The organism is Microbacterium sp. (assembly GCF_036823965.1).
GTDB lineage: Bacteria > Actinomycetota > Actinomycetes > Actinomycetales > Microbacteriaceae > Microbacterium.
This window is the reverse complement of sequence record NZ_DAITBE010000003.1, coordinates 333,886-381,346: the sequence shown is the minus strand read 5'-3', so window position 1 is coordinate 381,346 and position 47,461 is coordinate 333,886. Positions and strand designations below refer to the sequence as shown.

The window sequence follows — 47,461 nt, the reverse complement described above, 5'->3', positions numbered from 1 at the left end:
AGCAGATCTACTGCCTCTACGGCTACGTCGCGAACTGCCACACGGCCAACGCGCGGCACCTGAACGACTTCACCGCGAGCGCGTACTGCCTGGTCGAGAACTGCCACGGCGACGGCGACGATCAGGGTCCGTTCGTCACGCACGGGCAGTATGAGCACGACCTCACCTACACCGGCAACTCGGGCCTCATGACCTTCGCCAACTCCGGCGCGGCCTGGGGCTCCGCGGCCAAGCGCATCACGGTGCGCAAGCACGTGTGCTCGTGGTTCGTCGCCAGAGTGCGCATCACCGACCTCACACTCGAAGACGTGCAGGTGATCGGCAAGCCATCGCTGGCCGGATCCGGGATGCTCTGGATCAACGCCGACGGTGCCCAGCTGCGCGGCTGCACGGCATCCGACACCCTCATCATCACGCAGCAGTCGGATGCCTCGGCGCGCCCGACCGTGATCGAGAGCTCGCACTTCACCTTCGTCGCGGCGGGCGGCGAGCTCACGAGCGCCGCGGTCACGACGCCGGTGACGTTCGTCGACACGGTGCTGAACGGCGTCGGCGGGCTGAAGATCACCGGGCCGGGCGCGGTGACGTTCCGCGGATCGACGCTGACCGCCGCCGACGATGCGGCGCCGATGGTGTCGTCGTCGGAGCGACTGCGGTTCGAGGGCTCCACGCTGCGCAACGCTCGGCTGGCTGCGGCTCGCGGCGAGCGGCAGGCCGTCGAGGTCGCCGGTTCAGATGTCGCGACGGTCGGCGGCACCGGTCTCGCGCGCACCGGCGCCGGCGAGCTGCACGTCACGCTGTCGGACAGCACGTTCCGGGCCGAGGGGTCGGCGACCCACGTCGCGATCAAGACCGGCGCCACGCACTACCGCGCCGTGGGCAACCGCTTCGAGGGAGGTGCGCTCGAACTCGCCGACGGTGCCTTCGGGGCGTCGTCGACGCTCGTCCACACCGCGAACGTCGAATCCGGCGTCACCCGCACGGCGTTCCCCGCCGAGGGCGACCGCGTCGTCGACACCGCGAACATCGCGGTCTGACATGCGTGCACGGTGGGGGCGCTTCGACAGGCTCAGCGACCCGGTCTCCGGGCGCTGGGTCCCTGAGCCCGAGTGGGTCCCTGAGCCCAGCTGGGTCCCTGAGCCTGTCGAAGGGCCCCTACAGCCCGACGAGCTCGGCGCTGCGCTGCCAGAGCGCCTCGGCGAGCGCGGCATCCTCGGCCTGCGGGTTGACCTTGCTGCTGAGCGTGCGCTCGTCGTAGTACGCGCCGGAGAACCAGGTCTCGTCGGGCGTCCCCTCGATGAACCAGCGCAGGATCGCGCCGCCCTCTTCGGTGCCGGTGAGCAGGAGACGACCGAGGAAGCTGCGGTAGATCACCCGCATGATGCTCGACGAGTCCGCCGCGAAGTTCGTGCGCACCGTGCCGGGGTGGAACGCGACCGAGCTCAGCCCGTCCGGGTGGAACTTCGTGTGCAGGCTCTTCGTGAAGAGCACGTTCGCGAGCTTCGCATCGCCGTACGCCTTGTTCGCGCTGTACTTCCTGCTGTTGTCGAGGTCGTCGACGTCGATGTGGCCGAAGAGCCGGTGGCCGACGCTCGAGGTGTTGATGACCGCTGCATCCGATGCCAGCAGCGTCGGCAGCAGCAGGTTCGTCAGCAGGAACGGCGCGAGGTGATTGACCTGGATGGTCTTCTCGAAGCCGTCGACCGTCGGCGTCCGATCGCCGAAGATGCCGCCGGCGTTGTTCGCCAGTACATCGATGCCGCCGTCGTCCACCGCGTCGATGAGCTTCGCCGCGAGCTCGCGCACGTCGTCGAGGCGGGCGAAGTCGGCGGTGAAGTACTCGGCGCCGGTCTCGTCGGCGACGGCCTTCGTCTTCTCCGGGGATCGACCGACGAGGATCAGTCGATCGCCGGATGCTGCGAGCTGTCGGGCGGCGGCAGCGCCGATCCCATCGGATGCTCCGGTGATGACGATCGTGCTCATGAGGGGTCTCCGTCCGTCGGGGTGATGCGTTCGACCGCGCGAGCGACATGCTCCGCGATCACCGTGCGCGCCCGCACGGGGTCGCCGCTGGCGATCGCGTCGACGATCTCCTGGTGGCTGCGCACGTGCTGCTCCTGCTCCTCGACGTCGAGTGCATCGTTCGCTGCGCGGATGAATCCGGCGATGCGGCCGCGCAGCTGCGAGCTGATCTCGTCGAGGAAGCGGTGCTCTGCCAGGTCTGCGAGCGTCTCATGGAACAGCCGGTCCTGCCGCAGCACCTCGTCGATGTCGCCGGGAGCGGCTGCGCCCATCGCGTCGACGACCGCGCCGAGTCGTGCCGCGGCATCCGCGTTCCACCGCTCCTGCACCCGGATCGCCATGAACTGCTCGAGCACGACGCGCAGGCTCGAGATCTGCTCGAGATCGGATGCGGTGAGCTCGGCGACCCGCGCTCCGCGCCGCGGCTCTCGCACGATCAGCCGTTCCTCCGCCAGGCGGGTCAGCGCCTCGCGCACCGGGATGTGGCTGACACCGAGGCGTTCGGCGAGCGTGCGCTCGACGAGCCGGTCGCCCGGTGCGAGCTCACCCGAATGGATCGCGGCGCGCAGTTCATCGGCCACCTGCTCGGCGACGTTCCGGTCTGACACGGTGCGCATGAGGATCCCTCTCCGAGCCGCCGGTCGAAGGACAGCAGGACCGTCACAGGCTCGCACCGATGCTATGGCATCCGTCACTGAGCGTCCTGACGCCACCGGTTTCGCGTCGGTGTCGCCCACCGGAGGAGAGGAACCCCGATGAGTCCGACCACGATCGGCGACCGCATCCGCGTGCCGCGCACCGCCGCGAGGATGGGAGTGGCCCGCCGCGACATCACGCCGCCCATCGGCATCCGCGCGAAGAACTGGGGACCAGCCGACTGGGAGCGGTCGGAGGGCGCGCATCGCCCGTTCGAGCTGACCGCGCTCGCCCTGATCGCCGGTGACGACCTGCCGCGCGTGCTGCTCGCGGTCGACGGCACGTGGTGGCGTCGCGTCGCCGACGAGCAGGGTGTGCGCGGCGCGATCCTCGACGGCCTCGGGCTCGACCCGGACCAGCTCATGCTCTCGCTCTCGCACACCCACGCCGGTGCCGTGCTCTGCGCGGCCGATGTGCAGCTGCCCGGCGGCGAACTGATCCCCGGATACCTGGAGGCGCTCGCCGCAGCCGGCATCGCCGCCGGCCGCGAGGCGCTCGACACCGCGCGGCCCGGACTGATCGAGTGGACCACCGGGCGCTGCGCGCTTGCCGCCGACCGAGAGCTCGATCTCGACGGGCGGGCGCTCGTCGGCTTCAGCCCGTCGGGCACGGCCGACGACACCGTCACGATCGGGCGGATCAGCGTCGACGGTGCGGTGCACGCGACGCTCGTGAACTACGCGTGCCACCCGACGACGCTCGCCTGGCAGCACCGCGAGGTGTCGCCGGACTACGTCGGCGCGATGCGCGAGCTCGTGGAGGCCGCGACGGATGCACCGTGCCTGTTCCTGCAGGGCGCGTCGGGCGAACTCGCGCCGCGTGAGCAGTACACCGGCGACGTCTCGGTCGCCGATCGGCACGGTCGATCGCTCGGGCACGCGGTGCTCGCCGCACTCGATGCCCTGCCGTCGCCTGGCGAGGAGCTGACGCTCGAGGGCGTCGTCGAGTCGGGGGCGCCGCTCGCGATCTGGGCCGGTCAGGCTGCCGATGGCGGGACGGAGGCCACCGCATCCCTCACCGGCGTCGAGCTGCCGCTGCGCGACCTGCCGACCCTCGACGAGCTCGCCGAGGAGTGGCAGGACATCGATCCGCGCTCCCGCGAGGAGCGCCTCGGCCGGGCCCGCAACCTCCGCGACGGCTACATCGACGGACCGACCGTGCGGCATCCGCTCTGGGCCTGGCGGCTCGGCGATGCCGTGATCGTGGGGCATCCCGGCGAGGCATACTCACGCCTGCAGACGGCCCTGCGGGCGCGCTTCCCCGAGACGCCGATCGTCGTGATGAACCTCACGAACGGCCCGGGCTTCGTCTACCTGCCCACCCGAGACGCCTACGACCGCGGCGCGTACCAGGCCTGGCAGACGCCGCTCGCGCCCGGCGCGCTCGAGCTGCTGATCGAGCATGCGATCCGCGTCGTCGCCGCCCTGCTCCGTCCCCTGAGTGAGCGAAGCGAGACGACGGGCGCACCCGAACCCACCCCGATTCAAGGAGAGCAATGATCAATCCCCTCGCCATCGTCACCGGAGGATCCGCCGGCATCGGCTGGGAGATCGGCCAGCGCCTCGCGGCAGACGGGTACACCGTCGTCGCGGCTGACCGTGTCCCCGGCCTCACGGCGGGCGAGAACCCGGCGGGCGTCCGCTGGCGTGAGCTCGACGTCACCGACCACGACGGCGTCGACCGGGTGTTCGGTGAGATCGAGGCCGAGTTCGGGCCGATCGAGGTGCTGGTGAACAACGCAGGCATCCAGCGGCACCGAGGCATCGAAGACCTCAGCTGGGACGAGTGGGCGGCCGTGGTCGACGTGAACCTGCACGGCGTCTTCTCGGCGCTGCAGGCAGCAGGGCGCCGGATGCTGGAGCGCGGCGACGGGCGGATCGTGAACATCTCGTCGATCTCCTCTCGAGGGTCAGCGGGTCGAGCGCCGTACGCCACGACCAAGGCGGCGGTGATCGGTCTCACCTCGACCGCCGGTGCCGAGTGGGCGTCGCGCGGCGTTCGGGTCAACGCGGTCGCGCCGGGGTACGTCGACACCGGCGTCTTCCGGCAGGGCGTCGAGGCGGGCACGCTGAGCCTCGACACGATCCTGTCCCGCATTCCGGCGAAGCGACTGGGCGATGCGAGCGAGATCGCCGCGGCGGTGAGCTTCCTGGTCTCGGATCAGTCCCGCTACATGAACGGGCAGACGCTCTACGTCGACGGCGGCTTCATGGTCGACTACGGCGTGCCGCTCGCGAGGAAGCCCGAATGACCGAGATCGTGCGCATCGACACGGCGACCGTGCAGCTGCCGCTCCCGGCGCCGCTGCACCTCGGCGCGATGACGGTGACCCGCCGCGAGTACACCGCGGTGCGGGTGACGGACGCCGACGGCGTCTCCGGGGTCGCGTACTGCCTGTCTCGCGAGGCGCCGATGGCCGAGATCGTCGAGCGTCTCGTGGCCGGCCACGCGATCGGTGCGGATGCGGATGATCCGGCAGCGACCTGGGAGCGGATGCTGCGCGGCAGCGCGATCGTGGGCCGTGTCGGCCTGGTGCGGCGCGCGATCGGGCTCGTCGACATCGCGCTGTGGGACATCGCCGCGCGCCGCGCCGGTGCGCCGCTGTGGACGATGCTCGGTACGGGCGATGCGCCGCGCGAGGCGATGCTCGTCGCCGCGTACCCCTCGGCATCTCGGCCTCCGAGAGCGGTCGCCGACGAGGTGCTCGCCCAGGCGACCGGCTGGACGCAGGTGAAGATCTCGCGCATGCCCGATCCGGCATATATGCGGGAGCTGCTCGCACTGCTCCGCGACGAGCTGCCCGCCGAGACCGGCCTGGTCGTCGATGTCGGCTTCGGCTGGCGCGACGCCGACGAGGCGCTGGCCGAGATCGCGCAGTGGGGCGAGCTGCAGCTGGCGTGGCTGGAGGATCCGCTGCTTCCCGAGGATGCGGCGGGATGCGCGCGTATCCGGCGGGAGAGCGGGCTGCGGGTCTCGGTCGGCGACGAGGTGACCGATCCGGCGGTGCTGAAAGCGCTCGTCGAGCACGATGCCGTCGACGTGCTGCGTCTCGACGTCGTCGCGATCGGCGGCGTGACGCCGGCGCGCGAACTGGTCTCCTGGGCATCCGAGCGTGGCGTGCCAGTCTCGGGTCACGTGTATCCGGAGGTCACCGCGCACCTCGGCATCGGTGTGGAGACGTTCGCCCGCGGCGCGAACCCGTACGATCCGGCGCCCTCGTTCATCGTCGGCGGTCCCTCGTTCGAGGGGCACGTGCGACCGAGGGATGCCGTGGGGCTCGGGTTCACGCTCGATCCGGCGGTCTTCGTCTTCGACTCGACCGAGAGGGACTGACATGACCACGATCGAGACGAGTGACCGCAGCGCCGTGGTGACCGGCAGTGGCAAAGGCATCGGGCGGGCCGTCGCCGAGCGGCTCACGGCTGACGGCTGGATCGTCGTCGGCCTCGAGCGCTCGCCGGGATCGGGCACGGTCGAGGACGGGGTCGTCGCCGAGGTCGTGCTGGGCGACGCCTCGGATCGCGCGACGCATGAGCGCGCGGCCGAGGCGGCTCGGGCTCGCGCGCCGCTCGCCGGGTGGGTGAACAACGCCGGCATCACGAAGCGCACGCCGCTGCACGAGCTCGACGAGAGGACGGTGCGCGAGATCCTCGACATCAACGGGTTCGGCTACCTCTGGGGATGCTCCGCCGCCGTCTCGGCGTTCATCGACCAGGGCGTGGCGGGCGCGATCGTGAACATCGGCTCGATCCACGGCCGTGCCGGCTTCGTCGACCACGCTGCCTACGAGTTCACCAAGGGCGGCATCGATGCGCTCACCCGCAGCGTGGCCGTGAGCTACGGCGGACTCGGCATCCGTGCCAACACCGTGGCACCGGGCGGCGTGCGCACCCCGCACCTGGAGGCGCAGATCGCCGCCGCGCCGGATCCCGAGGCCGAGGAGCGCGCGCTCAACGAGGGCCCGCCGATGGGGCGCATCGCCCGCGCCGAGGAGGTCGCCGCGCTCACGGCGTTCCTGCTGTCCGACGCGGCGCCGTACGTCTCCGGACAGTCGATCGCGGTCGACGGCGCGTGGACGGCATCCTTCGGCCGCATCGCGACCGACCCGGCGCTGCGGGAGCGCTTCGAACGGCGCTGATCGGGCTCGCACGTTCTGCAGGAGAAGACCCCGAACGAAGGCAGTTCTGCCCTGCGGGCTCCGCCATTCCGTGAGATCTCCCTCACCCTGCGCGGTCTGATCCCGACGGGGAGGGCAGGGCACGATCCCGGGCAGACGGCTCAGCGGAGGTACGCATCCACGAGCAGCGCTCCACGGATGGTGCGCAGTTCGTCGACGATGCGGGCGATGCCCTTGGCGCCGACCGAGGAGAGGGCGAGGTTGTGCGGACCGAGGGGAGCGAGCGTGCCGGTCCGGATCCGGATGACCTCCCACCCGGCCGCGCGCAGGGCGCGGTCCTTGCGCAGATCGGTGTCCTCGCGCTTGCCGACATGCTCCAGGCCGTGACGGCCGACCGTGTCGTACTCGAGCGCGACCCGCAGCTCCGGGAAGACGATGTCCGGCCAGACCTCGGTGTGGCGGAAGAACGGGCGCGACACCTTCACGGCGTTCACGGCCGCATCGAACTCGATGACCGCCCCGAGCTCCGCACGCAGGCGGCCTTCCGCAGCGGATGCCGGACGCGGTGCGCACTCGCTCACGAACGCGGTCCCTGTGGGGAGGTCCGGGGTCTTCGTGCAGAGCGGTGGTGCTGGGCGACGGGGCGTTCGCGGCAGTGCGCGGGCCTCGCCGAGCACCACCGGCTGCGGACGGGCGAGCGCCGAGCACTCCGGACACCATGCGGAACGGCGGCGCACCGGTCCAGGACGCTCGCGCTGCTCGGTCGGCGTCGCGGCGAATCGGTGGCCGACCGTGCACTCCCAGCAGAGCAGCACGTCGGCGGCGAGCGGGATCTGCGACAGGACGACGCCGCCGTTCAGCTCCGGGTGGTACTGCCGCACGAGTTCCGGATACGCGGCCCAGCCTGCGCGGTAGGTGCCCACCTCATACGGAATCGCGCGACGGCGGGAGAACTGCCGTCGCGCCCACCACTGCATCACCGGTTCCGGCACGCGCCGACCATACCTGTCGGCACAGACACCCGGTCGGCGACCGTCGGTGCCGAGCCCGGTGTCCCCGGTCCGTGCGACGATCCGCGTGTCGACAGGAGAACGGATGCGCGGGGAAGCGACGGTGCTGCACGCCGACCTCGATGCCTTCTACGCGTCGGTCGAGCAGCGCGATGCGCCGCAACTGCGCGGTCGACCCGTCATCGTGGGCGGCGGGGTCGTGCTGGCTGCGAGCTATGAGGCGAAGGCGCGAGGAGTGCGCACCGCCATGGGAGGCCGACGGGCGCTGGAGCTCTGCCCCGATGCCGTGGTCGTCCCACCACGCATGCACGCGTACTCCGCCGCGAGCAAGGACGTGTTCGCGATCTTCCGAGACACCACCCCGCTCGTCGAGGGCCTCTCGATCGACGAGGCGTTCCTCGAGGTCGGCGGTCTGCGACGGATCGCGGGCAGCCCGGAGCACATCGCGGCGCGGCTGCGCGAACGGGTTCGGGCGGAGGCCGGGCTCGCGATCTCGGTCGGCGTCGCGCGCACGAAGTTCCTCGCCAAGGTCGCCAGTGCGGTGAGCAAGCCCGACGGCCTGCTGGTCGTCGAGCCGGAGCGCGAGGAGGAGTTCCTGCGGCCCCTCCCGGTCGAGCGACTGTGGGGCGTGGGCGCGGTGACGGCCGAGAAGCTGCACCGCCACGGCATCCGCACGGTCGGAGAGCTCGCCGATCTCGAATCCGCGGCCGCCGAGCGGATGCTGGGCAAGGCCACCGGCGCTCACGTGCACGCCCTGGCGCGTCTGCGGGATCCGCGGCCGGTCGACACCACCCGACGACGGGGGTCCATCGGCTCGCAGCGCGCGCTCGGCAGTCGCCCCCGAACGGCCGACGAGCTCGATCTCATCCTCACGCAGATCGTCGATCGGCTCGCCCGCCGCCTCCGCGACGGCGATCGCGTCTGTCGCACCGTCGTGCTGCGGCTGCGCTTCGGCGACTTCGCCAAGGCCACCCGCTCCCGCTCGCTCCGCGCATCGACCGACCGCACCGCCATCCTGCTCACCGTCGCGCGCACGCTGCTTGCGGCGGCGCAGACCGAGATCAGCGCACGCGGGATCACCCTGATCGGCGTCTCGCTGTCGCAGCTCGACCGTGCCGAGCGCGTACAGCCCGAGCTGCCGATCGACTGGGGAGATGAGGCGCGCCTCGACACGGTGCTCGACACCCTGCGCGACCGCTACGGTGCGACCTCCGTCGCACGGGCGGCGCAGTTGGGGCGCGATCCGGGGTGGTCGTCGCCGATCCTGCCAGAACACGAGTGACGCGCGCCGGGTCGGCGCTGCACGCTTCGGTGTCTGCGGCGTGGGCGCGCCAGGCTCACGCGCTCGCCAGGCTCACGCGTCCCGAAGGAGAACGCTCGGAACGACGGATGCTTCTGGCTGGAGCATCCTTCATTCCGCGAGATCTCCTTCGATCCGGGCGAGGCCCGAAGCTCAGGCCTTGAGCATCGAGGCGCGCGCGATCAGACCGTCGATCACGTCGAAGGTCGCGATGGTCTCGGTCGCGACGCCGGCGTTGACGACCTGTTCCTGCGCGACGACCCAGCGGCTGCCGAACAGCACGGTGGCGTCGATCACGCACGAGAGTTCCGGGTTCTGCAGCCGCGGCTCGTAGAACGCCCGGATCGCCGTCGAGCCGACGACGGGTTCCTGCGCGACGCCGGTGATCACGGCATCGTCCGCATAGGTCGCGACGAAGGCGTCGAGGTCGTGCGCGTTGAACGCATCGAGCTGCGCCTGCACGGTGTCGAGGGCGGAGCGGTCAGTGGCGGTGCGGTCAGTCAATGCGAACTCCTCCGTTGACGTCGTAGGTGGCGCCGGTGATGAAGCCGGCGCGGGGCGACGCGAGCGAGGCGATGATCCAGGCGACGTCGGCGGGTTGCCCGAAGGCACCGAGCGGGATCGATGCCTCGAGCTTCTCGCGACCCTCGCCCTGCAGCTGGTCGGTGATCGCGCTCGCGACAGGACCGGGTGTCACGGCGTTGACGCGGATGCCCTCCGTCGCGAGGTGCCGGGCGAAACTGCGCGTGATGGCGAGCAGCGCGCCCTTGCTGGCCGCGTAGTGGATGCCGGTCTGCAGCGCGCCGACCTGTCCGGCGATCGAGGCGATGTTGACGACCGAACGGTCGCCCTCGGCGGCACGCAGCAGCGGCAGTGCGGCGCGGGTCAGGAAGAACGTGCCGCGCGCATTCGTCTCGAGGACGAGGTCCCACTCCTCGAAGTCGATGTCCTCATACGGCGTGTACGGGCAGACGCCGCCGTTGTTGACGAGCACGTGCAGCTCGCCCCAGGCGGATGTGAGCTCCGCGACGAGCGCGGCGATCGAGTCGGGCTCGCGCAGGTCGAGGCGAGACACATGCGCCTCGGCTGCGCCAGCTGCCCGGCACTCCTCGGCGACGCGAGCGGCTTCCGCTTCGCGTCCCGTATAGGTGAGCCAGAGGGCGGCACCCTCGCTGGCGAGTTCGAGTGCGGCGGCGGTTCCGATCCCGGAGCTGGCCCCTGTGATGAGCGCGCGGCGAACAGTCATGGCTCGATGCTATACCCATCTGCTATTTGCTATAGCATTTCTGACATGACCCAGCCCTTCATCCTCGTCAGCGACTGCGACCTGCCGGGAACCGTCATCGAAGACTCCCTGCGACAGGCCGGACTCCGCGCCGAGCGCGCGGCATCCGGCGGCATCGACGACCTCGCGGTGTTCGGCGCCGACGCCGAGGGTCTGGTCGTGCAGTGGGCGCAGATCACCGGTGCGGTGATGGATCGGATGCCGAAGCTCCGCATCATCAGCCGCGTCGGCATCGGCTACGACATGATCGATGTCGAGGCGGCGACCGCTCGTGGCATCGCCGTCGCCAACACCCCGAGCTATTGCACCGAAGAGGTCGCCTCGCACACGATCGCCATGATCATGACCCAGGCCCGCGGCCTTCCGGCGTACGACCGCGCCGTGCGCGCCGGCACCTGGAAGGCGGTCGACGCCCGGCCGCTCGCCGTGCGTCCATCGACCACCACCGTGTCGGTGCTCGGCTTCGGGCGCATCGGCTCGATCGTCGCCCGCGGATGCCGGGCGCTCGGGTTCCGGGTGCTCGTGGCCGACCCGTACGCCTCGGCAGCGGCGGTGCGCGATGCCGGATGCGAGCTCGTCGAGATCCCGGATGCCGTCGCCGACGCCGACATCCTCACGCTCCACGTGCCGCTGACCGATGCGACCCGTCATCTGATCGATGTCGCATCGCTCGCAACCATGCAGCAGGGCGCTGTCGTCGTGAACACCTGCCGAGGCCCGCTCATCGACGAGGAGGCGCTCGCCGCCTCCCTGCGCGCCGGACACCTCGGTGCTGCCGCCCTCGACGTCTTCGCGGGCGAACCCCTCGCTGCCGACTCGCCGCTGCGCGACCTCGATCAGGTGCTGCTCACCCCGCACGCCGCCTGGTACTCGCCCGAAGCCCTCGCGGATCTGCCGGTGCACGCGGCCGACAACATCATCCGATTCCTGGCCGGCGAATCCGTGTCGATCGTCAACCCGACCTTCGCCGACGCGCGCTGACCGGAAGGCACCCATGGAACTCCTGCGACTCGGCCCGATCGGTCACGAGCGTCCGTACGTCCGCGACGGCGGCAAGGTCTTCGCCCTCGCGCCCCTCACCGCCGACATCGACGGCGCCTTCCTCGCCGCCGACGGCATCGCCCGCGTTCGGGAGGCGCTGCAGCGCCGAGAGCTCGAAGCGACTGCGATGGAGGGCCTGCGCATCGGCGCCCCCATCGCCCGCCCGACCGCGGTGATCTGCATCGGACAGAACTACGCGGCGCACGCCGCCGAATCGGGAGCGGAGCCGCCGGAGCATCCGGTCGTGTTCTTCAAGCATCCGAACACGGTCGTCGGCCCCGACGATGTCGTGCTGCTGCCGCCAGGTGCCGAGAAGGTCGACTGGGAGGTCGAGCTCGCGATCGTGATCGGGAGGACCGCGCGATACCTCGCGTCGCCGGATGCCGCGCGCGAGGTGATCGCCGGATACACGATCTCGAACGACGTCTCCGAGCGGGCGTATCAACTCGAGGTGTCTGGCGGACAGTGGTCGAAGGGCAAGTGCTCCGAGACGTTCAACCCGCTCGGTCCCGTGCTCGTCCCGGCAGACGAGATCGACCCGCAGGCGCTGCGGCTGCGGTCGTTCGTGAACGGTGAGCCACGGCAGGACTCCTCGACGGCCGACATGATCTTCCCGGTGCTGCAGATCGTGCACGAGCTCAGCCAGTATCTGGTGCTCGAGCCGGGCGACGTGATCAACACCGGCACGCCGCAGGGCGTCGCGCTGTCAGGGCGCTTTCCGTACCTGCAGCACGGCGACGAGATGACCATCGAGATCGAGGGACTCGGGCGTCAGCGCCAGCGCACGGAGCGCGTGCACCTGGGCTGAGGTCGACCGGACAGGTGTCGCAGATGGCCGCCTCAGCCCACGCGATGCGGCCATTCGCGACCCCAGCCGCACGACGGCTCGGCGCGAGAAGGCCGGCTCAGCCCGCGAAGGGAAGCACCGGGATGCCGTGCACGCCGGGACGCACGGCGTACACCGAGCCGGCGTCGGTGCCGTGATCGGCGGCCAGTCCCTGTGCCGAGGTCGTGATGTAGAGCGTGCCCAGGTCGTCGTCGCCGAACGTGCAGGCGCTCACCTGCGGCACCGGCAGCTCGATCCTGGCGATGCGTTCGCCGGCGGCGTCGTACCCGTGCACGGCGCTGCCGCCCCAGAGTGCGACCCAGACGCTGCCGTCCGCGGCGACCGTGAGGCCGTCCGGCGAGCCCTGGTCCTCAGGGATCCGCGCGAACACGCGGCGGCCGCCGAGCTCACCCCGGTTCGTGTCGAACACGTCGATCCGATGCGCTGCGGTGTCGACGTAGTAGGCGCGCCGCCCGTCCGGCGAGAAGCCGATCCCGTTCGAGATGGTGGTCTTCGGCAGCACCGTGGTCACGGTGAGCTCGGCGTCGAGGCGCAGCAGCACCCCGGCGTCCGGCTCGGCCTCGTAGCCCATGGAGCCGGCGAGCAGGCGGCCGACCGGGTCGCAGCATCCGTCGTTCATGCGCACTGCGGGGTCGTCGAGCAGCGTCGTGACAGCGCGGAACTCCCCGTCCGGATCGTCGGCGAGGTGCAGCGTGCGCGCCCCGGCGGCGACGATGCCGCCACTTCGCCGCGGTCGCGCGAACGCGAGGTACTCGTCGTCGATGTGCTGCCGTCCGACACCGTCGGCGCGCAGCGTGAGCAGGTCGCCGGCGTCGCCGTCGACCCAGCGGAGTCCGCCCCACGCGGTCGACCACACCGGAGCCTCGGCGTGGTGCGCGACGGGACCGGTGACGTTCTCGGGCGTCATGCGCCTTCTCGCGGCTGGCGCAGCGGGTCGGCGATCGGCATCCGCTGCGGTTCCGGCGCGGGAGCAGCCGGCGGCTCCATCGGTGTGGCCGGGGCCGCGATCTCGCGGGCGACCTGCTTCTCGAGCACCGTGACGGCATCGTCCGAGAGCAGGATCAGCCCGTCGAGCTCTTCGCGCACGCGCTTGTACGCGACGTTCCGCTCGGCCTGGGTGGCCGACTCGTCGACCGCGACCTTCAGCAACTGCTGCGCACGGTCGAGCCGCTTGCGCTCCGGCTCGGTGAACGTCGAGTCGCGCAGGCGCCTGGCATCCTTCTCGGCGATCTCGAACGCGACCGCATAGTCGCCGACCGCCTGGAGGTACTCGCCGACCTGGGTATCGCTGACCTTGGCGTCGGTCGATGCGGGGCGTAGGGCATCGGCCTTCTTCTTCGCCCGCAGGAACGCGGCCGTCAGCGGCTGCCGGCCGTCGCTCATCGCGGGGAACGCGATCAGCTTCGCGACATCGAGCTCGTAGTCGAGCCAGCGGGCGGTGATCTCGTCGTGCTCGGTGAACAGGCGCCCGAGCAGGTCGTCGGAAGAGACCGATGCCGTGGTGTCGACGAACGACGGACCGCGCTGCTTCGCCTGGCGGGTGACGCCGCGCGCCTCGATCTCGGCGGTGCGCAGCTGGGTCTTCAGGCGGAGGGTCTCAAGGCGCCGCTCATGACGACGCTTCGCATTGCGTTCCCACGCCTTCGCGGCGCCGCCGGCCATTCCCATGAGCGGGAAGAGCAGCCACCAGTAGTTCCACCATTCCATGATGTGCACAGCCTACTTCTCGTTCTCCGCCGCGCGGTGTCGCTCTGGAACTCGGCATGCAGACGATCGACCGCGAAGAATGCCTTGCGTCGAAAACCTGAACAGTCTAGGTTTTCGTGCACGGGAGAGGATTCCCGGATGTCGCACGGATGCGACAGCGACTGACCCCACCGGCCAAAGGAGGCAGGGATGAGTGGTTCTGCAGCGGGGATGCCGTCTGGCATGACGACGGCGAGCGCGATCGCCCGTGAACATCATTGGTTCTCCGAGCCGACCGCGCCGGCGAAGAAGTCGTACGTCGTCTGGCTGATCATCGCCCAGTTCGTCTTCTTCGTCGCGCTGCTCGGACCGGCGATCGTCGGCATCGGCCTGAAGATCACCGATCTCCAGAACGCAGGGGCGATCGCCGACGGCGCCGCGGGGTTCAACACCGCATCGGCGATCCTCGGTGGCGTCGGCGCATTCTTCGCCACGGTGGCGAACGTCGTCTTCGGTCGTGTCTCCGACCGCACGACCAGCCGCTGGGGGCGTCGGCGCATCTGGATCGTCCTCGGCACGGTGGTCATGACCGTCGGCTTCGTGGTGATGGCGCTCGGCGACAGCCTGCTCGTGGCCACCATCGGCTGGGCGATCGCGCAGCTCGGCGCGAACGCGACGCTCGCGCCGTTCGTCGCGACCATCGCGGACCAGGTGCCCAAGTTCCAGCGCGGTTCGATCACCGCCGGGCTCGGCATCGCGCAGAACCTCGGCATCGTGGGAGGCGTCTACGTCGCAGGCTGGTTCTCCTTCAGCCTCTTCATCGTCTTCGTGATCCCTGCCATCCTCGCCATCCTGGTCATGGTCGTGTTCGCGATCGTGCTTCCCGACAGAGTCCTCCCGACGAGACCGCCGAGGATCAGCTTCAGAGAGATCCTCCAGACCGTGTGGGTCAGCCCCGTGGCGCACCCGGACTTCGCCCTCGCATGGTGGTCGCGATTCCTCATCACGTTCGCGAGCTTCGGCTTCACGACGTTCCGCTTCGCGTACATGGGCTTCCACCTCGGTGTTCCCGAGGAGGAGATCGGTCTGCTCATCGCCAACACCACGCTGGTGTACACCGGAGCCCTCGTCGTCACGGCCTGGATCGCGGGGAAGATCTCGGACAGGATCGGCAGGCGAAAGGTCTTCGTCTGGACGTCGACCGTGATCTTCGCCGCCGGGACCTTCGCCCTGATCTTCATCCAGGACGTGCCGTCGTACTACATCCTCGAGATCCTCCTCGGCGCGGCATACGGCATCTACGTCGGGGTCGACCTCGCGCTCGTCGTCGATGTGCTGCCGAATCCGGATGACTCCGGCAAGGACCTCGGCGTGTTCAACATCGCCAACGCGCTGCCGCAGACAGCAGCGCCGCTGGTCGGCGGCTTCGTCCTGGCGGCCACCGGCGGTGCGAGCGGAGCTGACTACTCCATCTGGTTCACGGTGTGCGCGGTCGCGGCCCTGATCGGAGCCGTGGTGATCCTGCCGATCAAGAGCGTGCGGTAGTCGGGCCGGCGAAGGCAGGGTGGCCCTGACGCCAGGCATCCAGCCGCAGCCGCGCCTCACCGGAATATCGGCACTCGTAGACTGACGTGATGACTCGCCGCGGACAGTATGCGAAAGGCGCAGCCAAGCGTGCCGAGATCCTCGACGCGGCGCTCGAGGTCGTGGCGGAACACGGATGCCGCAAGGCGTCGAACCGCGAGATCGCGGCGCGAGTCGGCCTGACCCAGGCCGGGCTCATGCACCATTTCGGCACCCGCGAGGAACTGTTCATCGAAGTACTCCGCGCCCGCGACCAGCGCGACCTCGAGCAGTTCTACGCTCCCCACCGCGGCTTCCAGGGACTCCTCGACGTCATCGCGCACAACGTCACGGTGCCGGGTCTCGTGCGCCTCTACGTCGAGTACTCCGCCGAGGCGACGATCGCGGGGCATCCGGCGCGGGCCTTCTTCGAGGAGCGCTTCGCGTGGGTGCGAGGTCTCCTCATCGAAGCGCTGCAGCAGGAGCAGATCGAGGAGCGGATGGGACCCGAGCTCGACCTCCCGTTCGTCGCCGATCTGGTGATCGCCGCCACCGACGGACTCCAGGTGCAGTGGCTGCTCGACCCGTCCATCGACATGACGGCGCGGCTGGCGCGCCTCTGGGAGGGCGTGCGGGCGTCGTCCTGGCCGACGATCCTCGCGTGAGGCGCGGGATTCCCCGGCTCTCCGGGCGGCCGCGCCGAGTCGGCGGCTTGATACGGTCGGGAGCATGACCGCTCTCGTGCTGAAGATCGTCCTCGTGGTGATCGCGCTGCTGTTCGTGGTGGTCATCGTCCGCTCGCTGTTCCTGCGGCCGAACAGCTCGGCGAAGCAGATCGTGCGCATCCGACTCCACAAGGCGGTCGGCATCGTGGCCGCGGCGCTGATCGCCCTCGGGCTGTTCGCGTCGGTCCTGGGGTTCGGCAGCGGCGACATGCGCGACCCGGTGCCGTTCCGCATCGCCTCCGTGGTGCTCGTCGTGGCCGGCCTGCTCGTGCTGCTGGCGTACCGCAACTGGTATCTCGAGCCGGGTCGCGACGCGATCGCGTTCCGCACGGTCTTCGGTGCCGAGCGGGTCATCCGCCATCGCGACATCGTCTCCCAGCGCAGCACCGTGCGACGCGGCAGGAGGATCCTCGCCGTGACCTCGTCGGACGGCACGAGGCTGCGCGTCGACGTGACGGCGCACGGGCTGTCGCAGTTCGCCGCCGCTGCCGAACGCGCAGCAGCGGCCCATCGCGCTCCCGCCCGCCCCTGAGTTCGATTCCTCTCGGGGCGGTCGTGCGGCAGGGGATGTCCAGAACGCATCGCCATTGCTATAGTCAACGTGATTGACTTGCTGGCTGGACACCGAGAGTTGGACGATGATGACCACACCCCGCACGACCCAGGTGCTGGACTGCGACGGCGTCGCGATCTCCGCCGAGGTGCGCGGATCAGGCTCGCCGGTGCTGCTGCTGCACGGCTACCCCGAGACGAAGGCGATGTGGCGCGAGGTCGGCGACGTGCTCGCCGAGGAGCACACCGTCGTCGCAGCCGACCTGCGCGGATACGGCGATTCCGCGAAACCTCGCGGCACGCACTACGCCAAGCGCGACATGGCCCGAGACCAGGTCGCGCTGATGCGACAGCTCGGGTTCCCGCGGTTCGCGGTGGTCGGGCACGACCGGGGTGGTCGGGTCGCGCACCGGATGGCGCTCGACCATGCGGATGCCGTGGCATCCCTCGCCGTGCTCGACATCGTGCCGACGCTGCACATGTTCGAGCACGTCGACCGGCCGATGGCGACCGCGTACTTCCACTGGTTCTTCCTCGCGAGGGACGACGGGATGCCGGAGGCGCTGATCGGCGCCGACCGCGAGAGCTGGCTGCGCAGCCGATTCACCGGACGGCGGCACGACGGCGATGCGCTGCCCGATGCCTACGACGAGTACCTCCGTTGCTTCGACATCGACACCGTGCACGCGTCCGGCGCCGACTACCGCGCCGCCGCCACGATCGACCTCGAGCACGATGCTTGCGATCGTGAGGCAGGTCGCACCGTGGACTGTCCGACGCTCGCACTCTGGGGTGCGCACAGCTATGTCGGCCGCAACTTCGACGTGCTCGCGACCTGGGCGCCGTACGCCCCCGACGTCACGGGAGCGGCGATCGACGCCGACCACTACCTCGCGGAAGAAGCGCCAGCGCCCACGGCATCCGCTCTCCGTGCCTTCCTCTCGCAGGTCGCCGCATGAGCGCCCGCGACCAGGCGGTCGAGCGTCTCGATCGGCTCGTCTCGATCGAGACGCCGACCGGGGATGCCGCCGGCCTCGCCGAGGCGCAGCGCCTGGTGTGCTCCTGGCTCGATCCGGTGATCGGCGAGCCCGGCATCATCGAGACCGTCGACGGCGTCGACCACCTGCGCTGGTCCGGGGGCGATGCGCCGTCGGTGCTGCTGCTCGGGCACCTCGACACCGTCTTCCCGACGGGCACGATCCGCGAGCGTCCGTTCCGGGTCGACGGCGACACCGCGACCGGGCCCGGCGTCTTCGACATGAAGGCCGGCATCGTGATCATGGCGGCGGCGCTGGCCCGTGCCGCCGACCCCGGCGGCGTCGCGGTGCTGCTGTCGAGCGACGAGGAGGTCGGCTCGCTCACCTCGCGCGCGCTCATCGAGCGGGAGGCCGCCCGTGCTGGGACCGTCCTCGTGCTCGAGCCGAGCCTCGACGGTGCCCTGAAGATCGCACGCCGCGGCGGCAGCATCTATCGCGTCGAGCTCACCGGCCGCGCGGCGCACGCAGGACTCGAACCCTGGAAGGGGCGCAGCGCCCTCACCGAGCTCGCGCACCATGTGCTGGCACTGCCCGAGCTGGCGGATCCCGACGCCGGCACCACCGTGAGCCCGACCGTCGCGAGCGCAGGCACGGTCACGAACGTCATCCCCGAGCATGCCGAGGTGCGCATCGACGTGCGCGCCTGGACCCTCGGCGAGCTCGAACGCATCGACGCCGAGATGCAGGGCCTGACCGCGCACACCGAGGGTGTCGCCGTCGAGGTCATCGGCGGCATCAACCGTCCGCCCATGGAGGCGAGCTCCTCGGCCGAGCTGCTCGACTGCGCCAGACGCGTCGCGGCCCGCCTCGGGCATCCGGAGGTCGAGGCGGTCTCGGCCGGCGGAGCCTCAGACGGCAACTTCACGGCCGCGGTCGGCGCTCGTACGCTCGACGGGCTCGGACCGCGCGGCGCCGGAGCGCATGCCGACCACGAGTGGGTGTCGGTGGACTCGATGATGGAGCGGATCGAGCTGCTCGCCGGGATGCTCGACGAGCTCGCGCTGGGCTGAGCTCAGGCGCCCGGCGCGTGCCGCTCGATGCTCTCCAGCAGCAGGTCGAGCGCGGTCTCCCAGGCGCGGGGATCGCGCACGCCGGGGAGGCTCTCGCCGGCCCAGGCGATCTCGGGGTGCTCGACCGGGTCGAGGCGGCGGTAGTCCATCTGCCAGGTCAGCTCATCGGCATCCTGCACGTCGGCGGGCAGTGCGGTGAGCGCGGCCTGGATGCTGGATGCCGAACGGATCAGCTGGCCCAGCGCGCGAGCGTACAGAGCCGCCTGCTCCGGTCCGTACCCGCCGCGGCGCAGCGCGCCGATCGAGAACTCCATCGAGGCGAAGTCGGTGGGGCGGCGCAGCGCCATCTGCAGTGCGAACTCGGGGTAGCGCATGTAGTGGTCGTGGATCAGGTGCGCCTGCGTGCGCAGGTCGGCCATCCAGTCGTCGGTCGCGACCATGCCACCGCTGTACGAGCGGGCGCGGAGCGTGTCGATCAGTGCGAGCAGCAGCTCGTCCTTGTCGCGGAAGTGGCGGTAGATCGAGGTCGGGTGCGCGCCGAGCTCTTTGCCGATGGACTGGAAGGTCAGTCGGTCCAGGCCCTCGCGTTCGACCACCCGGTCGGCGGCCGCGACGATGATGTCGCGGCTGAGCGAGTCGCGGGCTCGACGGGGCCGGGCGGCGCCCTTCGCGGATGCCGGCGCCTTCGCCGATGCCGTGGCCTTCCGAGTCGCCATCGAGCGCTCCGTTCACTGTCGTCACCGCGTGTCGCTCACGCAGAGATCACGGTACCTCACCGTCGTCACGCTGTCTGTCAGCGTCATCGACAATCTCCGGAACCTTGCCGCCGACCCTGTCGGAAGCAGCGTAGCCAATGTTATAGTCAACGCCATTGGCGATGATGAGGAGAGCGCGACGATGCTGCACACCCCGGAAGACTCCACGACGACGACGACGCTCGACGCGCGCTTCGCAGTGCCGTACCTCATGACCGTGCGGCCGTCGGCTGGCGCGAACGACCTCGCGCTCGTGGTCGAGAACCACCCCGAGGGCGCCCGAGGCCGCATCTGGCACGCGCCGGATGCCCCGGGGGAGCTGCTGCCGTTCGACGTGAGCACCGGCGCGATCGTCTCGCCCGATGGCCGCTGGGTCGTCGACCTCGATGACGGCGGCGGCTCCGAGGTCGGCGCCCTCGTCGCCATCTCGCCGGACGGCGCGGAGCGCGTCGAGCTCACGCCTGGACGCGAGCCGTACGTCCTCCGCGGACTCGAGTTCTCCTTCGACGGATCCGCCCTCGTCGCGACGGTCGTCGACGAGGAAGGCTTCCACATCCTGGTGATCCCCGCCGCTCCCTGGGGCGAGCCGAAGATCGTGTACTCCGACCCGATCGAGGCGTGGTTCGGCAAGCCGTCGGCCGACGCCTCCCTGGTCTCGATCGACACCACCGCCCACAACCCCGGCATCCGTCGCCCGCTGATCACGGTGGTGGATGTCGCGTCCGGTGACACCGTCGCCACGCTCGACGACCTGCCGGCCGGCCCGGTCCGCGCCGTGCGGTTCTCGTCGGTCCTCGGTGACGACCGACTGCTCCTGAACACCGAGCGGAGCGGCTTCTCGCGACCCGCGATCTGGCATCCGCGCACGGGCGAGCGCCAGGACTTCGACCTGCCGGAGCTCGCGGGAGAGGTGCTCGCCCTCGACTGGCACGTCCCGAGCGGCCGCGTCCTCGCGCTGCACGTCGACGGCGGCATCCACCGGCTGATCGAACTCGACGAGTCGGATGCCGCGGTGCGCACCGTGCTCGAGGGTGGCAGCTTCGCGGAGCCCGACATCGCGAATCTGCATCCCTACTACTGGACCTCGTACTTCGCGCCGGATGGCGCCGTGCGCGCGCTGCGCTCGAGCTGGGACGTGCCGCTGCGCGTGACCGAGGTCGCAGCCGACGGCACCGAGACGACGCTGATCGCCCCGGCCGCGGTGCCGACGGGGCATCCGCTCTCCTCCACCCTCGTCACGAGCGCCGACGGCACCAGGGTGCAGCTGTGGTCGGGGCGCCCGGCCGATCGTGAACCGCTCGGCACGATCCTCGAGATCCACGGCGGCCCCATGCTCGTGGCGGTGGACCACTACAACCCATCGGCCCAGGCCTGGCTCGACGCCGGCTTCGCCTACGCCTCGTTGAACTACCGCGGATCGGTGACCTTCGGTCGGGCGTTCCGCGAGGGCTTCTGGAACGCCGGCGGCGACCGCGAGATCGAAGACGTCTCAGCAGCGATCGCCTGGCTGCGCGAGCAGGGTCTCGCCGATCCGGCATCCACCTTCATCACCGGGGCGTCGTACGGCGGGCACATGACCCTGCTGAGCGTCGGGCGACTGCCGGAGCTCTTCGCGGGCGGGCTCGCGCACGTCGCCGTGGCCGACTGGTCGGTGACCATCGACGCCATGAACCCCGCAGTGCGCTCGGTCTGGAGCTCGTGGGTGCCGCCGGAGCTCGTCTCGCGCTTCTCGGCCATCACGTATCTCGACGAGGTGACGGCATCCGTCTGGATCAATCAGGGCTCGATCGACACCCGCACGCCGGTGATCGGCGTGCAGGGCTACGTCGACCGGCTGCGCGCTCGCGGCGGCGACGTCGTGCTCGACATCTTCACCGGCGGGCATGAGCCGACCGGCCTGAACGGGGCAGCGCACGACCAGCGTCGCATGCAGGAGCTCGCCCTCCGCACGCGTGCCGGCGAGCAGTGGGACGACACTGATCTCGCTCCTAGTCACGAACATTGACTAAAGTGCTTGCTATCTTTTCCGGTCAGCTCTAGAGTCAGACCACCACCCGCACCACAGCACCTCCTGCACTGTTCCCTCGTCGCACGCTCACTGGAGATCCGTCCATGTCGAAATCACTGCTTCGCACCGCTGTACCCTCTTCCCGCCGAGTCGTGATCGCCGCGCTCACCGCCGCAGCGCTGATCGGTTCGCTCGCTGCCTGCAGCCCCTCGTCCAGCACCCCCGACGCGAACGAGGAGGTCGCTGTCGTCGACGGCGGCGAGCTCGTGATCGGTGCGGAGCAGGAGCCCGACTGCACCGACTGGATCGCCACCTGCGGCGGATCGATCTGGGGAACCTGGATCATGCAGATCCCCACGCTCCCCGGTGTCTTCGAGACGCGCCAGGTCGACGACGAGTGGGTGCCGCAGCCCTCCGATCTCGTCACCGGCGAGCCGGAGACCGAGGTCGCAGACGACGGCACGCAGACCATCACGTACTCGATCAACCCCGACGCCGTGTGGTCGGACGGAGAGCCCATCACCTCGGCCGACTTCGAGTACACGGCGCTGCAGATCCGCGACGGCGACGACATCTTCGACAAGACCGGCTACGACCGCATCTCGGCGATCGACGCGAGCGACCCGAAGACCGTCACGGTCACGCTCGCCTCGGCATACGCAGGCTGGCGCACGCTGTTCAGCGTCTACGGCATCATGCCGGCGCACCTGCTCGAGGGGCAGGACAGAGCCGCGATCATGGCTGACGGCTACGAGTTCAGCGGCGGCCCCTGGAAGATCGAGAAGTGGACCCGCGGCACCTCGGTCACGCTCGTGCCGAACGAGAACTACTGGGGTGAGAAGCCGCACCTCGAGAAGGTGACCTTCCTCTTCCTCCCCGACACCACGGCCGCGTTCCAGGCGCTCAAGAGCGGCCAGGTCAACGTGCTCTACCCCTCACCGCAGCTCGATGCGCTCACGCAGATCGACGCCGGACTCCCCGGCATCAAGTCCCAGGTGGATGCCCGCACCGGCAACCTCGAGGCGATCTGGCTGAACAACGCCGCAGCACCCTTCGACTCGGTCGCGGTCCGTCAGGCACTGGCCTACTCGATCGACCGCGATGCGATCGTGAAGCGGCTGTTCGGCAGCCTCGGCATCGACACGGCGCAGCAGAGCTTCAACTCGCCGATCGTCTCGCCGTTCGCGGCCGACGACTTCTCGCAGTACTCGCTCGATCTCGACAAGGTCGACGAGCTGATGGAGGGCGACGGCTGGGCCAAGGACTCCGACGGGGTCTGGGCGAAGGCCGGCGAGACCGCGACGTTCTCGATCAAGACCCTCGCCGGCAACAAGCGCCGCGACCTCACGGTGCAGGTGCTGCAGTCGCAGCTCGCGGATGCCGGGTTCGAGATGACGATCGATCAGGTCACCCCTGCCGACCTGTTCGGCACGATCGCGCCGGAGGGTGACTTCCAGGCCGGCATCTGGACGCTGGTCGACACCTTCGCCGACCCGACGCTGAGCTCGACGTTCTCCTCGGTGAACATCCCGAGCGAGGCGAACGGCTTCTCCGGCATCAACTTCTACCGCACCTCGATCCCCGGTCTCGACGAGCTGCTCGGCCAGGTCGACAGCGAGATCGACCCGGATGCCCGCGCCGCAGCCTCGCACGAGGCGGATGCGCTGATCGCCGAGAACGTGCCATCGCTGCCGCTCGACGCAGTGCCGAACGTGCTGCTGTGGAGCGACACGGTCGGCGGGCCGCTGCAGATCAACCCGGTCGAGGGTCCGTTCTGGAACCTCGCCGAGTGGGGCCTGGCCGGCTGACCCCGAGCCCGACCCGATGACACGACACGAGGCGGCGACATGATCACCTTCATCACACGACGGGTGCTGTACTCGGTACCGGTGATCCTCGTCGCCTCGTTCGTGCTGTTCTGGGCGGTGCGTTCGACGTTCGACCCGCTCGCGAAGCTCCGCCAGGCGCACGATCCCGCCGTCATCGCACGAGAGATCGAACGCCTCGGCCTCGACCGCTCGGTGCCGGAGCAGTACTTCCTGTGGCTGCGATCACTCGTGGTCGGCGACTGGGGCGTGAGCACCCGCACCGGCACCCCGGTGCTGCCGTTGATCGGCGAGGCGCTCTGGCCCACGCTGCAGCTGGCGTTCTGGGGGCTGCTGGTCGCGATCCTGATCGCCGGCGGCATCAGCGTGTACTCGGCGGTCCGCCAGTACTCCTGGGGCGACAACCTGCTCACCGGTGCCTCGTACATCGGCATCGCGATGCCCGCGTTCTGGTTCGGACTCATCCTCATCCAGACCTTCGCGGTGTGGCCCAAGGAGCAGTTCGGGCTCAGCGAGCCGCCGCTGTTCTTCATCGGGCTGAACTCGCCAGGGCAGACCGGAGTGCTCGACTACATCCGGCACCTGATCCTGCCGGTGGCTGCGCTGATGATCGCCCTCGTCGCCTCGTGGAGCCGCTTCGGTCGTGCCGCGATGCTCGACGCCCTGACGAGCGACTACGTGCGCACTGCGAGGGCGAAGGGCGTGCCGCGGCGGCAGGTCATCTGGCGGCACGCGGTGCGCAACTCGCTCGCGCCGTTCGTGACCGTCGTGGCGCTCGACGCCGCGATCCTGATCGGCGGGCTCGTCGTCACCGAGCAGATCTTCGCGATCCCGGGGATGGGTCGGCTGTTCCTGCAGTCGCTCGTCGCTGGTGACGTGTTCGTGCTGCTGCCCTGGATGATCGTGGTCGCCGTGGCCGTCGTCGTCTGCAACCTGATCGCCGACATCGCCTATGCGGTGCTCGACCCGAGAGTGAGGCTGTCATGAGCGGTGCAGGCATCGCCGGGAGCGAGGAGCTGCTCGCCGAGCAGGATCCGCAGAAGGCTCCGACCAGGCAGCTCCTGCAGGGCTTCCTCCACCATCGGCTCGCGGTCACGAGCCTGATCGTGCTGGTGATCCTGCTGATCGCGTGCTTCGGTGCCGCGTGGATCGCGCCGTACCCGCAGGGGCAGCAGGATCTGCTCACCGGTCCGACGCCGCCATCGGGTGCGCACTGGCTCGGCACCGACGAGCTGGGTCGCGACTACCTGAGCGAGATCCTCTTCTCTGGGCAGATCTCGCTCGCGATCGGACTCGCGGTCGCCGTGCTCGCGACCGTCGTCGGCACCGCGCTCGGCGCGATCTCCGGCTACGTCGGTGGCTGGATCGGCGAGCTCATCATGCGCATCACCGACCTGTTCCTGATCGTCCCGGCGATCGCGCTGCTCGCGGTGATCCTGCAGGGGCTCGGCCCCTCGCCCACCACGATCGTGCTGGCGCTCACTGCCCTCGGCTGGACGTACATCGCCAGGGTCGTCCGTTCGCAGGTGCTGTCGCTGCGCGAGAAGGACTTCATCGATGCGGCCCGCGGCATCGGAGCATCCGGAGTGCGCATCGTGGTCTCGCACCTGCTGCCGAACCTCGCCGGTGTCATCGTGGTCGCGATGAGCCTCGCAGTGGCGTCCTCGATCATCGCGGAGTCCACCCTCAGCTTCCTCGGCTTCGGCGTGCAGCCGCCGCAGACCAGCTGGGGTTCGATGCTCAGCCAGGCCGCCGGCTACGTCGGCACCCCGCAGGTGTACCTGCTGTACTTCCCCGGCATCTTCATCCTGGTGACCGTGCTCTGCGTGAACTTCATCGGCGACGGCCTGCGCGACGCGCTCGACCCCCAGGGGAAGAACCTGTGAGCGCCGGGGAGATCCTGCTCGAGGTCGAGGACCTGTCGATCAGCTTCCCCACGGATGCCGGGCTCGCCCGGGCCGTCGAAGGCGTGTCGTTCGTGCTGCGCACCGGGGAGACCGTCGGGATCGTCGGCGAGTCCGGGTCGGGCAAATCGATGACCGCGATGGCGATCATGGGGCTGCTGCCGAGGTCTGCCGTCGTCACGGGATCGATCAGGTTCCGTGGCACGGAGCTCGTCGGGATGGCGGATGCCGCGCTGCGTGAGATCCGCGGCAAGGACATCGCCGTCGTGTTCCAGGATGCGCTCACCGCGCTGAACCCGGTCATGCGGGTCGGCGAGCAGTTGATCGAGGCCGTGCGCGTGCACCGACCCGACACCACGACGGCGGAGCGCAGGGCCAGGGCGATCGAGCTGCTCGACGTGGTCGGCATCCCCTCGCCGGAGCTGCGCGTCGACCGGTATCCGCACGAGTTCTCCGGCGGCATGCGGCAGCGCGTGATGATCGCGATGAGCATCGCGAACGAGCCCGATCTGCTGATCGCCGACGAGCCGACGACGGCACTCGACGTGACCGTGCAGGCGCAGGTGCTCGAGGTGCTCCGCGAGGTGCAGCGACGCACCGGCACGACCGTGCTGCTCATCACGCACGATCTCGGTGTCGTCGCCGGCACCGCCGACCGCGTCATGGTGATGTACGCGGGCGGGCTGGTCGAGACCTCCGACGTCGACCCCCTCTTCTACGAGACCGCGCACCCGTACACCGCAGGACTGCTGGCGTCGCTGCCGCGGATCGACCGGCGGGCCTCGCGCGAGGAGCGGCTGTACCAGATCGCCGGGCAGCCCCCGGTGGCGACGGCGTGGCCGAGCGGATGCCGCTTCGCCCCGCGCTGTGCGCACGCCGTGGCCGGACTCTGCGATGCCGTCGTGCCGCCGCCGATCGCGGTCGGTGAAGGGCATACGGCCGCCTGCGTGCGCGTCGACGAGTGGCAGAAGGAGGCGGTCCTGTGAACCAGCCCGTTGGGGACCAGCCGGTGCAGAGCACGAGCCTCACCGTGCGGAACCTCGTCAAGGAGTACCGCGTCGGCGGAGGACTGTTCGGTCGCACGCGTGACGTGGTGCAGGCGGTATCCGACGTGAGCCTGTCGATCGAGGGCGGGCAGACCTTCGGCCTCGTGGGCGAGAGCGGCTGCGGCAAGTCGTCGCTCGGTCGCAGTGTCGCCCGACTGCAGTCCAGCGACGGCGGCTCGATCCGGCTCGGCGACGACGACATCACCGGCGTCGAGGGCTCGCGGTTGCGGTCGCTGCGTCGCCGCGTGCAGTTCGTGTTCCAGGATCCCTACGCCTCGCTCAACCCGCGGAAGTCCGTGCGGGCGACGCTCACCGAGCCGCTCGTGATCCACGGGCTGCACCGAGGGAACCACGAGCGCCGCGTCGAGGAGCTGCTCGCGCAGGTCGGGCTGAACCCGGCGCATGCCGACCGCTTCCCGCACGAGTTCTCCGGCGGGCAGCGACAGCGCCTCGGCATCGCGCGAGCGCTCGCCGTGGAGCCGGAGGTCATCGTGCTCGACGAGCCGGTCAGCGCGCTCGATGTCAGCGTGCAGGCCGGGGTGCTCAACCTGCTCGACGACCTGCAGCGCGACCTCGGGCTCACGTACCTCTTCATCGCGCACGACCTGTCGGTGGTGCGGCACCTCAGCGACCGGGTCGGCGTCATGTACCTCGGGAAGCTCGTCGAGGAAGGGCCGGTCGACGAGCTGTACGAACGGCCGCTGCATCCGTACACCCAGGCGCTGCTGTCGGCGATCCCGGTGCCGGACCCGCGGGCCGAGCGGGCGCGCGAGCGCATCGTGCTCACCGGCGACGTGCCGAGTCCGGTGTCGCCACCGAGCGGATGCCGGTTCCGCACCCGCTGCTGGAAGGCCACCGAGATCTGCGCCGAGGAGGTTCCCGCCCTGATCGACCACGGCGGCACCCATCTCGTCGCCTGCCATCACCCCGCAGAGCGCGCCGTCATCTGACGCTCGCGCGCCTCCGGTCGCAGTTCCGGCCGCTCGAACTCGCGGCGGGCGGCGGCAACTGCGACCGGAACACCGCAACCGGAAGGAAACCCCATGACGACCACCCACCGCATCGCCGTGATCGCCGGCGACGGCATCGGCACCGAGGTCATGCCGGAAGGCCTGCGGGTGCTGCATGCAGCGGCATCCCGATTCGACATCGCCCTGGAGTTCGAGGAGTTCGACTTCGCGAGTGCCGCGTACTGGCAGCAGCACGGGCGGATGCTGCCGGACGACTGGTTCGAGACGTTGCGCGGCTTCGACGCGATCTACTTCGGGGCCGTCGGCTGGCCCGACGTGGTGCCCGACCACGTGAGCCTGTGGGGGAGCCTGATCCAGTTCCGTCGCGCATTCGACCAGTACGTGAATCTGCGGCCGGTGCGGCTGATGCCCGGTGTCGTCTCGCCGCTCGCCGGCCGTGAGCCCGGCGACATCGACTTCTACGTCGTACGGGAGAACACCGAGGGGGAGTACTCCTCGATCGGCGGGCGGATGTTCGAGGGCACCGACCGGGAGTTCGTGCTGCAGGAGACCGTGATGACCCGCACCGGCGTCGACCGGGTGCTGCGGTACGCGTACGACCTGGCCCAGCGCCGGGAGGCGAAGCACCTCACGTCGGCGACCAAGAGCAACGGCATCTCGATCTCGATGCCGTACTGGGACGAGCGCGTGGCCGCCGTCGGGGCCGACTACCCGGACGTGCGGCAGGACCAGTTCCACATCGACATCCTCACGGCGAACTTCGTGCTGCATCCGGACTGGTTCGACGTGGTCGTGGCGAGCAACCTGTTCGGCGACATCCTGTCTGACCTCGGACCCGCCTGCACCGGTACGATCGGCATCGCCCCGAGCGCGAACATCAACCCGGACGGGCTGTTCCCGAGCTTGTTCGAGCCGGTGCACGGCTCGGCGCCCGACATCGCCGGACGCGGCATCGCGAACCCGATCGGGCAGATCTGGTGCGGGGCCATGATGCTCGAGCACCTCGGCCACCCCGAGGCCGGTGCCGCAGTGCTCGCCGCGATCGAAGACGTCCTCGCGAGCGGAGCGGATGCTGCGCCCTTCACCCCCGACCTCGGCGGCACCGCCACCACGGTCGAGCTGGGCACCGCGATCGCGGAGGCCGTCGCCGGCGGGCGGCGCCGCCTCAGCGCTTCGTGAGGTCCTGCGCGAACATCACGATGATGCCGCTCGGGCCGCGCAGGTACGTGAGCTTGTAGACGTCCTGATAGTTCGCGACGCCCCGCAGCGGGTGGTAGCCGTGGCGTGCTGCGATCGCGAGCGACTCGTCGATGTCGTCCACCGAGAAGGCGATGCGGTGCATCCCGATCTCGTTGGGCAGCGTCGGCTCGGTCTCGATCGCGTCGGGATGGATGTACTCGAACAGCTCGATCTGCCCGTGCCCGTCCGGCGTCTGCAGGACCGCGATCTTCGCATGGTTGCCGTCGAGGCCGACGGCTGTCGACGCCCATTCGCCGCTCACCTCGTCGCGGCCGAGCACGGTGAGCCCGATGTCGGTGAAGAACGAGATGGTTGCTTCGAGGTCACGCACGGCGATGCCGACGTTCTCCATCTTGATGGCCATGCGTTGGATGCTATCCCGCTCGGCGTTCGGTGTCAGCGGCGTGGCTGTTCAGCGCCCGAGCTTCTCGGCGCACGCGACGCAGTGCTCCGCGAACGGGCGTGCTTCGAGCCGGGCGGCCGGAATCGCCGTCCCGCATCGGGCGCAGACGCCGTAGGTGCCGGCATCCATCCGGGCGAGCGCATCGTCGACCTGCTGGAGTTCGGATGCCGCGGCCTCCGCGAGGCCGCTCAGACGCGACCACTCCGACGACAGCGTCACACCCTCGGGGTCGTGCTCGTCGTCGTCGTTCGCGCCCTCGCGATCGTGCATCAGCGCCGTCAGCGCCGCACCCGTCGATTCGACTCGAGCCGCCGCCTGCGTGCGCAGCTCCTGCAGCAGCTCGCGCGGATCGGTCGTCATGCCCACACTCTAGGCACGGCATCCGACATCCCGACAACGCCTACCAATCCCAGCGCAGCGCCACCATCCCCGGACCGAAGTTGAACTCGGCGTGCGAGGCGCAGTTGCCGTTCAGCGGCACGACGTGCGACCTGGGCTCTCCGTCGGTCTCGATCGTCACGGTGCATCGGCGCGGAAGATGGTCCGGGTCGAACACGGCGTACAGCATGATCTCCGCCTGACGCCGGGGCGCGACGATCGTGAACTCGTGCTCCTCCGGTGCATCCGCGCTCTCGATCGTCTCTCGTTCGGTCAGCGCGAGCGCCCCTTGCTGCAGCGGGGCATGCAGCTGCAGCGTCGCTCGGATCAGGTTCTGCTTCGGGTCGTCGACGATGTCGACGACCTCGCAGCCGATCGTGCCGGCGATCTCGGCCGGGTGGACGCCATCGTCGTTGAGCCCGTAGAAGATCGCGGCACGCTGCGCGCCGTCCTTCCGCGACTGCCAGAGCGTTCGGTTCACGGTGCGGGTGATGCGGCTCTCGGCATCGACGTGGATCCCGACGGCTCCCGATCGTTCGAGCAGCTCGGGAGGGCCTTCCGCCGTGATCCGGTTGCGGATCAGGTTGCTCAGCGTCGCGAAGGTCCGGTGCTCCGAGTGCCCGACGCGACGCGAGGGCCCGAGCGCGCCGGTGAGGGCACCGTCGTCGAGGAGCAGCAGCTGCTCCAGTTCCCGGATCACATCGAAGGATGTGTCCCGTTCCGGTCGGCGGATGCCGGACTGCCACTGCGACAGCGTCGAGACGCTGATCTCGTGCCCCCGAGCGCTCAGTCGCTGGCGCAGCATCCGCAGTGACACACCACGCAGCTTCACCGCCTCGCGCAGCGTCGACGCGAATTCAGGGAGCAGGACGACGGGTTCGTCGTCGGGGCCGTCCCGGCGCTCCTGATCGGAGTTCATTCGTCATCTCGAACGGGGAGCGGAGATCGCGGACTCAGCCGAGCTTCCGATCGCCGAGCAGGTCGCGGATCTGGATCAGGAGCTCCTGCTCGCTCGGCAGCGGCGGTGCCTCGTCCGCGCCGACCGCGCGCTGCTCCGCACGTTCTTTGAGCCGGTTCATCGGCAGCACGAAGACCAGGTACACCACGAGCGCGACCGCGAGGAAGTTGATCACGGCGCCGATGATCAGGCCGAAGGAGAACGTCGACTCGCCGCCGCCGAGAGTGGGGACGGTCAGCTGCAGGGCCTCATCCAGGCTCCCGGCCTTGAAGAACAGTCCGATGAGCGGATCGATGAGCGCATCGACGAGCACGGTGACGATCGCCGTGAACGCGGCACCGATGACCACCGCGACCGCGAGGTCGATGACATTGCCGCGGAGGATGAACTCCTTGAACCCAGTGATCATTGCCGTTTCCGTTCTCTGCATGGCGTGAGAGCGGGCACGGCGAAGGGCCGTTTCACCCCAGTCTCACGGTCGTCGGGCCACAGTGTCACGGCGGCGAAGATGCCCGCCTTCGAGTGCCGCCGGGCACGACCGTATCAAGGCCACGTTCACACCACACGGCTTGTCTGTGTGAACGAGAACGCCCGTTCAGCGGGCGCAGCAGCGTCCGCTCAGCGCCTTCGCGCGGCGGTGTTCAGCCGAGGATCAGATGGGGAGAAGCGCGATGACCGTCGCGCCGCCACCACCGAGGATGAGGGCGATGATGACGGTCCAGGCGACGATGCGGAGGCGCCGGTTGCGGCGCTCGCCGAGGTCGCCGTAGTCCTCGCTGGGCTCGGGTCGACTCGTCCGGTCCGGTCGGCCGGAGGGCTCGGGTCGGCTGAGCTCGCTCATCAGGCCACCGGCTCCGTGACGGTCGGCCCGAAGTACGACGGCAGCGTGGCGTTCGAGCGCTCGCGCAGCTCGGCGGCCGACACCGTGAAGACGTCCTGCACCTCGAGCTGCGGCTCGGTGTCGGTCACGCCGATGCGCGCCACCGGGTAGCCGCGACCCTCGCAGAGTCCGCGGAACTTCACGTCGTCCTCGCGGGGCACGGTCACCAGCACGCGGCCGGTCGATTCCGAGAAGAGGGCGGATGCGGCATCCACGCCATCGCGCTCGATGATCTCGTTCAGCCAGACGCGTGCGCCGATGCCGAAGCGCATGACGCCCTCGGCGAGTGACTGCGCGAGGCCGCCCTCGGAGAGGTCGTGCGCCGAGGAGATGAGCCACTCGTCACGCGCTGCGGAGAGCAGACCGGCGAGGCGCTTCTCGCCGGCGAGGTCGACCTTCGGGGGCAGCCCGCCGAGGTGGTCGTGCACGACCTCGGCCCACGCCGAACCGGAGAGCTCGGTCGCGGTGGTGCCGAGCAGGTAGATGTTCTGACCGATGTCCTGCCAGCCGGAGGGGATGCGGCGCGAGACGTCATCGATGATGCCGAGCACGCCGACGAGCGGGGTCGGGTGGATCGGCACGTCGCCGGTCTGGTTGTAGAACGAGACGTTGCCGCCGGTGACCGGGGTGCCGAGTTCGTAGCATCCGTCGGCCAGGCCGTCGACCGTCTGGCCGAACTGCCACATGACCTCGGGGTTCTCCGGCGAGCCGAAGTTCAGGCAGTCGGTGATCGCGGTCGGCACTGCGCCGGTGACGGCGACGTTGCGGTACGCCTCGGCCAGCGCGATCTGTGCGCCGGCGTACGGGTCGAGCTGGCTGTACCGGCCGTTGGCGTCGGTCGAGATCGCGAAGCCGAGGCCGGACTCCTCGTCCACACGGATCATGCCGGCGTCGTCGGGGAAGCTCAGCGCGGTGTTGCCGAGCACGTAGTAGTCGTACTGGTTCGTGATCCAGCTCGTGTCGGCCAGGTTCGGCGACGCGACCAGGTCGAGGAACTGCTCGCGCAGCGTCTCCGGGTCGTTCGAGCGGGGGAGGTTCTCCGCGGCATCCGCCTGCAGTGCGTCGATCCACGTCGGGTACGCGACCGGACGGTCGTAGACCGGGCCGTCGACCGCGACGGTCGAGGGATCGACGTCGACGATGCGCTCGCCCTGCCAGTCGATGATGAGGCGTCCGTCGCCGGTGACCTCGCCGAGCACGGAGGTCTCGACCTCCCACTTGTCGACGACGGCCATGAACGCGTCGAGCTTCTCGGGCGCGACGATCGCCATCATGCGCTCCTGCGACTCCGACATGAGGATCTCCTCGGCCGTGAGCGTGGGGTCGCGCAGCAGCACGTTGTCGAGTGAGACCTTCATGCCGCTGTTGCCGTTGGCCGCGAGCTCGCTGGTCGCGCAGGAGATGCCGGCGGCACCGAGGTCCTGGATGGCCTCGACGAGCTCGCCGCGGTACAGCTCGAGGCAGCACTCGATGAGCACCTTCTCGGCGAAGGGGTCGCCGACCTGCACAGCGGGGCGCTTGGTGGGGCCGGTGGAGTCGAAGGAGTCGGATGCGAGGATGCTGGCGCCGCCGATGCCGTCGCCACCCGTGCGGGCGCCGAAGAGCACGACCTTGTTGCCGACGCCGGTCGCGTTCGCGAGCTTGAGGTCTTCGTGACGCAGCACGCCGACCGCGAGCGCGTTCACGAGCGGGTTCGCCTGGTAGACCGAGTCGAAGACGGTCTCGCCGCCGATGTTCGGGAGCCCCAGGCAGTTGCCGTAGAAGCTGATGCCGCTCGTCACGCCGTGCACGACGCGAGCCGTGTCGGGGTGGTCGATCGCGCCGAAGCGCAGGGCGTCCATGACCGCGACCGGGCGCGCGCCCATCGAGATGATGTCGCGGACGATACCGCCGACGCCGGTCGCCGCACCCTGGAACGGCTCGATGAACGACGGGTGGTTGTGCGACTCGGCCTTGAAGGTGACGGCCCAGCCCTCGCCGACGTCGATGACGCCCGCGTTCTGGCCCATGCCCACCATCAGGCGTTCCTTCATCTCGTCTGAGACCTTCTGGCCGAAGCGGCGCAGGTAGTTCTTGCTGCTCTTGTACGAGCAGTGCTCGCTCCACATGACCGAGTACATCGCCAGCTCGCCCGAGGTGGGGCGGCGGCCGAGGATCTCGCGGATCCTCGCGTACTCGTCATCCTTGAGGCCGAGGGCGCCGTACGGCTGCTCCTTCTCGGGCGTCGCGGTCGCGTTCTCGACGGAGTCGGGAACGTGCTTGTGGACAGGTGCAGGGGCGGTGGTCACGCGCACTCCAAAGGAAGGGGCCGGCGGGGCGTGTCCAGTCTACCGGCGTGGGGTTCGGTGGTTCGCCCCGGTCCCTGAGCTCCGCCACCTGGGTCCCTGAGCCTCACAACTTGGGTGCCTGAGCCTGTCGAAGGGCCCGAACCCACTCCCACCGCCACAGAGGTGTCGCACCTGACCGCATCCGATGGGGTGTTGCGGCCACGTGCGACCCCTCCGCACACAGGCAGCACGGCCGGGGCCCGAAAATCGTGTCAACCCCCTCCTCACCCACGCCCTCGTCGCGGAGGGTGGAAGGGTGACGAAGGAGTACAGCATGACCGCAGGAGACATCGAGACGTTCCACCGCAATGGGATCTGGTTCAACCGGATCGTGGGGGAATCGCGCACGCTCGGTGCCAGCTTCATGACCGAGGACGAGGCCGTGAAAGTCGGTCGCGCCGCCTCGGTCGCCCGCCAGGTCGGGCACACCGTCCGCGAGGAGGAGGGGCCGTCAGGCACCGGGAACCTCCACGACTGGCATCCGCGTGATGTGATCGGCTGAGCCCGGTCGCCTGTCACGGGCGGACACGGGAAATGCGGGAGCGCGGCGGCATCCGTAGATTTGGTGGAGCCCCGCTGCGAAGGAGTTCCCCCGTGACTGAGATCCAGACGATGACCGCCGGCAGCCTGCCGAGCATGCAGGTGCTGACCCACGCGAACGCGCAGCGGTCGTCCGGCATCCGCCGCCGTCCCTGTCCCGGCATCGTCTGAGTCCTGCCATGGCCGAGTCCCTCCCCGCTCACCCGTTCGACGCCCGCACGCGGCTGCAGCTCGATCAGCCGCACAGTCGCAAGTGGAGTCTGCACCCAGGGCAGATCGGTGCATGGGTCGCCGAGATGGACTTCGGGGTCGCACCCGAGATCGCTGAGGCACTCGGTCGAGCGGTCGCCGACGAGAACCTCGGATACCTCTCGCCACCCGTCGCGGCTGAGCTCAGCGCGGCCACGGCCGACTGGATGCGCGACGAGTACGGCTGGGACGTCGACCCCGAGCGCGTGCACCACGTCGCGGATGTGATGGCGGCCCTCGGCGTCGCCGTGCGCGAGTACTCGCCTGAGGGATCGGCCGTGATCGTGCCGACCCCGGCATATATGCCGTTCCTGACATACCTTCCGTCGATCGGGCATCCGGTGATCGAGGTGCCGGGTGTCGAGGTCGACGGGCGCTGGCAGCACGACCTCGAGCGGATCGACGAGGCCTTCGCCGCCGGAGCGCGCACGCTCGTGCTGTGCAATCCGCAGAACCCGACCGGCACGATCGCCGGACGAGACGAGCTCGAGGCGATCGCGGAGATCGTCGAGCGGCACAACGGACGCGTCTTCGCGGATGAGATCCACGCGCCGCTGCGCTTCGACCGGGCGCCGTTCATCCCGTACGCCTCGATATCGGATGCCGCGGCCGGCCACACCGTCACCGGGACCAGCGCGTCGAAGGCGTGGAACATCGCCGGGCTCAAGACCGCGCAGCTGATCACCTCGAACGAGCCCGACCAGGAGCTGTACCGCCGGTTCGGCTTCGCAGTGCACCACGGCGCATCGACGCTCGGGGTCGTCGCCTCGACGGCCGCGTATCGCCATGGCAAGCCGTGGCTCGACGGCGTGATCGACTACCTCGACGGATCGCGGCGGCTGCTCGGCTCCCTCGTGGAGCAGCATCTGCCCGGCGCCGTCTACCGCGTGCCCGAGGCGACGTACATCGGCTGGATCGACACGAGCGCGCTCGGCATCGACGGCCCGCCTGCGGCGTTCTTCCGCGAGCAGGCCGAGGTCGTGCTCACCGAGGGGCGGCTGCTCGGCCGCGGGTCGGAGGAGTTCGTGCGGATCGTCTTCGCGACGCCGCGGCCGATCCTCGAGGAGGCGTTCGCCGCCATGGGCGATGTGCTGCGGAGGCGCGGGTAAGGCGGGAGGCTCTCGCTGCGTCGAGCGCCCGATTCCGGCATTCGGCGGCCAGCGCAAAGGAGAAGCGCACGCCCGGGGGGAGGACGTGCGCTTCGTATCCCCAGTCGGGGATGGTGACGGATGCCGCGTTCGGGCGCGGCATCCGTCGGGTCTATGAGGCGTCGATGCTGCGACGGCGACGCATCGCGACGACTGCGCCACCCGCCGAGAGGAGCATCAGACCCATCAGCACGCCGCCGATCGGGAATTCTCCCCCCGTCGAACTGAGCTGCTCGTCGTCAGGGTCGCCGACTCCGCCGGTGCCGGGCGTGGTGCCGCCGTCACCGGGAACGATCGCCGCGCCGACCGCAGCCGTGGCTGCGCTCGTGACCGATCCGGTGCGGAACCCTGCCAGCGATCCGGTCACCGTGACCGAGATGCGCGAACCGAGTGCGCTCGCCGGGATCGTGAACGTGGTCGCCGGGTCGGCGGCGCGAGCCGTGCTCACGACGGGCTCGCCGTCGATCGCCCACTCGTAGCTGAGCTCGGTGCCCTCGGGCCAGCCCTCGGAGCTCGCGGTCAGCGTCTCGCCGACGTTGGCCTTGCCCGAGATGGTCGGCGCCGTGGTCGGAGCGAGCACCGCCATGACGTTCGCCTCGGCGACGCAGGTGACGCAGGTGCCGCCCAGGGTGGCGACATCGGCGGTGACCGAGAACGCGCCGCCCGGTGCGTCATCGATCACGGTCGCACTGAAGATGAGGTCCGCGGCAGCGGCGGGAGCCGTGCCGACCGGAACGGTCCAGGTCAGCGTGCTCCCCTCGAGCGTGGCGCCGGCCGGCACGGCGTCGAGCGTGGCACGGGTCAGCAGCTGGCTCAGGTCGACGGTGATGACCGATGAGGCGAGCGGCACGAGTCCGGTGTTGGTCGCCGAGACCGTGTAGGTCACGGTGTCTCCGACCGCGAGCGGGTCGGCCGCGGCATCCGTCAGCGCGAGCGACAGCTTGTCGGGCCAGGCGGGCTTGCCCGGCTCGAGGATCCAGTCGTTCCAGAGCGCGGTGATGTCGCGGCCGGAGAGCTCCTCGGCGAGGGCCTTGAGGTCTGCGCCGGTGCGGCTCTGACCGGCGAAGCGGGTCTGCCATTCCTTGATCAGGGCGAAGAACGCGTCGTCGCCGATCGAGATCTTCAGTGCTTCCCAGAACTGGGCGCCGCGCGTGTAGGTCTGGTAGTCGTACAGGGCTGCCGAGTCGGTCTGCGCGCCGGGCGCGATGTCCCAGTTCGCACTCGTCGAGGCCGTGCGGTTCCACGAGCTGAAGTAGGTCTGCTCGGTGCTCGCGCCGCTGCCGAAGCCGGCCGCGCTGTTGTAGTGCGTCGGACCCCAGGTCGCCATGCCCTCGCCGATCCAGATGTCGGTCCAGGTGGTGGGGGCGACGTTGTCGCCGTACCACTGGTGCACGAGCTCGTGGATGAGCGTGTTGCCGTTCACCGAGCCAGCGCTCGGGAAGAACGAGCGGTCCTGCGTCTCGAGCGCGTAGTTCACGCCACTCGGCACGCTGTCGACGATCACGCCGGTGCTGTTGCCGGGGTAGGCGCCGTACATCGACTCGAGGTTGCGGGTGATGGTCTCGAGCTGCGTGACCCGGTTGCGGATCGTCGTCTTGTTGGCGTCGCTGAGCCCTGCGTCCATGAACGACCAGGAGGGGATGCTGCGGCCGTCCGTGAGCGTGATCGAGCCCTCGATCACGTCGAAGCGTCCGATCGCGATGACCGCGAGCTCGGAGGCCATCTGCTTGTTCTGTCGCCACACCCAGGTGGTGCGGTCGCCGTCGACCGTCTTCGACTGCAGCTCGCCGTTGCTGGCGACCGCTGCGTCACCCGTGACGCCCGTGGCGTTCGCGAGCACCGAAGGCGCGTCGACCGAGATCGTGTAGGTCGCCTTGTCTCCGGGGGTGTTGTTGTGCGGGAAGCCCGCCATCATGCCGATCGGCTGCCCGAGCAGGATCGCTCCGTCGTTCGTGCCGTTCCAGCCCTCGTAGCTGCCGTCGGCGTCGACATGACGCTCGGGGGTTCCGCTGTACGTGACCGCGACCGTGAACTCGCCCTCGACCGGAGTCGCCGGGGTGACGATGAGCTTGTACTTGATCGCGTCGGCGTCGATGTCGCGCTCCCAGGTGGCGGGAGTGCCGTTGACGGTGACCGCCGAGATGGTCATGCCCTCGAAGTCGAGTGAGAAGCTGCGCAGCGGCGAGAGCGCCCGCGCGGTCATCGTGGTCGTCGCCGTCGTGATGTCGCCGGTGATGAGGCCGCCGGCCACGCCGGTCGGGCTCCAGGCGAGCGAGACGTCGTAGTCGAGTGCGTCGTAGCCGCCGTTGCCGACGTTCGGGAACATCGCGTCGCCGGCGGTGCGGGGGCCGTCGATCGGGCCGTCGGCCGCGGCTGCCGGGACGGAGGTGACGAGCAGGGAACCGGCGAGCAGCGCGGTGACCGGGAGGGTCGCGAGCATTCGCCGACGGGCAGGGGAGGTCAGTCGGAGCATTGGTGCTTTCGGGGTAGGCATGGCGGGGCGGCCGGTCACGTCGTCGTGGTGCGGGGTGGGCTCGTGACCCTGGGGACACATATGAAACGTATGGAACAGATGTTTCCGCAATATATCGTGCCGCTCACGGTTCGGTTGCGGTCGGTTTTCTGCGGCTGGACCGGGGGAATTGTTCGACGCTGTCCAGCATCTGCCCGGTTCGATGGTCGGGTCGCTGCCGACCGGTGCGGGGTCGATTTCGTGTCTCCGGTCGGGAGAGCGGATGCATTGCCGGCCCGCACCGAGCGATCGCCCTCCTTGAGCACCCGGCCCTGGCGTGTGAGGATGACGACGACCCTCGCCCCCGTTGGAAGGAACCTCATGCAGCTTGCGATGATCGGACTCGGTCGGATGGGCGCGAACATCGTGCGTCGTCTGATGCGCGACGGGCACGAGTGCGTGGTCTATGACGTGAACGCGGATGCCGTGCAGGCTCTGGTCGCGGAGGGCGCCGTCGGCGCAGACAGCATGGCCGATCTGGCGTCGAAGCTCGAGGCGCCGCGGGCCGTGTGGATGATGGTGCCGGCATCGCTCACCGGTGCGGTCGCCGACGAGGTCGCCGGCGTGCTCGACGAGGGCGACATCCTGATTGACGGCGGCAACTCGAACTACCGCGACGATGTGCGGCGGGCGGCGGCGCTGCGCGAGCGCGGCATCCACTACGTCGACGTGGGGACCAGCGGCGGGGTGTTCGGTCTCGAGCGCGGCTACTGCCTGATGGTCGGCGGTCCGGATGCCGCAGTGCAGCGCATCGAACCGGTGCTGCGTACGATCGCGCCGGGCCCGGGCGAGATCGAGCGCACGCCCGGACGCACCGGCGACCTGACGAACGAGGAGCAGGGTTTCCTGCACTGCGGGCCGTCGGGTGCCGGACACTTCGTGAAGATGGTGCACAACGGCATCGAGTACGGCATCATGGCGTCGATCGCCGAGGGACTCAACCTGCTGCACAACGCGGATGCCGGGGTGCGCGAGGCCGAGCACTCCGCAGAGATCGCGCCGCTCGAGGAGCCCGAGTTCTACCAGTTCCCGATCGACACGGCGAAGGTCGCCGAGCTGTGGCGGCGCGGGTCGGTGATCTCGTCGTGGCTGCTCGACCTCACCGCCACCGCGTTGAACGACAACCCCACGCTCGACGGACTCGCTGGCCGCGTCTCCGACTCGGGTGAGGGGCGCTGGACGGTCAAGGCCGCCGTCGACGTGGGGGTGCCGGTTCCGGTGCTCGCCGCATCACTGTTCGAACGCTTCGCCTCGCGCGACGAAGACCGCTTCGCGAATCAGGTGCTGTCGGCGATGCGCCTGCAGTTCGGTGGGCACCAGGAGCTGCCGGCCGGCGACGTGCTCGAGGCGGGCGCGCGGAAGGCCGACTCCGCATGATCGGGAGGGGCCCGAGCGAGTGACGAACGACGAAGCGTGCGCGGGGAGCCCGCCTGTGGGACTCTGAGGTTCGGGGCGAGTCTGGGGAGACATCATGCGAGTACTGGCGTTCATCGGCGGACTGGTCGCGGTGACGGTGCTGTCGGCTGGCAGCGCTCTTCTGCTCGCGACGCAGGCGGAGGAGCGTGGCGAGTGGTTCCTGCTGTCGGGCCTCGCGATGACGTTGTTCTGGGTGCCTCCGCTCGTGCTGGCGAGTCTGCTCGCCTTCTGGGACTTCACGCGGTCCGCGGGCGCACGTCGTGCCTACCGGCGGACCCTGATCCTCATGGTGCTGATCCAGGTGATCGCGACGGTCCTGCTCAGTGCGTACGTCGTGCTGAGCCGTACGCCGTGGTGGGTGGTCGCCGCGTTCGTCGCCGTCGCGATCGGCCTGACGGCCGCCGCCGTGAAGATCGGCCCTGTGTTCCGGCGGACGGAGGGTCCATCGACGTTGCGCGCCGAGGGAGCGGTCTACACCCGCGCGGATCTGCGACGTGACGTTCGACGGATCGTCGTGACCGGCGTCGCGGGGCTGGTGGTGGGCGCGGTCGGGTTCGGCGCCCTGTTCCTGGTGCTCGACGACGGCGACGTACCGGTGTGGTGGATGATCGGTGCCGGGCTGTTCTGCGCGGTTCTGGCAGCGGGGGTCGCCGTGTCTTTCATCGTCTGGCGGCTCGCGCGGCAGCAACGTGACCTGCTCGACGGCGACGTCGAACGGGGCCGCACCATCGGGAAGGTCGTGATCCGCGGAAAGAAGATCGTGCTCTCCGCCGAGGACGAAGCCATCGCGCCGCGCTACGCCGCGATCTCCGCCGTCTCACAGGCGTACACGTTGGTGCAGCTCGCGACGCTGCTCGTGGCGATCGGGGGCTCGCAGCTCGCGCGGGTCATCGGCGACCCGACGGACACGTTCACACTCATCCTCGTGTGCGCCTACGTGCTCCTCTTCGTCGCACTCGTTCCGATGGCGGTGATCCAGCTCTGCCGCACCCGCACTTACGCCCGCGATCACGGTGAGCTCATCATCGAGCAGCGGGGAACGGTCGCTGCGCCCAGCGCCTGACGTGCGCCGCTCGCGGGGATCCCAGCGCTGCCGCATTCCCGAGCTGCGGGGTCGATAGAGCTCCCGAACTAGCCTGCTGCGGCGCTCTTCTGACCCGCCACTCCGGGGCAGCGTGCGTTTTCGACCCATCACCGCTCGGCCGGGCCGCCGGTGTTCCAGCCGTCGTGGAGCTCGCTGGTGTCGATCGTCGGGGTCGCGTCAGTGCTGGCGTGCTCCCTTGTCGTCTTCGTGGCGTACGTCCGTGGGAACGGCGGCACACCTCCGCGCGCGTCTGAATGATCGCACCGCGCTGGCCGATCGGTGGAACGAGTGCTACCGTCGAGGCGATCGTGATCCGAACGCAGGAGGTGAGACCCATGAACGCAGCATCCATCGTGGGCGCTCCCCCGCAGTGCACGATCTCGCGACACTCGTAGTCGCGACGGGAGCGCCGAACAGGCATTCGCGAAAGGCGACTCCCATGCACACTCACTCTTCTTCTCCTTCTTCTCAGCGCGCGCTGGTGCTCGGCGGCGGCGGATCGACCGGCAACGCCTGGTTGATCGGCATCGTCGCGGGACTGCTCGACGCCGGCGTCGACGTCACGGCCGCGGACCTCACGATCGGCACCTCCGCCGGTGCGACCGCAGCGGCGCAGCTGGCCGGTGCGAGCCCGGCGGACCTGTACGCGGCGACGCTCGTGCCGATTCCCCCGCGTCCCCGCCCGTCGAACCGTCCGGTCGTGGATCACATGGAACGGATGCACCGCCTCATCGCGGCGTCATCGGATGCCGCAGACCTGCGCCGCCGGCTCGGAGCGTCCGCGCTCGAGATGGCCGGCGCCGACGACCCGCGGCACGCGCAGTGGCGCGCGATGGTCGGCGCGCGGTTCGCGGTGCACACCTGGCCGGAGCGACGGATGCTGCTCACCGCCGTCGATGCCGAGACTGCCGAGCCGGTGGTGTTCGACCGCGACAGCAGCGTCGACCTGGTGGACGCGGTTGCCGCCAGCTGTAGCAGCGGCTTCGCGTACCGGATCGGTGGCCGCCGGTTCGTCGACGGCGGGTTCCGGCGCAATGAGAACGCCGACCTCGCCGCCGGGTACGGGCGGGTGCTGGTGCTGCCGCCGTTCGGAGGTCGCGCGCTCACGCCACCCGAGTGGGGGCTGCAGCTCGATGCGCAGGTCGCCGAGCTGCGTGCCGGCGGCAGCGAGGTGCTTGTCGTGAGCCCGGGCGATGAGACCGAGCATCTGTTCTTCGAGAACGCGATGGATGTGTCGCTGCGCGCGCCCGCTGCGCAGGCCGGGTATGAGCAGGGGCGTGCGGTGGCGGACGGGGTCGGGGAGTTCTGGGGCTGAGGTCACCGTGAGATGAAGAAGCGCCCCTGCCGTTCGGGTCGGCAGGGGCGCTCGTCGGTGCTGACGCCTACTGCACCGACCATCCGCCGTCTGAGGCGAGGATCGCACCGTTGATGTTCACGGCGTCGTCCGACAGCAGGAAGGTGATCGACGCGGCGAGGTGCTCGGCGGTGGCGACCGAGGGGATCGCCTGCTGGAACGGGCCGAGGCGTCCGGAGCCGTACTCCGACATGTTCGGGGGCATCGGGATGCCGGTGGCGACGCCGCCCGGTGCGACCGAGTTCACGCGGATGCCCTTCGGCCCGTACATGAACGCCGCCGACTTCGTGACGCCGATGATGCCGTGCTTGCTGGCCGTGTAGGCGTTGCCCGAGGCGTTGCCGCGCAGGCCCGCTTCGCTCGAGACGTTGAGGATCGAGCCGCGGCCGGCTGCCTCCATGATCGGGAGGACTGCGCGCATGAGCTTGAACGGCGCGGTGAGGTTGATCGCGATGACGCGGTCCCACACGGCATCCGTCGTCTCGCCCGCGGGGGAGAAGTCGTCGTTGATGCCGGCGACGTTCGCGAGGGCGTCGATGCGATCGCCCGCGGCGGCGAGCACGGCGTCGATCGCGTCCTGCTTGGTGAGGTCGCCCGGGACGACGGTGATGTCGGCGTCCGCGAGCTCGGCCTTGAGCGCGTCGAGCTTGTCGGCGGCGATGTCGCTGGCGATCACGCGTCCGCCTTCGCGGGCGATGCGGGATGCCGTGGCCTTGCCGATGCCGGATGCTGCGCCGGTGACGATCACGGTCTTGCCGGCGAAGCGTCCGGCGGTGGGTTGCTCGGTCCAGCCGCTTCCTTCTGCGTCATCCGTCGGAATCTCGCCGCCGTTGGCTGCGCGCACGAGGTCGTCGACGACGGACTGCGGCATGGCGCCCTGGCTCATCGCGACGAGCTGCTGCAGCGGCAGCCCGAGCACCGGAGTGAGCAGCTCGGGGTCGGCACCGGTCTGCTCGAACAGTCCGCGGATGATCGGCCCGCCAGTGGGGTCGTTCAGCCATTCGCCGATGGTGGAGTGTGCGGTGAGGGCCATGCTCGTTCTCCTTATTCGAGTTTCGCAACGGTGCGTCTACTTATATTCGAGTGTACGCCTGAGTACGCTCGGATGGTGCCCCGTCCTCGCAGTGAGAAAGCCCGCCAGTCCGTGCTGGAGGCGATGCGCGCTGCCCTGTCTGCCGGCGGGTACGAGGCCGTGACGATCGAGGGCCTCGCGGATGCCGCGGGGGTGTCGAAGCAGACGATCTACCGGTGGTGGCCGTCGAAGGCGGCGATCCTCGGGGAGGCGCTGCTCGAGGGATCGGTGCCTGGAGCGGATGCCGCCGTGCCCTTCTCTGATGATCTGGGTGCGGACCTGCGGGCGTGGTTCTCAGCGGTGTCGGCCGGGCTGGCGGATGCGGATGGCGTCGCCGTCGCGCGGGCGCTGATCGTGGTGACGGCGTCGGATCCGGAGTTGGGGCTGGAGCTGAACGAGAAGCTGGCTGCGCCGATTCGGGAGTGGGTCGCCGGGCGCATGGCGCTGGCGGTCGCTGCGGGGGATGTACGGGCGGACGTGGATGCTGCCGCCATCGCGGATCAGTTCATCGCGATGGCGAGCTATGCGGCGTTGTTGGGGCGGCCGTTGGATGCGGGGCGGGTGGATGCGACGGTTGGGGTCCTGTTGCGGGGGATTGTGGCTGGCTAGCTATCGGGCGGTGCGGAAGTCGCGGCAAGTCGCAACCGTCCCCGTATGGACTTTCCATGCTCCTAGTTGAAGCCCGCTTGCGCTGCTCGCCACGATTCTTCTTCCGCCGCAAAGCTTCCGCTGGGTCTCAGTCGGACGCGCGGGGTCGCAAGTAGGCACCGCTCCCGCCCTCTTCCCCGCTCTCGCGTGGATCGCCCGCTTGCGTGGCTCGGCTCGTTGCGCGCGCTTGATCGGCGCACCCGGCGATGCATTTCCTGTGCAACTCGCGAACGGACTCTTCGTGTCCCTGTTTGGGGGAGCTCGGGAGTCGTCTCGGCGGGTCCTCGAAGCCGCACCCAGAAAGGTGACCGGGCGGCCGTGCGCGATCATCTTGCGAGCGGCTACGCGAGACGAAGACGAGCATAGTTCCTGAGCAGGCTGTACCGGGTGGTGCCCGGGGAGGGGAAGTGCCACCCGAGGTCTCGGCCCGCCGACCCAGCAGTCTAGATTCTCGCAACAGCTCGAAGTCAGATGGGTTTAGTAGACTTGGCGATGATCGAGCGCGAACTTGTTACTGGGAGAATATGTCGAATCACGCGGTACCAACTTTCGCTCACAGCGCCGAGCAACACATGCTTGCGCCAGAGACTCGCACATCGGGCAGTGCGACGACATTTGCCGACAACATGAAGCTCCCGGTTCACAGGTGGTATCGCTACAGTGCTGGGTACTCATCTGAATGGGCTGCGAGTCTCGCACAGCATTGGGGTGCTGCGAGCGTCCTGGACCCCTTTGGTGGCTCGGGGACTACTGCGCTCGCCGCTCAAGAAGCGGGTATCGAGTCGATGAGCGTCGAAGTGCATCCAATGGTCGCTCGCATCGCTCGAGCGAAACTCGCGTGGGTGGAAGATCCCAATGAGTTTCGCGCTCGCGTGAAGGCTGTGCTTGCCGCAGCGGAGAATGGCGGCTCGGTCCAGGTGCCAGAGTCACCTCTTATCGCTAGATGTTTCCCGGACGCGGACGCGCTTCGTAATATTCTTCGAATCCGCGACGCTGTAGCTACGCAAGACCGAAAGGACGGCCCGTCAGAGCTGCTGTGGTTGGCATTCGTCTCAATCATCAGAGCGTGTTCTCCCGCAGGTACCGCGCAGTGGCAGTATGTTCTTCCAAACAAGACCAAAAGTCGCGTAGCGGAGCCATTCTCCGCCTTTCAAGCCGCAGGAGATCGATTCGCGTTCGACATGGAGACGCGCAGCGTTCTGCTGGGCGCCAATCCGGTGCCGGCTGCAGTCTTCAACGCTGATGCACGAACGCTCGCCCCCATCCCGGATGGCTGGGCTGACACGGTGATCACTTCACCGCCTTACGCGAATAACTACGATTACGCGGACACCCTTCGCCTTGAGCAGATCCTGCTTGGAGATATTGGGGGGTGGAGGGACCTCCGCCCCCTGCGCGATTCGTTGTTGAAGTCGGCTACCCAGAATGTTGGGCGGTGGGACGCTGAAGAAGCGTTGCAATCTTCGTTACTCTCGCCGATTATCGATGAATTTAGGCCTATCTACGAAGAGCTTCGCGAAGTTCGAAAAACGAGGGCCGGAAATAAGGCATATCATACGATGCTTGCCGGGTACTTTTTCGACAATGCAAAAGTGTTCCAGGCGCTGCGAACTAAAACAAAGCCAGGTGCAAAGATGTGTTACGTGGTGGGCGACTCCGCACCGTATGGGGTCCACGCTCCTGTTGAGCGCTGGCTCGGGGAGCTGGCGCGGGGCTCGGGATTCGAATCATGGTCCTTTACAAAGGTTCGAGACCGCAATAACAAATGGAAAAATCGAAAGCACACTCACCCGTTGCACGAGGGCTACCTCTGGATCGAAGGATAGTTCGAATGGCAAACTCACCGTCACATGCGCTTGGGCAGATCGTTGGATATGCGATGGAGCAGGCATTCTTTGAGATGCTGGTGCCGGCAGCAAATGAATTCTCTCTGTTTCTCGATCGTCAAGGTCCGCGCGCCGCGCGCGGCACCAAAAAGAAGGTCACTTGGACTGACGACCGCGGTAATAAACATGACCTTGATTTTGTGCTCGAGAGGGACGGTAGCGCTGGCGTTGTGGGTTTGCCGGCCGCCTTCATCGAAAGCGCATGGAGGCGCTACACTAAGCACTCGGTGAATAAAGCTGGAGAGATCGCCAACTCGTTGGTGCCCCTACGGCGGACTCATCGACACGAGCGCCCGTTCCTCGGGGCGATCGTCGCGGGGGAGTGGACTCAAGGCGGGGTCGCGCAAATGGAGTCTCAAGGTATTAGCGTTGTCCACCTTCCGCTTTCCACGTTGGTGGATGCTTTTGCGGTTGAGAACGTGGACCTAACTTTTGGGGAAGACACGGAGACCGAGTACCTTGCTGCGCAGGTATCCAAGTGGAATGACATCGGACCTGACGGCCGGACCAATATCATCGAGGCACTTCGTCGCGGCGCAGATTCTCAGTTCGAATTATTTGTGGAGAGACTCCGTGAGCACCTGTCTCGGAAAGTGCAGAGCGTAAGGATCCTCCCGCTGCGAGGCGCGACTCGCACTGCTGCGAGCGTTGCGGAAGCATTGTCAATCCTTTCTTCTTTGACGTCCGCGGAGTCCTCACCCGAAGATCTTGAGCTCCTTCGCATCGAGGTTCAGGTCCATTACTCCAACACCGACAAAATTGAAGCGTCATTTAGTGCGCTCTCAGAGGCTATCCTCTGGTTGGAACAAAATTACCTGGATAAGTGATTTCTGTGTGCCTCGTTGGTCCCAGTTGCTTCCGTTCCATAGGGGCCGGCTTTTTCGTCTAGCCGTCTAGCCGTCTAGCTGACGGAGTGAATTTGCCAGGGCTTGGTCAAACGGTAAGCCGGCGTAGTGTCGGCTCGTATATCGATGCCACCGAGAGGGATGCCGGGGGCCATCGCCCACTACGTAGATTGTCAATTTCAAGAAGTCGAGTTGCTGCCGGAGCCAGCTGACCTGAAATCTGTGAAGCTCGCGCGCCGCGCCGGTCGGTTCACTCACGCCATATCCGAGCAGCACGGCATCGGTTTCGGCGTTGGTAGCGCGGAGCACCCGCAATATCGGCGGTCTGGCCGATATCCACGGGCCCTGATGGGATCCGAGTAGTGAAATCTCACCAGTCCGATATGTTGGAAGTGGGAACAGATTTACTATTGTTGAGGAGGTGAGTCCTAGAGAAGTCTGTGCCTGTTCGATCCGTCTTCGACTTCGGTCACCGTTCGTAATGCCGGGAGGGTTAGCGAGCACCGCGACGAGATGCCCGGGTGCCGCAAAGTTCCGGCCAAGCGTTGGCTCTCGAACCATCTCCTGGGTCTTTTCTCGCTCTCGCTCCGGCAGTCGGGCACATGTGACCTCGCTGCAAGGCGCAGCATAGCTTCTTGCGGATGCTCGCTCGGGGATGACGTGAGGCGCCGTCGCGGCATTCTTCGCTCGCTCGTCCATCAGCATCATTCTCCTCGTGGTCAAGCTGCTTGTGAGTCTAGACGGATCTTGCCGCGGTGAGGTTAGGTCTGTCCTGATTGCTCGGCTAGATCCACTGCGCGCGTGCGGTCACGATCCGTGAACTCGCCAAGTGATCAATGGCCGCGGGCGAATATTATTGACCTGTAATTCGCGTCTGTGTCATCTACGGGCGCCAGGCAGGTCAGTTGTCCATGTGCTTTGCTCGACGCGATGGATTCTTCTAGCGACGTCACGAGAAAATTAACTTCGTCATCATGCGCAATGGCAAATTTTTCCGACTCTGATTGCGTTTCGACCCCTTTCTTGAAAAGCTGAAGATACAAATCTGTCGAGACGATCGCATGCGGCAAAGCATAACAATCAGGTGTGCTGGAAATTAGGTATAGGTACGAATATAGTTC

General features: G+C 68.7%; 44 protein-coding genes and 1 pseudogene. 28 read left to right on the top strand and 17 right to left on the bottom strand.

Translation table 11 applies throughout. The annotated features are described in order from the left end of the window. A pseudogene (locus tag V7Z82_RS08030) lies at positions 1–1,037 on the top strand (peptidase C14); the annotation flags it as partial. A gap of 118 nt (positions 1,038–1,155) precedes the next feature. On the opposite strand, the gene V7Z82_RS08025 reads toward V7Z82_RS08030, so the two are convergent. After that, a complete protein-coding gene (locus tag V7Z82_RS08025) occupies positions 1,156–1,983 on the bottom strand; it encodes an SDR family NAD(P)-dependent oxidoreductase (protein WP_334149883.1) in 828 nt (275 codons plus the stop codon). After that, positions 1,980–2,639: a GntR family transcriptional regulator gene (locus V7Z82_RS08020; RefSeq protein WP_334149881.1), complete on the bottom strand. Its 660-nt coding sequence runs from the start codon at positions 2,637–2,639 to the stop codon at positions 1,980–1,982. The genes V7Z82_RS08025 and V7Z82_RS08020 overlap by 4 nt, the downstream gene beginning before the upstream one ends. 138 nt (positions 2,640–2,777) lie before the next feature. Between V7Z82_RS08020 and V7Z82_RS08015 the strand changes: the two genes are divergently transcribed. Genes V7Z82_RS08015 through V7Z82_RS08000 form a run of 4 tightly spaced genes read left to right on the top strand, consistent with a single transcriptional unit; the run spans position 2,778 to position 6,856 of the window. Then, positions 2,778–4,217 (top strand): hypothetical protein, encoded by a 1,440-nt coding sequence (locus V7Z82_RS08015; protein WP_334149879.1) that lies wholly within the window; start codon positions 2,778–2,780, stop codon positions 4,215–4,217. Further along, positions 4,214–4,969: an SDR family NAD(P)-dependent oxidoreductase gene (locus tag V7Z82_RS08010; protein ID WP_334149877.1), complete on the top strand. Its 756-nt coding sequence runs from the start codon at positions 4,214–4,216 to the stop codon at positions 4,967–4,969. Before V7Z82_RS08015 ends, V7Z82_RS08010 begins: the two co-directional genes overlap by 4 nt. Continuing rightward, a complete protein-coding gene (locus V7Z82_RS08005; RefSeq protein ID WP_334149874.1) occupies positions 4,966–6,051 on the top strand; it encodes a mandelate racemase/muconate lactonizing enzyme family protein in 1,086 nt (361 codons plus the stop codon). The genes V7Z82_RS08010 and V7Z82_RS08005 overlap by 4 nt, the downstream gene beginning before the upstream one ends. A 1-nt stretch (position 6,052) precedes the next feature. Continuing rightward, positions 6,053–6,856 (top strand): SDR family NAD(P)-dependent oxidoreductase, encoded by an 804-nt coding sequence (locus V7Z82_RS08000; RefSeq protein WP_334149870.1) that lies wholly within the window; start codon positions 6,053–6,055, stop codon positions 6,854–6,856. Positions 6,857–6,996: 140 nt separating this feature from the next. Here V7Z82_RS08000 and V7Z82_RS07995 read toward each other — a convergent pair whose 3' ends face one another. After that, positions 6,997–7,812 (bottom strand): hypothetical protein, encoded by an 816-nt coding sequence (locus V7Z82_RS07995; RefSeq protein ID WP_442927599.1) that lies wholly within the window; start codon positions 7,810–7,812, stop codon positions 6,997–6,999. A gap of 118 nt (positions 7,813–7,930) precedes the next feature. Between V7Z82_RS07995 and dinB the strand changes: the two genes are divergently transcribed. Next, positions 7,931–9,127 carry a DNA polymerase IV gene (gene dinB / locus V7Z82_RS07990; RefSeq protein ID WP_334149866.1) on the top strand — a complete coding sequence of 399 codons (1,197 nt, stop codon included), beginning with the start codon at positions 7,931–7,933 and terminating at the stop codon, positions 9,125–9,127. A 171-nt stretch (positions 9,128–9,298) separates the two neighbouring features. On the opposite strand, the gene V7Z82_RS07985 is transcribed toward dinB, so the two are convergent. Together V7Z82_RS07985 and V7Z82_RS07980 are read right to left on the bottom strand one after the other, a co-directional pair. Continuing rightward, positions 9,299–9,649, bottom strand: coding sequence for a nuclear transport factor 2 family protein (locus tag V7Z82_RS07985; protein WP_334149864.1), 351 nt, complete (start codon positions 9,647–9,649; stop codon positions 9,299–9,301). Then, on the bottom strand, positions 9,642–10,391 hold the full coding sequence (locus tag V7Z82_RS07980; RefSeq protein ID WP_334149862.1) for an SDR family NAD(P)-dependent oxidoreductase: 750 nt from the start codon (positions 10,389–10,391) through the stop codon (positions 9,642–9,644). The genes V7Z82_RS07985 and V7Z82_RS07980 overlap by 8 nt, the downstream gene beginning before the upstream one ends. A 45-nt stretch (positions 10,392–10,436) precedes the next feature. Here V7Z82_RS07980 and V7Z82_RS07975 point away from each other — a divergent pair, with 45 nt between their 5' ends. Beyond that, the gene (locus tag V7Z82_RS07975; protein ID WP_334149860.1) at positions 10,437–11,411 is read left to right on the top strand and encodes a C-terminal binding protein; all 975 of its coding nucleotides are present in this window, start codon (positions 10,437–10,439) and stop codon (positions 11,409–11,411) included. A 13-nt stretch (positions 11,412–11,424) separates the two neighbouring features. Further along, a complete protein-coding gene (locus V7Z82_RS07970) occupies positions 11,425–12,279 on the top strand; it encodes a fumarylacetoacetate hydrolase family protein (protein WP_334149858.1) in 855 nt (284 codons plus the stop codon). A gap of 97 nt (positions 12,280–12,376) precedes the next feature. Here the strand turns inward: V7Z82_RS07970 and V7Z82_RS07965 are convergent, their stop codons facing one another. After that, complete coding sequence (locus V7Z82_RS07965; protein WP_334149856.1) at positions 12,377–13,225, bottom strand: SMP-30/gluconolactonase/LRE family protein; 849 nt, start codon at positions 13,223–13,225, stop codon at positions 12,377–12,379. Next, on the bottom strand, positions 13,222–14,025 hold the full coding sequence (locus tag V7Z82_RS07960; protein WP_334149893.1) for a hypothetical protein: 804 nt from the start codon (positions 14,023–14,025) through the stop codon (positions 13,222–13,224). Before V7Z82_RS07960 ends, V7Z82_RS07965 begins: the two co-directional genes overlap by 4 nt. 189 nt (positions 14,026–14,214) lie before the next feature. Between V7Z82_RS07960 and V7Z82_RS07955 the strand changes: the two genes are divergently transcribed. The 5 genes from V7Z82_RS07955 (at position 14,215) to V7Z82_RS07935 (ending at position 18,891) form a co-directional block, all read left to right on the top strand. Next, positions 14,215–15,549 (top strand): MFS transporter, encoded by a 1,335-nt coding sequence (locus tag V7Z82_RS07955; protein ID WP_334149854.1) that lies wholly within the window; start codon positions 14,215–14,217, stop codon positions 15,547–15,549. 89 nt (positions 15,550–15,638) lie between these two features. Continuing rightward, on the top strand, positions 15,639–16,232 hold the full coding sequence (locus V7Z82_RS07950; protein ID WP_334149852.1) for a TetR/AcrR family transcriptional regulator: 594 nt from the start codon (positions 15,639–15,641) through the stop codon (positions 16,230–16,232). Positions 16,233–16,296: 64 nt separating this feature from the next. Further along, positions 16,297–16,824: a hypothetical protein gene (locus tag V7Z82_RS07945; protein WP_334149850.1), complete on the top strand. Its 528-nt coding sequence runs from the start codon at positions 16,297–16,299 to the stop codon at positions 16,822–16,824. Between the two features lie 106 nt (positions 16,825–16,930). Continuing rightward, positions 16,931–17,803, top strand: coding sequence for an alpha/beta fold hydrolase (locus V7Z82_RS07940; protein ID WP_334149848.1), 873 nt, complete (start codon positions 16,931–16,933; stop codon positions 17,801–17,803). Next, positions 17,800–18,891 carry a M20 family metallopeptidase gene (locus V7Z82_RS07935; protein ID WP_334149846.1) on the top strand — a complete coding sequence of 364 codons (1,092 nt, stop codon included), beginning with the start codon at positions 17,800–17,802 and terminating at the stop codon, positions 18,889–18,891. Before V7Z82_RS07940 ends, V7Z82_RS07935 begins: the two co-directional genes overlap by 4 nt. A gap of 2 nt (positions 18,892–18,893) precedes the next feature. On the opposite strand, the gene V7Z82_RS07930 is transcribed toward V7Z82_RS07935, so the two are convergent. Then, positions 18,894–19,607: a TetR/AcrR family transcriptional regulator gene (locus tag V7Z82_RS07930; protein WP_334149844.1), complete on the bottom strand. Its 714-nt coding sequence runs from the start codon at positions 19,605–19,607 to the stop codon at positions 18,894–18,896. Positions 19,608–19,788: 181 nt separating this feature from the next. Here V7Z82_RS07930 and V7Z82_RS07925 point away from each other — a divergent pair, with 181 nt between their 5' ends. The 7 genes from V7Z82_RS07925 (at position 19,789) to V7Z82_RS07895 (ending at position 28,580) form a co-directional block, all read left to right on the top strand. Continuing rightward, positions 19,789–21,651 (top strand): S9 family peptidase, encoded by a 1,863-nt coding sequence (locus V7Z82_RS07925; protein WP_334149841.1) that lies wholly within the window; start codon positions 19,789–19,791, stop codon positions 21,649–21,651. 107 nt (positions 21,652–21,758) lie between these two features. Continuing rightward, positions 21,759–23,462 (top strand): peptide ABC transporter substrate-binding protein, encoded by a 1,704-nt coding sequence (locus tag V7Z82_RS07920; protein WP_334149839.1) that lies wholly within the window; start codon positions 21,759–21,761, stop codon positions 23,460–23,462. Between the two features lie 39 nt (positions 23,463–23,501). Beyond that, on the top strand, positions 23,502–24,467 hold the full coding sequence (locus V7Z82_RS07915) for an ABC transporter permease (RefSeq protein ID WP_334149837.1): 966 nt from the start codon (positions 23,502–23,504) through the stop codon (positions 24,465–24,467). After that, on the top strand, positions 24,464–25,366 hold the full coding sequence (locus tag V7Z82_RS07910) for an ABC transporter permease (protein WP_334149835.1): 903 nt from the start codon (positions 24,464–24,466) through the stop codon (positions 25,364–25,366). The genes V7Z82_RS07915 and V7Z82_RS07910 overlap by 4 nt, the downstream gene beginning before the upstream one ends. Next, positions 25,363–26,370 (top strand): ABC transporter ATP-binding protein, encoded by a 1,008-nt coding sequence (locus V7Z82_RS07905; protein WP_334149833.1) that lies wholly within the window; start codon positions 25,363–25,365, stop codon positions 26,368–26,370. Before V7Z82_RS07910 ends, V7Z82_RS07905 begins: the two co-directional genes overlap by 4 nt. Then, a complete protein-coding gene (locus V7Z82_RS07900; protein ID WP_334149831.1) occupies positions 26,367–27,380 on the top strand; it encodes an ABC transporter ATP-binding protein in 1,014 nt (337 codons plus the stop codon). Before V7Z82_RS07905 ends, V7Z82_RS07900 begins: the two co-directional genes overlap by 4 nt. Positions 27,381–27,473: 93 nt before the next feature. Continuing rightward, positions 27,474–28,580, top strand: a complete 1,107-nt coding sequence (locus V7Z82_RS07895; RefSeq protein WP_334149830.1) for a tartrate dehydrogenase — start codon at positions 27,474–27,476, stop codon at positions 28,578–28,580. Here V7Z82_RS07895 and V7Z82_RS07890 read toward each other — a convergent pair. The 6 genes from V7Z82_RS07890 to purL form a co-directional block, all read right to left on the bottom strand. Then, positions 28,567–29,004 carry a VOC family protein gene (locus tag V7Z82_RS07890; RefSeq protein ID WP_334149828.1) on the bottom strand — a complete coding sequence of 146 codons (438 nt, stop codon included), beginning with the start codon at positions 29,002–29,004 and terminating at the stop codon, positions 28,567–28,569. The genes V7Z82_RS07895 and V7Z82_RS07890 overlap by 14 nt on opposite strands. A gap of 48 nt (positions 29,005–29,052) precedes the next feature. Then, the gene (locus V7Z82_RS07885) at positions 29,053–29,403 is read right to left on the bottom strand and encodes a TraR/DksA family transcriptional regulator (RefSeq protein ID WP_334149826.1); all 351 of its coding nucleotides are present in this window, start codon (positions 29,401–29,403) and stop codon (positions 29,053–29,055) included. A gap of 40 nt (positions 29,404–29,443) precedes the next feature. Continuing rightward, on the bottom strand, positions 29,444–30,340 hold the full coding sequence (locus tag V7Z82_RS07880) for a hypothetical protein (RefSeq protein ID WP_334149824.1): 897 nt from the start codon (positions 30,338–30,340) through the stop codon (positions 29,444–29,446). Between the two features lie 34 nt (positions 30,341–30,374). Further along, on the bottom strand, positions 30,375–30,788 hold the full coding sequence (gene mscL, locus V7Z82_RS07875) for a large conductance mechanosensitive channel protein MscL (RefSeq protein WP_334149822.1): 414 nt from the start codon (positions 30,786–30,788) through the stop codon (positions 30,375–30,377). Positions 30,789–31,031: 243 nt separating this feature from the next. Continuing rightward, positions 31,032–31,220, bottom strand: a complete 189-nt coding sequence (locus V7Z82_RS07870; protein WP_334149820.1) for a hypothetical protein — start codon at positions 31,218–31,220, stop codon at positions 31,032–31,034. After that, positions 31,220–33,547, bottom strand: a complete 2,328-nt coding sequence (purL, locus tag V7Z82_RS07865; protein WP_334149818.1) for a phosphoribosylformylglycinamidine synthase subunit PurL — start codon at positions 33,545–33,547, stop codon at positions 31,220–31,222. Before purL ends, V7Z82_RS07870 begins: the two co-directional genes overlap by 1 nt. Before the next feature lie 313 nt (positions 33,548–33,860). Here purL and V7Z82_RS07860 point away from each other — a divergent pair, with 313 nt between their 5' ends. Both V7Z82_RS07860 and V7Z82_RS07855 read left to right on the top strand, forming a co-directional pair. Continuing rightward, positions 33,861–34,088 (top strand): hypothetical protein, encoded by a 228-nt coding sequence (locus V7Z82_RS07860; RefSeq protein WP_334149817.1) that lies wholly within the window; start codon positions 33,861–33,863, stop codon positions 34,086–34,088. A gap of 217 nt (positions 34,089–34,305) precedes the next feature. After that, complete coding sequence (locus V7Z82_RS07855; RefSeq protein WP_334149816.1) at positions 34,306–35,484, top strand: MalY/PatB family protein; 1,179 nt, start codon at positions 34,306–34,308, stop codon at positions 35,482–35,484. Positions 35,485–35,635: 151 nt separating this feature from the next. On the opposite strand, the gene V7Z82_RS07850 is transcribed toward V7Z82_RS07855, so the two are convergent. Then, positions 35,636–37,963: a M1 family metallopeptidase gene (locus V7Z82_RS07850; RefSeq protein ID WP_334149815.1), complete on the bottom strand. Its 2,328-nt coding sequence runs from the start codon at positions 37,961–37,963 to the stop codon at positions 35,636–35,638. A gap of 393 nt (positions 37,964–38,356) precedes the next feature. Between V7Z82_RS07850 and gnd the strand changes: the two genes are divergently transcribed. From gnd to V7Z82_RS07835, 3 genes are all read left to right on the top strand, one after another. Continuing rightward, the gene (gnd, locus tag V7Z82_RS07845) at positions 38,357–39,412 is read left to right on the top strand and encodes a phosphogluconate dehydrogenase (NAD(+)-dependent, decarboxylating) (protein WP_334149812.1); all 1,056 of its coding nucleotides are present in this window, start codon (positions 38,357–38,359) and stop codon (positions 39,410–39,412) included. A 94-nt stretch (positions 39,413–39,506) separates the two neighbouring features. Then, positions 39,507–40,514: a hypothetical protein gene (locus tag V7Z82_RS07840; protein WP_334149810.1), complete on the top strand. Its 1,008-nt coding sequence runs from the start codon at positions 39,507–39,509 to the stop codon at positions 40,512–40,514. A 460-nt stretch (positions 40,515–40,974) separates the two neighbouring features. Further along, positions 40,975–41,850 (top strand): patatin-like phospholipase family protein, encoded by an 876-nt coding sequence (locus V7Z82_RS07835; RefSeq protein WP_334149808.1) that lies wholly within the window; start codon positions 40,975–40,977, stop codon positions 41,848–41,850. A 67-nt stretch (positions 41,851–41,917) separates the two neighbouring features. On the opposite strand, the gene V7Z82_RS07830 is transcribed toward V7Z82_RS07835, so the two are convergent. Further along, the gene (locus V7Z82_RS07830; RefSeq protein ID WP_334149806.1) at positions 41,918–42,922 is read right to left on the bottom strand and encodes an SDR family NAD(P)-dependent oxidoreductase; all 1,005 of its coding nucleotides are present in this window, start codon (positions 42,920–42,922) and stop codon (positions 41,918–41,920) included. A 75-nt stretch (positions 42,923–42,997) separates the two neighbouring features. On the opposite strand from V7Z82_RS07830, the gene V7Z82_RS07825 reads away from it, so the two are divergent. From V7Z82_RS07825 to V7Z82_RS07815, 3 genes are all read left to right on the top strand, one after another. Beyond that, positions 42,998–43,570, top strand: a complete 573-nt coding sequence (locus V7Z82_RS07825; RefSeq protein ID WP_334149804.1) for a TetR/AcrR family transcriptional regulator — start codon at positions 42,998–43,000, stop codon at positions 43,568–43,570. Positions 43,571–44,394: 824 nt separating this feature from the next. Beyond that, a complete protein-coding gene (locus tag V7Z82_RS07820; RefSeq protein ID WP_334149802.1) occupies positions 44,395–45,435 on the top strand; it encodes a hypothetical protein in 1,041 nt (346 codons plus the stop codon). A 5-nt stretch (positions 45,436–45,440) separates the two neighbouring features. After that, positions 45,441–46,322, top strand: coding sequence for a hypothetical protein (locus V7Z82_RS07815; RefSeq protein WP_334149800.1), 882 nt, complete (start codon positions 45,441–45,443; stop codon positions 46,320–46,322). Positions 46,323–47,173: 851 nt separating this feature from the next. Here the strand turns inward: V7Z82_RS07815 and V7Z82_RS07810 are convergent. Beyond that, a partial coding sequence (locus V7Z82_RS07810; protein WP_334149798.1) for a hypothetical protein occupies positions 47,174–47,461 on the bottom strand: 288 nt, incomplete at its 5' end.

Bases quoted from the DNA above. Each gene is read 5' to 3' on its own strand.
- V7Z82_RS07950 (WP_334149852.1), top strand. From the start codon at position 15,639: ATGACTCGCCGCGGACAGTATGCGAAAGGCGCAGCCAAGCGTGCCGAG.
- V7Z82_RS07980 (WP_334149862.1), bottom strand. From the start codon at position 10,391: ATGACTGTTCGCCGCGCGCTCATCACAGGGGCCAGCTCCGGGATCGGA.
- V7Z82_RS07870 (WP_334149820.1), bottom strand. From the start codon at position 31,220: ATGAGCGAGCTCAGCCGACCCGAGCCCTCCGGCCGACCGGACCGGACG.
- V7Z82_RS07830 (WP_334149806.1), bottom strand. From the start codon at position 42,922: ATGGCCCTCACCGCACACTCCACCATCGGCGAATGGCTGAACGACCCC.
- dinB (WP_334149866.1), top strand. From the start codon at position 7,931: ATGCGCGGGGAAGCGACGGTGCTGCACGCCGACCTCGATGCCTTCTAC.
- V7Z82_RS07815 (WP_334149800.1), top strand. From the start codon at position 45,441: ATGGCAAACTCACCGTCACATGCGCTTGGGCAGATCGTTGGATATGCG.
- V7Z82_RS07920 (WP_334149839.1), top strand. From the start codon at position 21,759: ATGTCGAAATCACTGCTTCGCACCGCTGTACCCTCTTCCCGCCGAGTC.
- V7Z82_RS07945 (WP_334149850.1), top strand. From the start codon at position 16,297: ATGACCGCTCTCGTGCTGAAGATCGTCCTCGTGGTGATCGCGCTGCTG.
- V7Z82_RS07840 (WP_334149810.1), top strand. From the start codon at position 39,507: ATGCGAGTACTGGCGTTCATCGGCGGACTGGTCGCGGTGACGGTGCTG.
- V7Z82_RS07915 (WP_334149837.1), top strand. From the start codon at position 23,502: ATGATCACCTTCATCACACGACGGGTGCTGTACTCGGTACCGGTGATC.
- V7Z82_RS07970 (WP_334149858.1), top strand. From the start codon at position 11,425: ATGGAACTCCTGCGACTCGGCCCGATCGGTCACGAGCGTCCGTACGTC.
- V7Z82_RS07860 (WP_334149817.1), top strand. From the start codon at position 33,861: ATGACCGCAGGAGACATCGAGACGTTCCACCGCAATGGGATCTGGTTC.
- V7Z82_RS07925 (WP_334149841.1), top strand. From the start codon at position 19,789: ATGCTGCACACCCCGGAAGACTCCACGACGACGACGACGCTCGACGCG.
- V7Z82_RS07885 (WP_334149826.1), bottom strand. From the start codon at position 29,403: ATGACGACCGATCCGCGCGAGCTGCTGCAGGAGCTGCGCACGCAGGCG.
- V7Z82_RS07965 (WP_334149856.1), bottom strand. From the start codon at position 13,225: ATGACGCCCGAGAACGTCACCGGTCCCGTCGCGCACCACGCCGAGGCT.
- V7Z82_RS07895 (WP_334149830.1), top strand. From the start codon at position 27,474: ATGACGACCACCCACCGCATCGCCGTGATCGCCGGCGACGGCATCGGC.
- V7Z82_RS07995 (WP_442927599.1), bottom strand. From the start codon at position 7,812: ATGCAGTGGTGGGCGCGACGGCAGTTCTCCCGCCGTCGCGCGATTCCG.
- V7Z82_RS07835 (WP_334149808.1), top strand. From the start codon at position 40,975: ATGCACACTCACTCTTCTTCTCCTTCTTCTCAGCGCGCGCTGGTGCTC.
- V7Z82_RS07955 (WP_334149854.1), top strand. From the start codon at position 14,215: ATGAGTGGTTCTGCAGCGGGGATGCCGTCTGGCATGACGACGGCGAGC.
- V7Z82_RS08015 (WP_334149879.1), top strand. From the start codon at position 2,778: ATGAGTCCGACCACGATCGGCGACCGCATCCGCGTGCCGCGCACCGCC.
- V7Z82_RS07960 (WP_334149893.1), bottom strand. From the start codon at position 14,025: ATGGAATGGTGGAACTACTGGTGGCTGCTCTTCCCGCTCATGGGAATG.
- V7Z82_RS07940 (WP_334149848.1), top strand. From the start codon at position 16,931: ATGATGACCACACCCCGCACGACCCAGGTGCTGGACTGCGACGGCGTC.
- V7Z82_RS07850 (WP_334149815.1), bottom strand. From the start codon at position 37,963: ATGCTCGCGACCCTCCCGGTCACCGCGCTGCTCGCCGGTTCCCTGCTC.
- V7Z82_RS07890 (WP_334149828.1), bottom strand. From the start codon at position 29,004: ATGGCCATCAAGATGGAGAACGTCGGCATCGCCGTGCGTGACCTCGAA.
- V7Z82_RS07935 (WP_334149846.1), top strand. From the start codon at position 17,800: ATGAGCGCCCGCGACCAGGCGGTCGAGCGTCTCGATCGGCTCGTCTCG.
- V7Z82_RS07975 (WP_334149860.1), top strand. From the start codon at position 10,437: ATGACCCAGCCCTTCATCCTCGTCAGCGACTGCGACCTGCCGGGAACC.
- V7Z82_RS08020 (WP_334149881.1), bottom strand. From the start codon at position 2,639: ATGCGCACCGTGTCAGACCGGAACGTCGCCGAGCAGGTGGCCGATGAA.
- V7Z82_RS07930 (WP_334149844.1), bottom strand. From the start codon at position 19,607: ATGGCGACTCGGAAGGCCACGGCATCGGCGAAGGCGCCGGCATCCGCG.
- mscL (WP_334149822.1), bottom strand. From the start codon at position 30,788: ATGATCACTGGGTTCAAGGAGTTCATCCTCCGCGGCAATGTCATCGAC.
- V7Z82_RS08005 (WP_334149874.1), top strand. From the start codon at position 4,966: ATGACCGAGATCGTGCGCATCGACACGGCGACCGTGCAGCTGCCGCTC.
- gnd (WP_334149812.1), top strand. From the start codon at position 38,357: ATGCAGCTTGCGATGATCGGACTCGGTCGGATGGGCGCGAACATCGTG.
- V7Z82_RS08010 (WP_334149877.1), top strand. From the start codon at position 4,214: ATGATCAATCCCCTCGCCATCGTCACCGGAGGATCCGCCGGCATCGGC.
- V7Z82_RS07820 (WP_334149802.1), top strand. From the start codon at position 44,395: ATGAGCGTCGAAGTGCATCCAATGGTCGCTCGCATCGCTCGAGCGAAA.
- V7Z82_RS08025 (WP_334149883.1), bottom strand. From the start codon at position 1,983: ATGAGCACGATCGTCATCACCGGAGCATCCGATGGGATCGGCGCTGCC.
- V7Z82_RS07910 (WP_334149835.1), top strand. From the start codon at position 24,464: ATGAGCGGTGCAGGCATCGCCGGGAGCGAGGAGCTGCTCGCCGAGCAG.
- V7Z82_RS07880 (WP_334149824.1), bottom strand. From the start codon at position 30,340: ATGAACTCCGATCAGGAGCGCCGGGACGGCCCCGACGACGAACCCGTC.
- V7Z82_RS08000 (WP_334149870.1), top strand. From the start codon at position 6,053: ATGACCACGATCGAGACGAGTGACCGCAGCGCCGTGGTGACCGGCAGT.
- V7Z82_RS07855 (WP_334149816.1), top strand. From the start codon at position 34,306: ATGGCCGAGTCCCTCCCCGCTCACCCGTTCGACGCCCGCACGCGGCTG.